Here is a 57,671-nt window from a genome sequence, read left to right on the forward strand (position 1 = left end):
AAGCTACATCCATGTAGCGTCCTTGTCAAAATCAATAACGCAGCATGTAAGCCTTTTAAATTCGCCCTTTGGGAGCTTGCTCTATGTACATTAACATCGTTAAATTTATTTGATTTAGAATGACTAGACCTAAACAAATTCGCCTTGTTATTGCACATCGAGCATAGCTCTGAGTTGGGAAGAAATTTAATCAAATTGGTATAAGATGGACTGTGGAGTCTAAATTTGGAGGTGATTTATTGATGCTAGCTATCGAGTTAGAGCGAATTATGAGCTTATTACCCTTTGATTAAAGCTCGCGCTTTATATTTTGTTTGAAGTACTTAGCTCGCAGCTAAATTAGAATTACACTTAGATAGTGGAATATTAGGTAGAGTAGGGGGGATAAAGATAAAAGAGGGTAGATTTCACTCTACCACTCTTGAAGACTTTAGCTAACTGACGGGAGGGTTAATACGGGTCGTTAGGCTTTAATTTGATGATATTTGAATACTCAACAATGTTACTTTCTTTTTTCCACGCTTCAGCCATCGTTGTTAATTTTTTGACTAACTTAGGGTTATCTTTTGCCAGATTTTTTGTTTCACCTGGATCAACACTTATATCGTATAACTCATACATAATGCCTGGTTTTGCAAGCGTTTGTAAATACCAGCCAGGTTCAATTAAAAGTTTCCAACGCCCTTGGTAAAGTACGCTTTGTTGTCCTTTATCATTGTTAAAAATAGCCTCTGGCGGCGCCATTTTCTCACCTTTAAGGGTAGCAATAATGTTTCGGCCATCAGGCTTTCTTGGTGTTGAACCATGGAATTTTTCAGGAAACTTAACGTTAGCAATATCTAATAGTGTTGGAACAATATCACCCACCCATACTACATCATCAGTAATGGTTCCAGGTTTTACAACACCAGGCCAATTAGCAATAGCATGTGTTCTAGCACCACCTTCCCATAGTAAGGCTTTAACGCCTTTATAAGGTGAATTCATCAAGTCGCCAATGTGAGAGGCGGCACCATTATCTGAAAAGTATAAAATAAGGGTGTTTTCATATTCGCCACTGGCTTTTAAACTAGCAATAAGCTTACCTACGTTATCATCTATTTTTTCTATCATAGCGCCATGAACAGCAGATTGAAGTCTAAACTTATCAATCTTTGCTTGGTCTTGTTTAGTCCATAGGTAATTATTGTTTGCAACTTTTACGTCTTTTGGAAATAAGCCTTCATCAATCGCTCCTTGATGGCGATCATCGGCAATTTTTTGTAAATTACTGTAACGTTTTAAATATTTTTGTACTAACTCTTCTGGAGCTTGTAGTGGTTTGTGCGGTGCTCTATAAGCAACATACATGAAAAATGGCTCGTCTTTAGTTGCAGCTTCATCCATCATTTCAATAGCGCGATCAGTCATACCGTCTGTGGCATAGAAAGCTTTTTCTGATTTACCATGACATCCGCCATAACGCTGCTTATTAAATGCGTTATCAAAGTAGCAATGCATGTTGTACTTATTGTTATATTTTAACGAAGCTTTATTGTTATCTTCGTAATAGTTATGAGGATCTTCAGGGCTAAAGAATAAGTTACCTTGAGCGCCATGAAAAACAAAACTTTTTTGAAAACCACGTTGTGGTGGGAGCGAAAGGTAGTCTTGCTCCATTTCTTCTTTAGTTAACTTTAGACCTGAGCCTGAGTGGGCTTCTTCCCAAGCATGCGATAATTCTTTTGGGTTGTTTTTTATGTAGCTACCCCCTAAATGCCATTTACCAGCCATTAAAGTCTGATAGCCATTATCACCAAGTAATTCAGAAATTAGCGGCTGCTCGTAAGGTAATCTGCCTCGGTGTGCTGGAAATGGTAATTCTCTAACCCAATCACCAACAACGCCACCACCAAAACCAACATGAGCAGCATTAACCCCGGTTAACAAGGTGGCTCGTGTTGAACTACATCTAGCATTACTGTAGAAACTACTAAAACGCATCCCCGTTTTTGCTAATTCATCAAGGTTAGGGGTGTCTATTTCACCACCAAAGCTACCTAAATCGGTAAAACCTGAATCATCAGATAGTATTACTACTATATTAGGTCGTTTATCTGCAGCATGGCTAAAAAATGATAATAGAACACTGCATAACATTAAGCATGTTAAAATATTTTTTTTCATTATTTTTCTCTTAAAATATTGATTGAAATAGAAATATATTCAGTTAAATTACGCTAAGTATTTAACTATGAGTAGTGGTTAGTCTAAAAATAAAATGGTGCAATCTTTGTAAAAGTATTAAGGACTACACATCAAATTGTCGGTATTAACTCTCTAGCCTTACTTTTTAAGTTAATTTATAACACTGTTTTTCATTTTTATTAGGTGATTGATGCCACCTATATTTTTGATGATAAGATTCTAAATTCGCTTAATGAATGCATTGTAAATGGTAGCAATATAATCTTAATAAGGTTTAGTAACTTACAGTTACTAAACCTTATTAAAATTATTATCTAATGTTTGCTTTTATAGCTTTAATTGCGCCGCTAATATTTGAGCTACGCAATGCATCAAGAATCAATTTATGCTCTGCAACACATTCACTGCTTGATGTAATTCGCTTATAATTCAAACGCATTCTCATCACATAAGGGTACCAAAGGTTTACAAGCTCATCACCGCCTGCTTTATTGATTAAATACTTGTGAAAAGCAATATCACTTTTGGTTACTTGGGTATAATCTTCTTTAATGAAAGCATTTTGTAAATCAGCGAGTAAATTATCTAATTCAGTAAATGCTTGTTCTGTTAGTTTATCCTTTAACTGTTCTACAGCATAAACTTCAATATCTCGGCGTAATTTAATCATTAACCTTTGTAGTTTTACATCAAGTATACTGTTAACAGAAGCACCACAATTATTTTTAGAAATCAGTAAACCTTCCTTACTGAGTTGTAAAATAACATCTCTAATTGGGCCTCGTGACACACCAAATCTGTCAGCCATCTCTTTTTCATTTAATTTAGTATTTGGCGCTAAATCACCTGATATGATGTCTGAACGTATTTGATCGGCTATTTGATCTTTTACTGACAGAATTCTATTTGGCTTACTTGTATTCATGTTAACTCCATAACATTCATTATTTATTCAATTGTATTTTTTATAAAAATTTTAGCGCTCAATTTTATCGTTTAATATTAAGATTACAATTGTTATATGGTTTATTGTTCACCAAAAACATAAAAACTTTACATTTGACCTTGGATTGTACAAATAACACTCAATTAAATTCGTATTATTAACAAATTTTATAATGAGAGAGTAAATGAAAGGGCAATGTTGAATACCGATTAAATGAAAGAATAGCGATTGAACGATTCGCTATTCTTTACAAGTTAATACAAGGCTATTTAAATCTACGTTCGTACATAGTTGAATGAAGTTCTTTAGCTGCTTCAACCATTGGAGCGTACGGAGTATCGGTAACTGTTATAAAGCCAACATTATAATTTTCACCGTCATACGCTCGGCCTGAAATTGGCGAGTCTATGTACTGGAACCAATGGGCACCAATAAAGTAAGGATTATCAATAACTGAGTGCATATAGTCTTTATACATTTTCGCACGGTCTTCTTGGTCAGATGCCATTACTAAACCAGGGTGATATAAACCAGTATCCATAGCACCAATATGGAATTCACCAATAATACTTGGTTTATCAATTTGACTTAAGAAATCCCATGAACTTGCAGCTAACCCTTCTTTATAGATGTTGTAACTAACTACATCTGCATATTTAGCTGATGCTTCAATCACTTCATCTGACATAGCCCAGTTTGGAAGGCGAGCCCCAAGGTATAAATGATTAGGCATATGTTGCGTTAATGCACTTTCAACAACACTGAAATATTTATCTACATAACTTGATAATAATGTTGAGTAATCTTCTATTTGAACTTCATTATTAATATCGGAATTTATTCCTTTATCAAATGTGGCCCAACTTTCAATATTTTTACCCCATGCTTTATTTAACTTGGCTATATCAACATATTTTTCTTTCATTAATCGTGTAAATACAGCTTTTGTAGGTACGTCCTTACCGTCGCGCTTTAAGGTACTTATTACAATGCCGTAAGTACTTTCAGGGGTACCAGGTCGACCAAAGCTTTTTTCATTATCAATAAACACACCAACACACCAAGGGTTATTTTTAACTTGCTCAGCAACTGTTTTTACTGTGAACTGTGCGCGCTCTTCAAATACAGGATCAAATACGTCAGGCATAGCTCCCCAGAAGTCATCGCCGCTTGATACAGTTTTAAAGTCACCAATTATCCAACCATTGGCAAAGAAAGGTACTTTATTCGTATGGTAAAACATTGGATCATTCCAGTTACCTAATGAAGTGAAGCCCCAGTCAATCATGCGATCTAATGTTACATCTACCCATTTATCCATAACGGCTTGGTTACTTTCACCATTATTACCGTATTTTCTCTCTAAGTTAGCCGAATAAAAACTGAAGGTTTCACCATGTTTCATTGGACCAGAATGCGCGCTAATGCGGTATCCGAAATGCTTACCTAATGATTCATCGTAAGTTGGTAGCCATTCAAATAAGTCAGCTCTTGTTTGAGACTTTAATTCTCTGGTTTTCGCAATCTCATTACTCACTCGGTTTAAGCCCTGTGAGTCTTCAGGTGTAACATTATCGGCAGATCTTTGCGCAATAAGTGCTTGATCAAAATCATAACCAGTCATAGTCGATGAGTTAGAAAGTCTTATTACATCAATACCTGTCGCAAAATAAAGGTAGCCGTCAGGGTCAACTAAAGACCATACACCATCAACTTTTTCAGTTCTAAAGTAGCCTGTAGCTTTTAATTTAGGCCCTGTTTTCCAACCGCCATATTGAGAGCGATCTTTTGGTAATAACCCTGTTAAATGTTTAGCTTCTTCATTTTTTTGATTGAGTAAGTCTTGGTCTGTGTGAATTTTACTTGGAAAATCAACCGTCGCATTTTGACCGTATTTATCAACAATGTTAGTTAAATATGCAGGGTTAAAATCAGGATTTTTTCTTAATCTTAAATTACTTAGAGTAATTTCTTTGTCAAATAAATTGCTTTGCACACTTAATGAAATTTGTTTTATGCCTTTAAGGTTTAAGTTCTTCTTTCCCCATAAAGAAATAAATTGAATATCATCAGACTCCCAAGTATCAGGGTTACCACGCAAGCCTGAGGTGAAATTTAATTCTACACCTTCTTCGCCTTCAGGTGTCGCAAGGTCATGGCCTGCCATCTTAGCGTAATAAGTATTACTATCACCCACTGGAACATTAATGCTGCGAGTGTAGGTTCCACCGTCTATATCGGTTATATCAAGAAATAGTTGAACACTGTGTTTACCATGATTAGCAATGTCTATAGCAAGGTTAAAATCTTCTTTTTGGCTCCAATCCCAAGGCGTTTCCGGTGATAAAGCAATACCGCTATAACTATTTTTTTGAGAATCAAAATTAACAGTCAGTCCTTGATTATCAGGTGTAGGTTGTGCTGAAGAATTTATGAACCGAACCTGCTCAAGAGCAGATTTTGAATTAAAATCAATCAAGGATTGCAATTCAATATCGGTAGGTGATTGTGCGGTATTGTTTTCTACCTTAATAGACTCCGAATTACATGCACTTAATGTGGTCAGCGCTATAGCTATACTAGATAGCAATAGTATGGTTTTTTTGTTCATTAATTAATACCCCTTATTTTTGTAATCATTTCAGTATACATACTTTTTGCATAAAGTAAATTGTTAACAATAATCATTTGTGAGTTTTAATATTTTTTGTATTATTAACAATTTTAACTAATATTTAGTTGTTAGTTAGATAAATAAATAAACTATTAGCTAAAATGCTGATTTTATATTTCTTATGATTAACGCTAATACATTTATAGCTACTTTATATAGTGTATTTGGTGACAGGTTTAACTACAGCAATCTTCGTATATGGTTAATTGTGTATTGTTAACAAAATAAAGTTGACAAGCTTTGTTTTATGAGTTTAAAGTGGTTATGTAAATAAATGTTAATAGCTTTAATAATATCAATATATACCTATGTGAACCTTGGGTTTATATAAATATTATGGTTACTAGCTTTATTTATAATGACAGAAGACAAAAATTAATAAGACATAAATAAACGCCAACAAATATAAAAAGAGAAAACTCAAGGTACCTAGGGGATCTAAAATGATAAATCCAAGTATAAAATTTAAATTAAGTCCTGTATGCATAGCTTTACTTGCATCAACAAGTCTTAATATATCTGCACAAGAAGCTGCTTCTGAAAGTAACAGTGCTAATGCCCAAGAAGATAAAATTGAAGTTATTGAGGTTACCGGGTTAGCAGGTAGCCTGAGAAAAAATATTAACGACAAACGATTTGCGTCTGGTATTTCTGACTCAATCAATGCTGAAGATGTAGGTAAAAGTACCGATCAGAACATTGCTGATGCATTAGGTCGAATTACTGGTGTTACTGTTGTAAGTGCTGATGGTGAAGGTACACGAATTACTGTTCGTGGTGCTGACGCTAACCAAAACCAAATCACACTGAATGGCCAAACGTTAACATCGACCGATTTTTCGCAAGCGGTTGATTTAAGTTCTTTTTCTGCAGATATATTATCCAAATTAGAAGTTATTAAAACCTCTAGTGCAGACCAAGATGAAGGTTCATTAGGTGCTTCAGTTAACTTGGTTACTGTTCGACCTTTAGACCAAGTAGAAAGTGTTCGTTCATTAACACTACAAGGTCGTTATAGCGACTTCTCAGAGGAAGTAAACCACAAGCTTAATTTTTCTATTTCAGAAAAATTCTTGGATGATACTTTTGGTGTTGCTTTCACTGCATATGATGAAACAAATGCTTTTCGTAAAGATCAATATAGAACGGATAATTTTAACCCATCTCAACTGTACACTCAGGCAGTCGATCAACACGGAAATACCATTTCTAACGTAAAAGCAATCGAGGCAGCTAATGCGACTTATGAGCTTCACCAGAATGAAAGTGATCGTTTTGGTGGCTCTTTAGGTCTTCAATACTTAATTGGTGATTCGACCGAAATCATGTTTGATGCTACCTATAGTAAGCAAAATATAGTGAGAACAAAAGACGCTATTCAAACTAAAAGCTTCTCGAATAACCCTAACTGGGTAGAAGGTGATACCTCCTCTAGTTTCGTAAGAGACCCTAATCCATATAGCGATCCTATTGACTGGATTCAAGTTAATACTGACACCCATGACACAACTCAACGTCTTAACCGTTACGGTAACGGTAATATGCTTCGTTCAGATGGTGGTGAAGAAAATGATAACCTCAGCACTACGCTAAACCTTACAACAGAGCTTACAGATTCTTTCCGTGTTGACGCTCAAGTAGGTTATTCTTCGAGTAAATCAGAAAGCTTACCAAACGCTTCTACATACATGGAAAACCATTGGCAAGTACCTGGCTTTTTATTATACGATGCGGGTAGCGATATTCAACCAGTAGGTACTCAGTGTACTGCTGGTGATATTTGTAAAATGGTTTACGGAGACACTTTTGTTGACTTTGGTGAAAATTTATACGGCTATGTTGACGAAGAGGGAGCTACCAGAGCGGGTAATTATGACAATACCGCTACTACTGGTTTTAACCCTCAAGACACCGCATCTTTCTTCTTAGGTAATATTACAGAACTAGATCGTAGTGTAGAAGATACAATTATCAATGCTCAAGTAGATTTTGAGTGGGATATCTACGAATTTGGTATTTCTTCTATAGAGTTTGGTGCTAAAATTTCTAAACGTAACAAAGTAGTTGACGACCAGAGCTTTACCTTCCGTTCGTTAGAAGCAAGTGAAGTTATTGTTGATCCTGTTACAGGTGAAACTATCGTTGAACCTGGCGGCGCCTTAAATGATATTCGTGGTGATATGATCGCTGGTGAACCGATCAAATATGATGATTTCATGGCATCGCTTGGTGTAGGCAGAGAAGGTGCAACAGTAGGTTGGACACCTATTGATGTGTTTAAAGCTAAAGAAATGGTTTTAGGTGATGGTGATGTTGTACGTGATGTTGATAACACAGCTTCTCGTGAGACAGATATAGATACTCAAGCTCTTTACTTAAAAACTAATTTTGAGTTTTTTGATAGCAAGTTAACCGGTGATATCGGTGTTCGTTATGTTAAAACTGAGGTTGATGCAAGCGGCTATTCAGGTATTAATTATTACGAAAGTGGTGACTTACAACGTGATATGGACCGTCATACACTAACTGAGTTAGCAGACAGAAGTTTACCAGAATGTCCTGCAATTAAGGTAGGCCCTACTGGAGAGGTAAAACTGTATGACCAAAAATATCAACGTGTTGATGGTTTAGGTTGGGATACAAGTGCAGGTCCAGATCCATCAACTTGGACACCAATTCCTGATGCTGGTCCATGTCATGATCCAGCATTTGCAGACTACGCAGACGCATTAAACAGTTTCCGCGCAGGAACAGGCCCACAACCAAACCCTAGTACCTCTGATGTATTATGGCAAACAGCTTGGCGTTACGCAGATGTTTCGACTAGTACTACATACGGTTTTGATGAATTACCACTATGGAATGGTAACACTGATGGACAAAATACAAATTATAGTGCGGCAAACCCTGTTAATAAAGGCCTTGCTTCGGTAGCGGCTAATAAAACTCATAGTTATACTAACTTTTTACCTAGTTTAAACCTTAACTATGCAGTAAATGATGAGTTTATTGCTCGTTTTGCTGTGTCTCAAACTATGACTCGTCCAGAGATAGATTTGTTACGACCTGGTTATAAATTAAACGAAGGACAGTATTGGGGAAGTGGTAGTACCAATTCTGGTAACGTTACTGTATTTAACACTGAGTTAGAGCCACTTGAATCAATTAATTTAGATTTGTCGGCTGAATGGTATTTCAGTGATACAGGTATGTTAAGTCTTGCCTATTTCAGAAAAGATATGTCTAACTTTGCTGACCGTGAAACAGCGTTATCCCTTGTTAAGAGCGTAAGAGACCCTAATGACGCTCCTACCAATGGCGCGGATCTGATTTTAACAGCAGACGATCCTATTGGTGACTGTCATCCTCTTAGAGCTGCTACCGAATTCGGGTATAAAGAAAATGACGCTACGACGTATAGTGGTAATCCAGTAGATGATTGTGCAAATATGTTAGTGACCAAATATGTCAACTCTAAGGATGCTGTAATTGACGGTGTAGAAGTTGGTTATATGGATACTTATGACTTTATACCTGAAATGTTTGATCTACCTGAATGGACAGGTGGGTTCGGTGTTTCAGCTAACTATACATATCAACAAAGTGAGTATGATTCAGGGGCTTCATCTATTGACCCAACAGTTACACTACCTTCATACCCGGTAGCGGATACACCAGAGCATAGCTATAACTTTACTGGTTTTTGGGAACATAGTGGTCATCAACTACGCTTGAGCTATAGAGGAACTTCTGACTCACTAGTAGGTACCGACTTTTTTAATGGTCAGTCAGGCCGTACTTGGAACCAAGGCTCTATCTGGAATGAGGGGCGTAATACCCTAGATTTATCGGCCTCATATAAAGTGAATAACGATATTTCAATTACCTTCCAAGCTATCAACTTAACTGACGCAGCTTATAGAACTTACTTCACAAGCAGAACGTTAGATGTACAAAAAGTAGCCGCTGATAATGCAGCAGGTTATGACTTTGTAGCGTTAGATGAAGGTAATCCACTTGACGGTGATGCCCCAACACATCGTACTTACACTAAGTACAAAGTGGGCACTACTTACCGTTTAGGCGTACGCGTTAATTTCTAAAAATTTAAAGGTTAGGGACAACATAGTCTTGTCCCTAATCAAGATATAGGTGTTAAATTATGAAAACATTTAAAAGTTCAAAAATGTTATTAGCAAGTTCAATTGCACTTGCATTGTCTGGCTGTGGTAGCGAAAGCTACACACCAGAAGTTAAACCGAATGACAATGCCCCGACTCATGGTGGCGATATAAACATTACAATTAATGAAAATATAGAAACTCCTGAACTAACTAGGTTAGTTGACTTGTTAGGTACCCCACAAGGTGCTACTTCTGGCGAAGGCGTTGCTACTGATGCAGACGCAAATTACCTATCTGTGTCTGATGTTGTTATTGAATCGACAGGTGATGCACCTGATGATGTTGCTGCATCTGGAGTATCGTTAACAGGCAATAAATTAACCATTCGTCCTGAAGTATTTGCGCCTTCATTAGATAGTGGCGAGACTCACACTGTTGTTGCTACTTACAATGTGTTTGATGGTAAAAATAAAACACCTAGAACTGCAACTATTACTCTCAACGGTTTAGATTTTGCGCCGGTGGCTACTGGCGATCTAGTTGGTAATTTTACTAAAGATGCTGGAATAGTCACTTTAGATTTACTTGCGAATGTATCTGACGCCGATGGTGAAGTATTAACTGTTCTCGCTTCAGATATTACTCCTGATAATGGCAACCCATTTGCATTGCCATTGTCTGTTGTTGATAATATGCTGAATGTCGATATTGCATCAATCGCCTCTCAAGTCCCTGATGGCGAGCAGGTAACGTTCAATTACACTTATACTATTAAAGATAATAATCATGAAATTGAACGAAATATGACCATCAATATTCTTGGGGTTAAAGACGTAGCTGGTGCACCACTGTTTGCTGAATACTTTTTAGCAGATAGCGTTGATGAAACCGCTACGGTTCAAGTATATGACCTTGCTGTTGATGCTGTTGATCGTGAAGGCGATGATGTTGTTGTTAATACAATTAAGTTAAATGGCAGTGAAACCATTCCTTATGGTATATCTGTAGAGGAAAATAACTTAACGTTTGATCCTCATGCTTTTTTTGCTGATGTGAAAGCAGGTGAAACAAAAGATTACACATTCACTTATAAAGTTGCTGATACTAATGGTAACACTTCTGATGGCGAACGTACTTTAACCCTAACTTTAAATGGTGTTGAAACCAACCTGATGACAGCTAATGGTTTCCCTAATGCTGATTTTGAAAAAGATGCTTCTGTTGGACCAATTACTGACAGTAATACATCTGGTTTTGTTACTATAGGATGGATAAATGCAAATTGTGATGTAAGAACCATTCAAGCAGAGTCAGCTAGAACAGGTAACTATGGTTTAAGATTTGAAGGTGCAGCATGTGATCTTGATGTTGTTGCGGAAAACTTCATACCATCTTTGGCTGATGATGAAAAGTATCTAGCATCTTACTGGTTCCGTTCTGATACAGATACAGAAAGTAAGAATATTTATTCTTCTGTATTTACAGGTACTGCAAGGTGGGCTGGTAGTCGCTCATTAGATACAAGAACAGGTGTATGGAGAGAAGTAACTCACTCTTTAAGCACTAAAGAAGGCGGTAATTGGGATGGGCAAGAGGAAAGCCCAATCAATTTTGCTCTAATGCAGTGGGAAACTGAGGTCGGTCAGCATGATGTTGATGATATAACATTAATAAGCTACGGCGACTATGACAAAGCTGCTCATGATATTATCGTTGATAATGCAGGTCTTTTCGAAGGAGATGTTCCGGTAAATTCAGGCGGTGGTACTGTAGCTATTAATGATGCGATGGAATTGACTGTTAATACTACTGGCTCTACTGGAGTGACAGTTAGTCTTCCGTTAAAAGCAGGTGCAATAAAGGCTGGAAATCGTTACGTTGTTGATTTAAATACAGAGTACACGAATTTCGGAGATAATTATACTGTGGATGCTGCAACGCCGATTACTATTAGTATTCGTAATGTAGCAATGACACAATCGTTTTCAACAACTGTTAATACCTGGGGAGCATTTATGATGAACCCTGATGGAGTACTAAGTACGGGCTCTAACCCTGCGGATGTTGATTGGGAAAATGAAGATCTAATATTAGATATTTCATTTACTGAAGCTAACGCGATGTATAATATTGATAATGTACGTGTTTATGCAATTCCTGAGTAATTAGGAAGTAGCTAAAATGTAAAAAGCCGTTCCTTGTGAACGGCTTTTTTCTTTGTAAACTTATCGAGCCGTGTATTCAATCTTATTTGCATCAATTATTAGAATCATTTTTTATTTAACGATAATATTTATTGACTATATAATTTTGATTATTAACAATATTTACATTCAGTAAGGTGTATAGAAGAGCATTATGAAAGACAATATACAATCAATTGTGATAGTTGGAGCAGGCTCTGCGGGTTGGATCACAGCAGGCGTTTTGGCTTCACGTTTTCCTACCCGAATAGCAAATAAAGAACTTACTATCACGCTATGTGAATCACCCAATATTCCAACGGTTGGTGTAGGTGAAGGTACTTGGCCTACCATGGCTTCAACGCTGCAAAGTATGGGTATTTCAGAAACTGACTTTTTAAAAGAGTGTGATGTATCTTTCAAACAAGGCTCAAAGTTCCAAGGTTGGGATAATGATCAGGGAATTGGTTTTTATCATCATCCCTTTGATGATTTACAGCGTTCTATTGATGGCGTTTTTGCTGAATTTTGGTCAGAAAAATCTAATACTCAAACCCCAGAACAAGCTTTTTCGAAACAATTTTCAGTTCAATCTGAAATTTGTGACCGTGCTTTAGCGCCTAAATCTATTACAGATGCGGAATATAAGTCGTCAACCAATTATGGTTATCATTTAAATGCAGGTTTATTTTCATCGTTTTTACAAAAACATTGTGTTGCTAAACTCGGTGTAAACCATGTTTTGGCTGAAGTAAATGAAATAAGACAAGACGAACAGCAAAATATAACGTCTCTTGTTTTTGATAACGGAGAAGTTCTCGCAGGTGATTTATTCATTGACTGCACTGGTTTCAAATCACTACTTCTTGGCGAGACATTAGGGGTTAAATTTAAACCAGTTGATGATATTTTATTTGCAGACACGGCATTAGCTACACAAGTAGAGTATAGTGACCCCAATGGTCCTATTGCCTCTTGTACTAAATCAACGGCGCAAGATGCAGGGTGGATTTGGGACATAGGGTTACCATCACGTAGAGGTGTTGGCTATGTGTTTTCAAGTAAATACAGCTCAGTTGAACAAGCGAAAGTTGATTTATTACGTTATATAGAATCAACAGGCGGCTCAACCGATAACCTTACCATACGAAAAATACAGTTTACCTCGGGTCATAGAGAAAAGTTTTGGCATAAAAACTGTGTTGCTGTAGGTTTATCAGCGGGATTTTTAGAGCCACTTGAAGCCTCAGCATTAGTACTAGTTGAATTATCTGCAATAATGATTGCAGAGCAACTACCTTTAACACATAACGTCATGGAAATATCAGCTAAACGTTTTAACGATAAGTTTCAGTATCGTTGGAGTAGGGCAATAGACTTTCTCAAATTACATTATGTGTTAAGTAATAGAACGTCACCATTTTGGCTAGAAAATAAAAAAGAAAACACCATTCCTGAAAGGTTACAAGAGTTACTCACTTTATGGAAACATAAAGTGCCTAACGTGCATGACTTTGAAGCGACAGGTGAACTTTTTCAGGCGACAAGTTATCAGTTTGTATTGTATGGAAGTTCATTTCGTACCGAACCCCTTTTTGAACTTGAGCCTTATATTAAAAATTATGTAACTGAGAATATTAGACAAAAAAATATCAGAGAGAATAAACTACTTTCTGCATTGCCAACAAACCGAGATCTACTTAATAAAATTTATAAATATGGTCTATCTAAAATTTAAATAACGAGAAAATTATGACAACTAATACCATGGAATTACTTGATACCGTTCGCCACAAAAACATTAAAATAAAGACTTCTTTAATTGATGTGCCACACAACCACATCAATACAGCAATTGTAGTGGTAGGTGAATTGGCTACCTTAGTACATGAATACCCTATATATATTACTAAAAACCCAGGAACGGGACAATTTCAACTAAGTGCTATTTTCGGTTTTGAAAAAGGTGAAAACTTGTATTTAAAAAAGAATGCTTGGCAAGCAACTTACCTACCATTAGACATGCTAAGACGACCTTTTATTGTTCACATGCCTGAAGGTGATTTGTCTGAAGGAGCTAGGCTTGTGCTTGATACCGCTAGCCCTTCATTAACAAAAGGTAAGGGGGAGCGTCTTTTTAATGATAAGGGCGAGGCTACTGATTATTTACAACGTATTCAGAAAACGTTCTCTCAATTAATGTCTGGTACTAAAGAAACTAATGATATTTTAAAGAAAGCTGATGAAATGGGGTTAATTGAACCGGTATCCATTGATATTCAGTTTAATGATAAAGAGGCCACAAGCTTAACTGGTTTATATGCTATAAATCAGAAAGCGGTAACTGAACTCAAAGGTGATGCTCTTGAACAGTGTCATCACAGTGGAATATTGCAGGTATGTCATCTATTACTATCATCAGGTCTTCATATTGAAAAGTTGATAAAGTGGAAAAACTCACAGAAAAAGTAAAAGCTAGAAAAGAAAGGGTAATACGACTGAAGTTGTTACTCACAGCTAGCGCATTATATACCCGCTCAACTTGAAGATGCAGAATTCAGCTGGAATTAGAAACGCCTTTAGGCAAGGCATTGATTGTAGAGAATGGTTGTTCATTCTCAAAATCAATAAAGCGGCATAAAGCGGTTCTAAGCCAGCCCTTGGGGAAGACTGAGCAAATCATACCCTGCGTTACATTTCTTTTTAAGGGAACAACCCTTGATAAAAAAAAGTGCCTTGGTTATGAATCGCTCAGACTTCCTGAAACGAACATCTTCAAGAGGAACGGGTATATACCTAAGTACCTGGAATATGTTTGTTTCAGAATAACTAAGGAAATAATAGTAAAGACGTCTGATTTATTAATGGTTATTTCCTTATAAATCAGACGGATGACTATTTTTAATTGCAATTCCCCCTGTTATATTATCAATACTTCTCGTTCATACTTATTAATTCAACCCTATATAGATCTTTCTTGATGGAAGTGATAACTTGATTGTTCACTGTATATTGTTAACAATAAAAAGGTATGAATAATATGAGAATAAACAATATAGGCATAAAAGGGGGGAATACTACTAAGTATTCAACACAGACTAAGAAGGGATTGTATAAAACGCTGCTACTTGCAGCACTAACTACACTTTCCGCATGTTCCGATGACGATGATACGCAAGAGCCAACACAAGCATCTTATGAAACAGGTGTGTTTATTGATTCACCTGTTATAAACATAGATTATAAAACTAATAGCAACAGTGGAAAAACTTCTGCATCAGGGGAATTTACTTATCTTCCCGGCGAAAAAATAACGTTTTTTATTGGTGACCTCGTTTTACCAGAAGTTACTGCAGGTAGCGTAATTACGCCTATTGATATTGCTAAAGCTGCAAACGATGATATTGATATGCAATCTATTATTGCGGTGAATATTGCTCGATTATTACAAACACTTGATTTAGATAACGATCCAACAAATGGCATCGAAATAGCTTCAGATTTAGCTCTCAATTCAACAATTAACTTTTCGGCAGAGCAGCAAGATTTTGAAACAGAACTTTCAGCAGCTGCGCCAAATTATACCATAGTAGACGTTGAAGCCGCCTTAGCGCATATTGAAAGTGTGTTAAACGAACGTGGTATTGATATCACCATATTAAATAACTACACACCACATAACGACGATACTGGCGGCGGTGATACTGGCGGCGGTGATACTGGCGGTGGCGATACTGGCGGCGGTGATACTGGTGATACGAATATTAGTTTAACTTCACTTCCCACTGTAATCACTAATATTAATAGCTTTAAACAAACGGTAAATATTACTGGCGGATTACAAAAGTTAATCACCTTAGATTTAGCTATTGAACAAAACTACGCAAGTTTAAGTCTTTTTTCTGGTGAAACATTACTAATAGATAACCTTGACGTGCCAAGCGAAGGTAATAGTGTATTAAAAATATTAGTAACATTTCCACAAACTGGAAACCAAGAGTTAACGTTTGTTGGTCGCAGTACTGATATCACATTAAATTCAGTTAACATTGCTAGTGCTGCTGAGCAACTAGTTAACTTTACTGATATTTCAGAAAGCATGGGATTAATCACCGAAGATACGTTGAAATATGGTGGCCCAGCCGTTGGTGATGTTAATAATGACGGACATTACGACTTTATAACAATTAACCATAATTATATTCCTCCGCAATTAGTCACCAACAACGGCAATAATACAGTCACTATTGAGCGACTGTTTCCTAACTCTCAAGATTTTCATGGTGCATCGTTAGCTGATTACGACAATGATGGCGATTTAGATATTATGGTTGCCTTGGGTGGCGCAAATGGCACTAGCCCAACATCTTATGCACTACTTAAAAATAATGCAGGTACATTCGAAAATGTTGCTGTTGAGTCAGGTATTACTACGCCAGCGCGAGGAAGAGCACCAAGATGGTCAGATTTTGATTCCGATGGTGATTTAGACATTATGTTAGTTAATGCTAAAACGCCTAACGACGATGGCCCTATTCAGTTGTTTTATCGCAATATGGGAGATGGAACATTTACTCCTGTTCGCGTAGCGGGCTTAGAAAGTCAAAATTCAGAACGTATATTAATGACTGACTTTAACGGTGATCAAATTGACGATCTTGTGATGTATTCGCCTTTAACGTTATGGCAAGGTAACGGTGATTTTACCTTTACTAATGTCACTGAAACACATTTACCAGAAGCATTACAGTATGTTTGGGGTATTAATGCTGTTACTGATGTTGATCTTAATAACGACGGTAAATTAGATTTATACTTCGCTTTTGGTAAAACTCATTACCAATTATCTAGGAAGTCAATCGACTTCAATCCAACCAGTGGCTCACTCAACATTCATGATGATGGTGAAACAGGCACAACCTTAATTAATTTTGCTGCGGACGGTGACGTTACGCTATCAGATCTCGGTTTAACTTATCGTCAGTGGGATGGTAATTACCCTATCTTTTTAGGTTCGGCAAAAGACCGCCACGTTGTTAAGGCTGATGGTTTTCAACCAAACCAACTACCAGCTGAAATGGTAAATGCAGAAGAAACATTAACTATTACGCAAGCGAGCGCGGTGGGCTGGCCAGAAGATAGATCTGTTAATGGTTTATACATAGGTCATACAGGCGATGGCCAATGGAAAGCTGAGTGGGTACGTGATCAAGACATCTACTGGAATGTTTCATTCACGCTAGACACCTTAACTGACGTTAACATTGATTGGGTTCCTAATAACCGTAACGGTCAAGATATTTTGTTAGTTAACCAAGGTGATAAGTTTGTTGATGTAAGCGATGACTGGGATTTACCAAAAGGTGGTGATCATTGGGGCGTAACGCATGGTGACTTTAACAACGATGGTTGGAATGACTTGTTTGTTTATCGTTATGGCTTTTTGAAAGAGCGCATTACTGATTTACTACTACTTAATACTGGCGAAGGTAGCTTTATAACCACGCACATGCATGGCGCAATGGATGTTAATGACAACGGCCATGGCGATATGGGGCAAGCGTTTGATTTCGACAAAGACGGCGCTGTTGATATGTTAAGCGGCAGTGAAGAAGGTGGGCATTGGTACTTATGGAAAAATGACAAAGCTAATAGTAATAATTACTTATTAGTTGATGTTGGCTACAGCCCATTACATAACATAGATGCTATGTCTGCACAGATTATCGTGACGTTAGAATCTGGTGATGTATATAAAAAACGTGTTGCTTCAGCGGGTGAAGTATTTTCAGCAGGTATTATAGATACCGTTCACTTTGGCTTAGGTCAGGCGATTAACATCACCTCTGTAGAGGTTAAATGGCGCAATGGTGAGTCAGTGTTATTAACGGGTGTTAACGCAAACGGCATAGTAACCACTGATGATGCGAGTAGCCCAACGCCAGCTGCTATCGATTTAGATGCATCAACGACCAAGGTACGCCCTAACGAAAGCCTGTCATTAACACCAACATTCACGCCATTAAATGCCGTACCAAGTGTTCAATGGACTTCTAGTGATAACAGTATCGCTACTGTTAATGAGCAAGGTGTTGTAACAGGTGTTACTGATGGTGATGTCACTATTACCGTTACCTCAACAGTAGATAATAATGTATCAGCTCAGGTGGTTATTACTGTGGGGGATTATGAAATTGTGTACGCCACTGATGTCACTATCTCAGGTGATAACGAAGCATTTTATGTGGGCCAACAAACCCAGTTAACTGCAGATGTTGTACCTGGCAATGCTGATAATCAAGAAGTAATCTGGTCAAGTAGTAATGAATCAATCGCTACAGTAGATGAAACTGGCTTAGTGTCTAATGTTTCTGTAGGTAACGCTACTATTACGGCTAGTGTAATAAGTGGCGAGAATAACGAAACGGTTACAGATACTGTTGACATTTTCGTTGACGAGTTCTCCGCTATATCTATTGCTTATGATGATGATGGAAAGTACACCGGTGATATTTACGCTGATGATTTGTTTGAAGTAACTGTTAACTATCATGCTGGCTCTGCTCAAGTGGTTAATGAAGCAGGAATGAAATTCTTTTTACGAGAAATGAACTCTGCATGGGGTGTTGTTAACGATATTACTTCTGACGATACATCAGTAGCCGCTACAGAATCTGGTAGTGCTTCCGTTACCTTTGATTTAACTAATGTTAAATTAACTTCAGAGTTAGATGAAGGGAATTTCTACTTCTTATTTGCTAAATTTACAACCGCTGACGGTAAATCAATAGATAAAGGGCTTTGGCCGCTAAACATTGTTGCAGGAGCTCAGGTTGATACATGTGATGCTAATAATTTACTTGGTTGTGGTAGCGCAAATGCTGAAGGAGGCTCTATTAGTGATTGGTATGCTTATACTGTGGATGATTATGCAACTGACTTATCAAGCCTAGTGACCTTTAGCGATGAACAGGCTAAAGATGGCGCTCAAAGTATTAAGTTTTCTTATACTAATAGCGCGCAACAAAACTTTGTGTTAACCGGCGTTGAGTTTGAAGTGACCAGCGAAGGAAGCTATAAGTTTGATTCTGACGTATTTGGCGCTAACTTATCATCAGGTACGGATTACGTAATTGAAGCGTCAATTCGTCCGGCAGGTGCACCGCAAAATTCAGATACTTATAAGCTATGGCAAAGAAAAGTTGGTGGAGCATGGCAAACTATCAGCACAACTCATACTTTACCAGTAGGTAATTATGTTGTTGGTTATAAGGTATTTAGACCTGCATTCTCAGATACATTAGAGCTAGATGTTTATGTTGATAACTTATCTATTACTCAAGTACTACCGTAAGATAAAGTGTTAAATATAATTGATATACACTTTGATAAGCTATTTTGAAAAGTAAGACTTATAAATCCCCCTTATAAGTAACTCTGCAAAGTAAGTTTTATCAGTGATTTTAATAAATAATGCAAAATGCTGCTTCATTTGAAGTGGCATTTTTTTTGTTTTTTATTTACTAATTAACCTGATCTCGGTTTAATAAATCTTTCTCTAGCAGCTATTTTCTTTACTTTCATCGTTAAATTTACTCGCAATAAACCAGCTATTGACGCGAAATTTGCCTTGCTTATTTTACCGACGATCTTGTGATGTATTCGCTTTTAACGTTATGGCAAGGTAATGGTGATTTTACCTTTACTAATGTCACTGAAACACATTTACCAGAAGCATTACAGTATGTTTGGGGTATTAATGCTGTTACTGATGTTGATCTTAATAACTACGGTAAATTAGATTTATACTTCGCTTTTGGTAAAACTCATTACCAATTATCTAGGAAGTCAATCGACTTCAATCCAACCAGTGGCTCACTCAACATTCATGATGATGGTGAAAAAGGCACAACTTTAATTGATTTTTCGGCAGAAGGGGACGTGATTTTATCAGATTTAGGGTTAACTTATCGCTAATGGAATGGTAACTACCCTGTGTTTTTAGGTAAAGATAAAGCACGACATGTTGTCAAAGCAGATGGCTTCCAACCCGTTCAACTTCCAGCTGAAATGACTGATGCGGATGAAACATTAATCATTACCCAAACTAACGCAACAGGTTGGCCTGAAGACAGAAGTGTTAATGGCTTATATAGGTTATACGGGCGATGGCCAATGGAAAGCTGAATGGGTACGTGACCAAAACATTTACTGGAATGTTTCATTTACCTTAGATAACTTAACCGACGTTAATTTTGATTGGCAACCTAATAACCGTAATGGTCAAGATATTGTGTTAATTAATCAAGGTAACAAATTTGTTGATACAAGTGCTGAATGGAATTTACCTAAAGGTGGCGATCATTGGGGCGTAACGCATGGCGACTTTAATAACGATGGTTGGAATGACTTGTTTGTTTATCGTTACTTTAGAATCAGGTGCGGTATATCAAAAGCGTGTTGCTTCAGCGGGTGAAGTATTTTCAGCAGGCATTATAGGCACCGTTCACTTTGGTTTAGGTAACGCAACGAAAATTACTTCTGTCGAAGTTAAATGGCGAAATGGTAAATCAGTACTATTAACGGATATTAATGCAAATAGTACGGTAAGCACCGATGAGCCGGGCGTCTAACGGCAATTACTACCGACTTCAAGTAGTAACAGTATTACTACGGTTAATGATCAAGATGTTATAACTTTTATCGCTAATTCAGTAAGAACTCAGTAAGAACTCAGTAAGGAGTGTGTAAAAAATATCACACTCAACTGATTACTTGTAGATACGTTATCTTTATATAGCGTATCTATATTTGAATGGTTTATGTTTAAAGTTGTTTATTTTTAATGTGTATATTGTTTACAATATACAATCGTTTGTTGACATTGATGGGCATTGGTATAGTCTAATAGAATAATAATAAAGCAAACAAATAGCCCCTGAATTATGAACAGAAGAAAATTTCTCGCTAGCTTATCGGTATTACTTGGTTGTAGTATCGCCTCACTCGATACTTTAGCAATCAACAGCGCACTGGCTTTTACTGGTGACACTAAAAGTAGATTAACAAAACATCAAGCGAGTGCTATTTCAAGCATTGCGGATATTATCATTCCTGAAACCGAGACACCATCGGCCAGCCAAGCGGGTGTAACATCCTATATCGATTTTTATCTGCATGAATTTTTAAATTTGGAGCAACGTACCAAATTATTAGCGGGAATTGAAACACTATATCAATCTAACTCCGCCTTTATTGCTTTACCTAAAGTAGAGCAAACTGCGGTAATACAAGCGTTAGATGATAATTTATACACCCCGCAAGAAAACCCTGCCTATAAAAAACTTAAGCAACTTATCGTTATCGGCTATTACAGTTCAGAAGTCGGTGCTACTCAAGCATTGAAATATGACCCTGTGCCCGGACCCTATAAAGAAATGAAGCTTAAAGATGTTGGTCGCGTTTGGTATTAAGAGTTTTGCTAAAGCTATAACTAAGTTTTAGTGTTAAGGAATAAATATGAAGAGTAAAAATACATTTGATGTCATTGTTGTTGGCTCGGGTATGTCAGGTGGTTATGCAGCTAAAGAATTTTGTGAAAAAGGTTATAAAACGCTTGTACTTGATCGCGGTGAAATGGTTAAACATCGAGAATATAAAACTGAAGGCAAAGCTCCTTGGGAAATGCCTTTTCGTGGTGAAGTACCCGATGAAATTAAAGCAACTCAAGAGATCCAAAAAGATGTGTATATCTATAATGATTTTACACGCCATCATTTAATTAATGATCAAGACCATCCATACGTGCAAAAAAAGCCATTTATTTGGTATCGTAGTTCAACCATTGGTGGTAAGTCATTAATTTGGGGAAGACAAAGTTACCGTTGGTCAGCGCTTGATTTTCAATCTAATAAATTAGATGGTCATGGTATCGATTGGCCTGTTCGCTATGAAGACATTGCTCCTTGGTATGATAAAGTCGAACCTTTTGTTGGTATTTCTGGCAGCTATGAAAATTTAAAAGTATTACCTGATGGTAAGTTTCTTCCTGCATTGCCGTTAAATGTTGTTGAACGCGATATGAAGAAAAAAATAGAAACAGCATTTCCAGATCGTCACTTCATACCAGCTCGTGTTGCACATCTGACTCAACCAACTGAAGAGCACTTAGCATTGGGAAGAGCTCAATGTCAGGCACGCAGTGAATGCCCAAGAGGCTGTTCTTTTGGTGCATATTACTCGTCTAACTCTGCAGCGTTGCCTGCAGCAGAAAGTACAGGCAACTTAACCTTAACAGCAAATGCCCAAGTGCAATCTGTCATTTATGATGAAAAAACAGGTAAAGCCAGTGGTGTACGTTATGTTGACATGCTAACGAATGAAACGGTAGAAGTGTTCGCTAAAGTGGTCTTCATGTGCGCTTCGACACTCGCGTCAGTACAAATTTTATTAAATTCTACGTCAAAAACATTTCCTAATGGCATTGGTAATCGTCATGATATTTTAGGCCGTTATATTATGGATCATTGCGGTGGTGGGGGGGCTTCTGGCATGGTACCTGGCTACCTTGAAAATTATTATAAAGGTCGTCGTCCTGGCGGTGTTTATATTCCTCGCTTTAGAAATATTAATAAGCAAGAAGAAAGCTTTAAAAGAGGTTATGGTTTTCAATGTGGAGCTTCTCGTGCGGGTTGGCAATGGGCTAAAAATGGCAAAGGCATAGGTGAGTCGTTTAAAGCCCGAGTAAGGCAACCTGGGAATTGGTATTTTACTCTCTGGGGGTTTGGTGAGTCGTTGCCTGATTATGATAATAGAGTTTATCTACATGAAAGCAAAAAAGATAAATGGGGAATGCCACTATTAGTGACTGATGTTGAGATTAAAGCGAATGAAAAAGCTATGATAAAAGATATGTCAGACACTGCGGTAGAAATGTTAACTGCTGCAGGCCTAGAAAATATTAAAGGTTTTGAAGGTGAAGCTCCACCAGGTGGCGCGATTCATGAAATGGGGGGCGCTTGTATGGGGAATGATGTAAAAACATCTTATTTGAATAAATGGAATCAATGTCATGAGGTGTCTAATTTATTTGTGACTGATGGCGCTGCGTTTTCGTCTGTATCTTGTGTTAATCCTTCGATTACCTTTATGGCATTTACAAGTCGAGCGGTTGATTATGCGGATAAACAGCTTTCAGCTAAGACTATCTAATTAAAACTATTTAATTAAAGCTCTGTTGTTAATTAAAGCTCAGCTCAGCTAACTAAGGATTACATGTGAAATTTTGTGTTAACAGTGGTGTAAAAGTTAAAAACTTATTTATCATCGCAGCATTACTTTTAGGTATGAATATTACACCATTAGCCGCTAAACAATTTAATGCTTTATTGTTTACCAAAACAGGTGGTTGGCATCATGGCAGTGTTTTAGAAGGTGTTACAGCAATTAGAGGCCTAGCTAAATCCCATCATTTCAATGTTGATTGGCAAGAAGATGCAAATTATTTCACTAAAGAAAAGCTTGCCAATTACGATGTAGTGATATTTTTATTAACTAGTGGTGATGTATTAAATGAGCAACAGCAAAAAGCCTTTGAAGACTTTATAAAGCAAGGTAAAGGCTTTGTTGGCGTACATTCCGCTGCTGATACTGAGCATGATTGGCCTTGGTTTAAAGCCCTTGTAGGAAGAACCTTTATTATTCATCCAACTATTCAAACGGCTAATGTTGATGTAGTAACTGATAATTTTCCTGGTTCTGCGCAATTACCCGAACGGTTTTTATGGACAGAGGAATATTACCATTATGGCGATGCACACACCAAAAACCTAAAATATATATTAACCGTTGATGAAAGCTCGTATGAACCAGCTGCCGCATGGGGCGACTTGAAAGTAGAGGGGATGGGCGATTTTCACCCTATGGCTTGGTATCAAGAATACGATGGCGGTCGTTCATTTTATACCGGCCTTGGGCATTTAGGAGAAGCTTATTTGGAGCCTTTCTTTTTATCACACCTATATGGTGGTATATATTGGGCTGCTACGGGTAAAGGTTTGTAGCATTATTAATTGATCTACTACCTATACTCGAGAGTCTAAAATCTAGAGTATAGGTTTATTATAATTAAGTATGACACAAGCAAACTAGATTATGTCCATAACAGAGCACATTGAAAACGATCTTCACCAGGCAACCCTTCATGAAGCCGCGGTGTCAATTAGTATTAATGGCATTAGCCATGCGGTGATGATGGCATCGCCGACACATTTAAAAGATTTTGCTTTGGGCTTTGTGTTAAGTGAAGGTTTAATCACTGCGGTTAGTGAAGTATTGAATATTGTAGTACATTCACATGAGTGTGGATGGCAAGTTGATCTTCAGGTCTTAGCGCGAACACAATATAAATTAAAGCAACGGCGTCGTAGTATGGCGGGGCCAAGTGGTTGTGGCTTATGTGGTATTGATTCATTAGAAGCTGCAATGGCGTTAAATTACGCTAAAAATACTATCTCACCTACCGAAAGTAGCTTGCCAACAGAAGATGTTATTATGCAAGCGAAATCTGCTTTACCTGACATATTGAAAAAATCCGGAGGCATAAGAGGTAATCATTGTGCTGCTTATTTTGATTTAGTTGGGAATATTATTGCATTTAGAGAAGATGTTGGTCGCCACTCAGCATTAGATAAATTACTTGGCTTCCTATCAAAAGAGCAACAAGTCATGAATCAAGGTTTCGCAATAATAACGAGTCGATGTAGCCATGATTTAATTGCGAAGGCAGCTCGTTTACACTTATCAACCTTAGTAACACTGTCACAACCCACCGATTTAGCGGTTAGATCAGCGCGAGAAACAGGCCTAGCGCTTTTTTGTTTCCAGTATGGTCAATTAAAGCGTTTTGCTTAAAGAGAAATGTTATGTCTAACAAAAATGTAAAAAATTCAGTATATTCATCACCTGCTGGCGGCTGGGGAGCATTAAAAAGCTCAGCTAAACATCTCATGCAAAGTGAAAACTCAGTGCAAAGTGTTAAAGCTTTGTTAAGAGCTAACCAACCTGGAGGTTTTGATTGTCCTGGTTGTGCTTGGGGAGATTCTAATAAAGCAGGAAAAATAGATTTTTGCGAAAATGGCGTTAAAGCAATAGCATGGGAGGCAACAAGTAAGCGTGTAGATGCTAATTTTTTCAAACAACACGCTATTACTGAACTCAAAACATGGGACGATCATTCACTCGAAAAAAGTGGGCGATTAACAGAGCCTATGTTTTATAACGGTGAAAATGATCATTACCAACCTATTAGCTGGGAACAAGCCTTTAACGTTATTGCTAATCACCTTAAAAACCTATCTTCACCTAATGAAGCATTGCTTTATACCTCTGGTCGGGCGAGTAATGAAGTTGCTTATTTATACCAGTTATTTGGTCGTGTATTAGGAACAAATAATTTTCCTGATTGCTCAAATATGTGTCATGAAGCTTCTGGTGTAGGTATGACTCAAAGCATAGGTACCGGAAAAGGCACAGTAACCATGGATGATTTTGAGCACGCTGATGCTATTTTTGTTTTTGGTCAAAACCCAGGTACTAATCATCCACGTATGCTAGGTACGTTACGAGAAGCCAGTAAACGCGGTGCAACTATTGTTTCTATCAACAACTTAAAAGAGCGTGGTTTACAAAAGTTTACTGATCCGCAAAGCCCGAAAGAAATGATTCTTTTTACGGGAACAAAGATCAGCGGTTATTACTTTACACCTCGTTTAGGTGGCGATATGGCGTTATTACGCGGTGTTGCTAAATGTTTACTTGAGCGATTTGAAGACGATAAGTCAGCACTTGATATGGATTTCATTAATGAACATTGTGACGACTTTGAAGGCTATAAACACAGCGTAGAACTAACCACTTGGGATAAAATAATCGAGCAGTCTAGTTTAACTCGCGCTGAAATTGAGCAAATAGCAGAAATATATATCAACAGCAAGAATGTCATCTTTACTTGGGCAATGGGTATAACCCAACACCATCATTCTGTAGCAACGGTACGTGAGCTTGTTAATGTATTAATGTTAAGAGGTAATATTGGTAAAAAAGGTGCTGGTGCTTGTCCGGTGCGCGGGCACTCAAACGTCCAGGGTAATCGCACAGTAGGTATAAATGAAAAGCCATCGATAGAATTTCTTGATTCGTTAGAAAAACGCTATTCTTTTACTGCTCCTCGTAATGCAGGATTTAACACGGTTGAGTCAATTCAAGCCATGTTATCAGAAAAGGCTAAAGTGTTTATTGCACTAGGCGGTAATTTTGCTGCAGCAACCCCTGACACTAATCGTACTTATCAAGCCATACAAAAGTGTGACTTAACCGTACAAATTAGTACTAAATTGAACCGTAGCCATTTAATGACGGGAAAAAAAGCGTTAATTCTACCTTGCTTAGGGCGTACTGAAATTGATCGTCAAACAAACGGAGAGCAATGTATTACCGTTGAAGATTCAATGAGCATGGTACACAGTTCAAAAGGTCAAAATGAACCAGCATCAGAACTTCTACGCTCAGAAACGGCTATTATTGCTGGCATGGCATCGGCATCGGTAGGAGACAAGGTGGTAAATTGGCTAAAACTTGCTAGCGATTATGCTCTGATCAGAGATGAAATTAGTGCGGTTCTTCCTGATTTTGAGAACTACAACACAAGAATAGAAGCCGGTCGTGGTTTCTACTTACAAAATGCAGCTGCGGAGCGTCAATGGCAAACGCCAGCGAATAAAGCGATGTTTTCAGCGGCTGAATTACCCGAACAGTTAGTGCATGAAATCGCTAAAGATAAAACTAAAGGTTTAGTGTTTACTTTGCAAACTTTACGTTCACATGATCAATATAACACCAGCATATACGGAATGGATGATCGTTATCGAGGCGTTTACGGTGAACGAAAAGTAATTTTTATCAATGCCGATGATATGGCTAAACTTAATTTGATTGCCGGTGATTTTGTTAAAATAACGACAGTGTCGAATGATACTGTAATACGCTCAGTTAGCCACTTTAAAGTAATAGAATATGATATTCCATCGGGATGTATTGCCGCTTATTACCCAGAAACTAACCCTTTAGTTCCGTTAGAAAGTATTGCCGAAGATTGTGGAACACCAACGTCAAAATCTATTCCTATTACGTTGGAAAAATTATAATAACATTTCATATAAAGAAGTGGCCGCTTAGATTTGAACGACATGAGAACAAGTATAATTTTTGTGTGTAGCATATAAAGGACACTCACTGATGAATTTAAGGTGAGTGTCCTTTTTAGGTCAAGTAGTTAATTTTCAAATTAAATCTGCACGAGATGGAACGCCTACGTCTAATGTCCATCTTGATGTTCATTAAGTATTAATAAAAAGAGGCCTTATGAAAAAAAAATTAGTCGTTAGTTCTATTTGTTCTTCTGAAGTAGATGTAAAGAATTGGCAGCCTATTTCGAATGATGATGTTTATATTTGTTTAGACATTAAAGTTGATTTTCCGGATGAAAATCAATCTGGTCATCTTTTTTATGTTACTTTAGCCACTATAGAGTCTATAAAAAAAAATCGGAGCGAACCGTACTTGGTTATAAATAGAACTATTGTTATTAGTGAATATAGTTATGAGTTAGTTAGTAAGTTAATCTTAGATATAATTGAAACTTGCTCTAAAAGCAGTTGGGAAGAAAGTTGTATTGCACTCCAGCGATATTTTCAGTGGGAGTATGAGGATTATTCACTTGAATAAATTATAGATGACACTCACTTATAATTGCTAAATCCAAAGAAATATAAAGGACACTCACTTATAAATTTAAGGTGAGTGTCCTTTTTAATTTTTAATACCTATGGAGTTTCAAAATGATTGCCCGTTTTATAGTTTTATTATTTATTTTTACTGTTCAAGACTCTAATGCAACTTCTAAGTTTGAACCTATGTCAAATGATGAGTTACTAACTATATCTGAAGTTGTTTTAAAGAGACCTCATCAGGTTGCTGCTATGTGGGGAGAAAAGCACTATATGGATGGTACAGTGCTATCTTATGACGCTAACTTTGTTATGGATATTAATAGGTCCTATGATGATGGCAAAACTAAATTTTGCATCTATAACTTAGTTCAAGCTTTTAAAACCAACAAAAATATTAATTCAGAATTTTTCATCTTAAATGCTAGAGAGCAACAATTAATTGCAATTAATGAAAGTTTGAGTGATTGTTTAAAATATTCTGAAGTTAGCGCTTCATTTCTAGTCGATGCGGGAATAAGAGATACAAATATAGCACAAGCATTTCGAGCTTTAATGTTTCTAGATTCCAGCGGGTATACATTAATTGCCAAAGAAGAATATAAGAACCTATTAAAAGATAGTGAATTGAAAATTATTTCGATGGAAAACAGTAATGATGATGTCGTTGTACACTTTACTAGCCTAGACACAGGTTTGAATCATAGCGTAAAGATAAGCTTTGATTCTAAAGAAGTGATGCATTTAGGGGTAATGCTTAATAACAAATAAAAGGCAAATCAAAAAAATAAATGAAGATAACAAGATAACAAGTGATAACAAGGACAGGCACTCTAATTGAATAACTCACCGTGTTGAGCTAGGCTTAAAAAGAAATATAAAGGACACTCAGTTATAAATTTAAGGTGAGTGTCCTTTTTAATTTTTTATAATTGATGTGGCCTTAATTGCATATGACTTAGGTGATATGGCAATAAACGGTGTCAACTCAGTTAACTCGGCTTCTCTAGGAGCCAATGTAGCAGGGTTATTTATCCCCGGAGCCACTGGACTAGGGACAACGGTAAGAGTTAGGCATTATACAAATAAATCATCTGCAAATAAGATAATGGATAGCGGAGAAATTGTCGCAAAAGACAATGGTAGAGTTTATGTGGAGAGCGCGAGCAAAAAAGCATTATCTCCTAAAAAAGCTGAAGCCAAACACAAGATCAAGGAAGGTAAAGGCAACAGTTATGTTGAAACTGACGTACCTGCGGATAACATTGAAATGGTTAAAAACCCATTAACAGGCAAAAAAGAAATGACCATCAAAGGCAACGTTAAGCTAGATAAACCAGAAGTTAAACACAGGAACAATTAAATGAGTGACACTATTTATTACTCTAAAAAAGAAGTGTTGGAAGTTTTGAAGACGATTAACTTGTTGGTCGTTTCCCTGAATTCTATTGCAATGGCATCTGTAGATCATAGCGAAACCGATTTAGCGGAAGAGATTTTAAAGTTTATTCAAGACAAAGACATGTTAAGCCAACTAGCGGATGTTAGGGAGATTCTATCTTCTCCACTCAGTAAAGAAATGTTTGATGATGAAACAGGTTTACTTGAGCATGTCATGGATAAGCTAGACTATTGGAGTCACAAGAAATAAGTAATCCAATTGAATCTAAAGCCTAGCAATTTGAAGTGACCCCATAAAGTTGGCCTCATTTCTAAGCGGCTAACAAGGCCTGATTTCGATTCTATATCGAAGTCGGGCTTTTTATGACTTTATCAAATTCATCTATACTAATAACTTACTGTATATATTAAAATTTTAACCTGAACGCAGTGGTTCGTAATCACGATTACTTTATATGCAGGCACGATACTATGATCCAGTCATAGGTCGTTTTTACTCGAATGATCCGGTTGACTCTACTAGGCATAATTCAGTTGTTCATGGCTTCAATCGATATGCTTATGCAAACAACAATCCTTACAAATATACGGATCCTGATGGAAGAAAGCCTGACAGCATAATGTCACGCCAATTAGCACCTCTGATGAAAGCCGTGGGTAATGCAATTGGAAGTAAATCTCTAGTCAGAGTTGGCGCTAAAATGACTTTAGATGCAAAAACCATGAGGGCAGCACTAACAGGAGATGTTAAGGGATATCAATTAGCACTCAAAGATTATAAAAAATTATAGATGACACTCACTTATAATTGCTAAATCCAAAGAAATATAAAGGACACTCACTTATAAATTTAAGGTGAGTGTCCTTTTTAATTTATAACTATATCTATCTGGGGAATAGGCTGGTTGCCAAAGAAGGTACTGGGGTTAGTGCGTCGCCACAATCAACACGTTCGCACTATCGTGACTTTGGTGAGGCTATTGGAACACCGAAAGATGATGTAGGGTATACAGGTCATAAGTTTGATACTGACTTAGGGTTAAGTTATATGCAGGCACGATACTATGATCCAGTCATAGGTCGTTTTTATAGCAATGATCCTATAGGATTCCGTGATATACATAGCTTTAATCGTTATGCATACGCAAATAATAATCCTTATAAGTATGTCGATCCTGATGGGAAATTAAGTGTAGATGCAGTAACTGCAAAGGCATATCCTAAGGCTGCTGCCTATGTAAATAATAAAACTATAACTAGTACGAAAAAAATAGCCGCTTTTAAAACATATGGATATGCAAGCCCATTAAAGGTTATGCAAGCTTTTAATCCAAATAAAGGATTAGGGGTTAAAGGAGCTGAAACTTTTAAATCTGAAAAAGCTTGGGGTTATTTTACACCAGGTGAAAATTCACAGCATATAACTATAGATAACTCCCTTTTTGCTGATTTTGAAAATGGACTAGAGGGAGCTAAAGGGATGCTTGATAGAGTCATCGAACATGAGGCAACACATTATTTTGAAGACCAAAGCACTAAAACTTATGATGGTGAAGAAGGAACAGCATATGAAATAGAAGTGTATGGGGGGGTTGTTCAAAGTCGTGCTGAAGCAGCAAGAAAGTCAAATAATGGAACGGCTAAAGGTGGTGGTGCTGGTGGTTTTACCAACTGTTCAGGCAAAGGAAGTGGATGTAAATAGCTTAATAAAGCCCATATCTATTTATGGGTTTCACTTATAAAAATATAGAAGGTAAGTTTCATGAAGGTTATTAATGTATTAAAAAGCTCGCTATTATTTTGGATTTTAATATTTAGTATTTCTGTTAAATCGATGGATATAGAGCTTGAAACCACTGAGGTTGACTCATCGGTTGTGAAGCTACGAATTTCCAATAATACAGAAAAAGTTCATATTATGCCTTTGAAGTTTATTTTAGAAAATTATTATATTCGTTTTGTGATATTAAATTCCAAAGGTGAAAGAATGCGTTTTTTTGGTAAAGAGATTAGATACGTCACAACTCCTGCGGATTTCGTTGCAATGGACCCAAAATCTAGTTTTGAACAAGTTATTGATTTGAAAAATCCTTACGCTTTAAAGAATGATATTTATAAAGTACACGTAGTTTATGAGGTATTGGAAGGGAGTCGTAGTGAAGAAAACTTATGGTATGGGAAAATAGAATCTAACTCTATAACTATAGATATGAGACTTAAATAATAACAACACCGTTTTTATTGAATCCAAAGCCCCTTTCGGGGCTTTATTTTGACTGCTTTTGAAGCCAAAGGAGCATCAACAGAACTATATGCCCCTTTCCAAAAAGAGACAATAAAATACCCGACATCACATTGAAAATACTATAGTTATAGATGACACTCACTTGTAATTGCTAAATCCAAGCCTCTCTCCTATGGTTAAATAACAACTCAAGGAAGGGGGTTTTATAATGGCGACTGCAAGAAAAAGACAAGTGAATTTACAAGATACGCCTTACTATCACTGCATTTCACGCTGTGTACGTAGGGCTTTTTTATGTGGTGAAGATAATTTTACAGGTCAGAGTTTTGAGCACAGACGTGCATGGGTTGCAGAAAAGTTACTTAAACTTGGTGAAGTATTTGCTATTGATGTTTGTGCTTATGCCGTGATGAATAATCACTATCATGTGGTGCTACGTATAGATGAAGAGCAAGCAAAAACATGGTCTATGGATGAAGTGTTAACCCGTTGGCACACCTTGTATAAAGGCACTTTACTTACCCAGCAATATTGCCGAGGCGAGAAGTTAATAGCGCCAATGCTTGATATGGTTAAGGTTACAACGGAAGTATACCGCAAACGCTTAATGAAAATCAGTTGGTTTATCGGTAACTTAAATGAAAAAATAGCACGTGATGCTAACCGTGAGGATGATTGCACAGGTCGATTTTGGGAGGGCCGCTTTAAATCTCAAGCTTTGCTTGATGAGGCAGCCCTGGCAGCGTGTATGGCGTATGTTGACTTAAACCCTATTCGAGCGGATATAGCCAAAACACCTGAAACATCAGATTACACCAGTGTTCAACAACGTATTAATAGCGCTAAAGCGCAGCAACAGCCTAAGTTATTAATCCGTTTTGTAGGTAATCCCAGAAAAGATATGCCGCAGGGGTTGCCTTTTGAGTTAATTGATTACTTACAACTTATTGAATTAACAGGTAAGTGCATAAGAGAAGATAAAGCTGGTTACATAGAGCAACACTTACCAAATATTTTAACTCGGCTCGCAATAAGTCCTGAGAACTGGTTAACCCTAACAAAGAGCTTCACTAAACAATTTCATGGTGCTGTAGGGCGTGAAATTGAATTAGACCAATTTTATGCACATCAACATCTAAAACGACGAAGCAATTTAAACCGCTGTAATCAACTTTTAGTTTAAGATTAAAACATAAGTCAAAGATATTATTAAAATAAATGGTAATCAGCTTTATTTTTGAAAAATATAGAACGTATTTCCAAGAGTGAAATTTGATTTAACTTTTTATAGGAAAATGTTGCTGATGTGACTATCGTTAGTAGTATTGTATACCCGCTCCACTTGAAGATGCAGGATTCAGCTGGAATTAGAAACGCCTAAAGCGTTTCTAAACCAGCCTTTGGGAAGGCTGAGCAAATCATACCCAGCGTTACATTTATTTTTAAGGGAATAACCCTTAATAAATAAATGTGCCTTGGTTATGAATCGCTCAGACTTCCTGAAACGAGCATCTTCAAGTGGAACGGGTATAGATATAAAAAAGGCGACTAATTAAATGATTAGCCGCCTTAAGGTCGGGAGTTTTTTATTCGTAGGTATTACCTACTCATTATTGCTAATGTGTTTACTTCGTTCTAGTTAAAGCAGCACTTGTAGTAAATACTTGTAATGCCGCTGTAGTAACAAAACCGCCCGCATCAGGGAATTCAATCGTTATTACGTTACTTGCTTCAAGTGCGGTAAGTGGTACAGGTATTTCAATAACACCGAAGTAATTATCGCGTCCCTTCATTACATCACCTTGTTTTTGGTCATAGCCTTTGAAGTCACTAGGAACAGCAACTTGAGTAGAGTTAACCGTTACAATAGGTTGTAAAGATTTACCATGATCACGGCCTATACCTAAGCGTAATGTTGCTTCACCGTTAGCACCTACTACCACATCATTAATGTTGAAGGTAATAGTAGTATTAGCATCAATGGCTTGTTTAAAATCATTAGAGTAATACTTAACTTCGTTACTGGTGTTATCAATAGCAATATCACTGTTGTAAGTCACTTTCATTACGATAGTGCCTTCACCGTCAATAGTTATTGCTTCAGGTAAAGTGTCAGGGTTTGTTTCATCAATTTTTGATACCCAGCCGTCAGTTTTTAAGTGTTTAATATTTATCGCAGTAATATTTGCAGTATCAAGGCCTAGCGCATTTAGGTTAACTTCAGCTTCATCAAATTCTAAATTATTTAAAATAACATAAGCTTCACTACCATCAACATAGGCATCAACCTGAATATCTAAATCAGATGATACGGTATCTACACGTGTACCATTAACTTCTGACCATAAATTGTAAAATAAAACTAAGTTAGAATATGTCCAATCAGTTTGGCTACTTACACCAGTACGCTCAAACTCTTGAATCATCAAACGAGGACCGTAAGGAATTGATTCACCATTTTGAGTTGTTCTTCCCCATTCAGCTTTAACTACAATAAATGGAATAGTTTTAGCAATAGTATCTGGACGTTCTAAGAAGCTCATTAGCATTTTGTTTGTTGCTCTAAGCACTAACGTATCTTTTTTATCAGTCCAACCAACGCTTCTTTCACAATGATTTGCAGCACCGTATTCAGAGATAACGTATGGTTTCATTTCGCCAACAGCGATATGGCTATAATTTTCCATCATATCTAAAGTTGCTTCCATGTTACTACCTGAACGATATCTTTCAGAGTTACTAAAACATGGGAAGTCATATAGATGAATTGAATAAAAATCCATTTCTGCGCCTATGCTATCGATAAATAATTTATCTCTATCATGCCAGCGCTGAAAGTTATCTTTATCAAAATCAGGGAAAGCTACCGTGTAACCACCTACGGCAATGTCATCATTTTTAGCAACTTTTCGAATCTCTTTTGCGGTAGTACTATGAAAATCAAATACTTGTTGTGGTGTGACATAATTATCATCACCTGGATTACGAATTGTTGTTAATTCAAACAATGGTTCATTCATTATTTCAAAATACTTAGGCTTAGGTTTCCAATCTTCAGTATCGTTATCTCTAAAAAAGTTAGACAGGTATTGTCCGAAATAATGACCTGTAGCTGTACCAAAAGGTTCAGCTGCGGTATCAGTTTGCGAGAACTTCCATGGCGTTGAAGCAGGGAATGGATTTATATTAGAATGATCCGCATCTTCTGACCAGTAAGGGAATTGCTGACCACCTTCAATCATATCAAGACTTCGGGCTTTAATTTGTGGTAAACGTGCGTCAGTACTTTTTTTAGCGGTACTTGTACCGTACGCCCATTTAATGCCATTTGCGGCAGCAGGAATTGATGCTTCGTCAATAAAACCTGGTTTTGCAGTGTCTTCTGTTAAATTTCTCAGTGCCCAACCAATTGAGCCTGTATCACGACCAAAATAAACGTCGTTATCCGTCATAAAGTTAACCATTAAATCGGGATCTTTATTCGCGGCATTTTGTGAGAAACTATCATTTTCACCCCAGTCATTTTCAAGAGGAGAAGCGTGAATAGTAATAAACTTTTGACGGTCGAATGTGTCAATTCCACCAACACTATGTTTGGTATTAAAATTGATATCCACCTGAATGCCTGTATCAGGTGTTGTACTTTGTGTCGTAACAGTGAAGGTAGAAGTTACGCCACCGATAGTTAATTTCGCGCTAGTTGGTGTTAAGCCTAATGTTGAGCTAGTAACTCTAACTTTAACCTTGTCACCATTACTTACAGTAGCAGTGGCTGCAGTATAGTCTGCACCATTCAGTGAGTATTCACCGGAGGTAATACTAATACTAGTCTCTGAATTGATCCCCGCTACAGTTATTTCATTAGAAGAAACAACGGTATTCAATTGTGTATCACTAACGCCAGTAAAGCTAAAGGCGTTCGGTGTAGTATCTACTACTATATCAGGATTGTCTGGAGATGGCTCACTCGAACCTTCGCTGCTTCCACCACCACAACTTGCAACGGTTAATGCGAATGGAATCATTAATAATGAATAAGTTAACTTGTTTTTTTTAAATTTTGTTATCACGTTAATACCTCAAATGTTCATAAGATGACTAAATCATGTTAACAGTATATTGTTAACAATAGAAGGTTTGTTTTCTTTATTTACGAGGGCTTATTCAGTAAAGGTATTTGGATAGATTTTGAACGAAGGAGTACTTCATCGATTTAGAGTCGTCAATTTATCCTATTCTTATATCCATATGATTTTTAATTTAGCTGCTTTTACTGCTGACGAGTAAATCATAATTTCCAAAAATAACTTCCTCTAACTAAAAAAGATCGACTCAGTAATAAATATTTTTATATAAACACTATAGATGGTTAACAATTTATTGTTTACTATGTTTTTAAGTTCACTAACTAGAAGTAAAAAAACATGAGTAATATAGTCAGTACTAAAGAGGTTTTAAGGGCGGCTTTAAAAGTCACTTATTCCAGAATAATAAAGATTAAAACTATTCATTCAAAAATTATAACGCTATGTATTATGATTGGAATTTCAATTGGAGCTTTAAGTGGTTGTATTCCAACACCTGTTGAAAAAGATAGTTCTGATTCACGCCATGATGCCAGTAATATAAGTCGTGTAGAAAACAATTTTAATAAGGATTGGTTGTTCAATCTTGATGATGATAAATCGTTTAATCAATTTGGGTATGAAGATAACGCTTGGCGCAATGTTAATGTTCCACATGATTGGAGCGTTGAATTTGCGTTTACCCAAGAGAATACTGATGGCGCTACAGGTTATTTACCTGGTGGTGTTGCTTGGTATAGAAAACACTTTACAACGCCCGTTTCAGATCAGCAAAAACACTTTATTCATTTTGATGGTATCTATAATAATGCTGAAATTTGGATCAATGGCAAATCATTAGGTGAACAGCATTACGGTTATTCTCCTTTTTATTTTGACGTTACTAATGATTTAAATCCAGAAGGGCAAGAGAATGTCATCGCTATTCGTGTTGATCGTTCACGCTATATTGATAGTCGTTGGTATACTGGCTCTGGTATATATCGTGATGTGAGTTTTATCTCAACTAATTCGCTTTATATTCCTGTATGGGGAACTTATGTCACGACCCCTGAAATATCTAATACTCAAGCAACTGTTGATATTGCTATTGAGATAAATAATGACGCAACTATCGCGCGTGATTTTACATTAACAACAGACATTGTGAATGCAGCTGGAGAAATTGTTGCAACAATGGATAGTACCTCGGTACTTGAAAAAAATTCAAACCAAGTGCTAACTCAGCAATTAATAGTGAAGTCTCCTAATAAATGGGATATTGATTCACCTTACCTATATAAAGCGGTTAGTAAGCTAAGCGAATTAACTTCAGGTAACGTAGTTGATGAATATATTACTCCTTTTGGTATTCGTGAGATTGAGTTTGATGCAAATACTGGTTTTTCTTTAAATGGAAAAGCATTAAAAATTAAAGGTGTGAATTTACATCATGATGCTGGTTTAGTTGGCGCAGCAGTGCCAAATGACGTTTGGCGACGCCGTTTAGAAATACTGAAAGATGCCGGAGTAAATGCTATTCGTACTGCACATAACCCAGCATCAGCAGCATTTTTGGATTTGTGTGATGAAATGGGCTTTTTGGTTCAAGCAGAAATATTCGATGAATATGACAACCCTAAAGATAAGCGTTTAAATCAACAAGAAAGACATGAAGACTATATTAGTCGAGGTTATACAGAATACTTCCAAAAAGATGGCAAAAAAGATCTCGTCGCTTCGGTTAAACGTGATCGTAATCATCCATCAATCATAATGTGGAGCATAGGTAACGAAATTGAGTGGACATACCCTCGTTATCCTAAAGCGACAGGTTATTTTGATATGAACGCTAATGGTAATTACTTTTTTAACCCGCCATTTATTAGCCCTGAAGAAATAGTTAAACGATTTCATGAAAGTGAAGAAGGTGAATATGTTTTAGCTAAAACGGCCAAAAAGCTATCTGGCTGGGTGAAAGAGTTAGATTTAACCCGTCCGGTGACGGCAAATTTAATTTTACCATCGGTAAGTCATATCACCGGATATACAGATGCGCTTGATGTTATTGGTTACAGTTATCGTCGTGTTATTTATGATTACGGACATCGCTTATTTCCCGATAAAATGATCATGGGAACAGAGAATGTTGTGCAATGGCATGAATGGAAAGCTGTTGAAGATCGCGACTTTATTGGTGGAACTTTCTTATGGACAGGTATTGATTATATGGGCGAAAGCCACAATAAATGGCCTGTTAAAGCAACAGCAAGTGGTATGTTAGATTTAGCCGGATTTGAAAAACCTTCATACCATATGATGAAGTCATTATGGAGTGAGCAGCCTAGTATTTATTTAACGACACAACTCATGGAAAAGTCACCTTATGAAGTGGTCGATAATAATATTGTGGCGCGCAACCCAGATGCGTGGAAAACCTATGTTTGGTTTTGGCACGATGTAAATAACTATTGGCAATACCAAGACAAAGATTTAATTGCTGTTGAAGCTTATACAAACTGTAGCGCTGCGGAGCTTTTTGTAAATAATAAGTCGCAAGGTATTGCGTACCTAAAAGATGCACCAGATCATATTTTGAAATGGTCGGTTACATACCAACCGGGTGATTTAATGGTAAAAGGTATAGGCGACTGTAAAGCAGAAGATACTTTGCGTACAGCAGGCGTATTTAATGGTATTGATTTAACTATTGATAAGTCGCAAATTACGACAAATTATAATGACGTTGTACATTTAGTTGTACAATTAGTTGATGATAAACAAAACCCAATTACATTTTTAGATGCTGATATTGAGTTTGTAGTTAAAGGTCCTGCTAAGATTTTAGGTGTTGATAATGGCGCTCCTGATAATGTACAAGAGTTTCAATCAAACCGCATTACAACCTCAAAAGGGCAAGCCTTACTTATTTTACAAGGAAAGGATATAGGCGAAATCACGGTATTTGCTAAGTCGGCAAATGTTATAAGTAACACTGAGGTTATTAAGGTAACTGAATAATAGTTGTTAGGTTATTATATTAACTGCTTTGGCTAATACCAATCGAACTAATGAAGTGATCTTTTAAAATGGTCTAAATATTCAATAACATCGTTGCTTTCAATCCCAATAGGCAGCTATTGCTCAATCAAGCGCCTTGTTATTGAAAATTTACCCTCATTAAAAGTTGATCACTTAATTAATGCGAATGGCATAAGTTTCTTGGGTGGGATGTTATTGATACTACTGATAAATGAAAAAATCCGAACTATTTCAGTTCGGATTTTTTATTTTTACTAGAGTATTCACTAGGGTATCAGTTGCTAGCGCATTGGTTATTTATGAACTGATTATTGATGAACTGATTATTAGTGAAGTATAACTAATCAACTCACTAGCTAACTAACGGGCTAACACTATTTATTAATAAGGTTAGGTAAGTTTTTCATCGCAGTAAAGTTGATGGCAGCCGGAAATGGACAGTTTTCATTATGACTATTATAAAAAAATGTTTTCATATCAGCGTTAACTCCAGCCTCAACACCCAGTAAACTGTCTTCAATAACGGCACACTGTTTCGGCGAAAACCCCATATCGGTTGCCGCATGTAAATATAACGCTGGGTCAGGCTTAAATATATTATTATCATAAGCACTGTAAATATTATCACCAAAATATTTTCTCAAGCCACAAATATCTAAAGCTAGTATTATTTTTTCTCTGGGTGCGTTAGATACCACAGCCTTGGGAAAATCTAATGACTCAAGCGCTTCAACTACTCCTGCAATGGGCTTTAGCTCTGAGTTAAATAAATCGGTAACTAATGCTCTATATTCGGTAATAAATAAAGGAGGTAGTTCAACGTTATGAATTGATGCCAATTCAGCGAATATAATGGCTAACTCTTTACCTCTGTAGTCGGTTACTAATCGCTCAACAGATAAGTCTACCCCAAATTCTTTAAATTTAATGGCAATAGCTTTGTTGCATAAATATTCACTATCTACCAAAGTTCCGTCATTATCAAACAGTAAGCAATCAATCATATTGTTGGCTAAACCTTATATATTTTAAAAAGTATGTTAAAAATGTAATGTTAAATGATAGCGTTAAAAAAAGTGAGTCACTATATTCATTGATGACTTAACCAGTGATGACTTAACCAGTGATGAATTAACGTTTCATCGCATGATACTAAATTTGAATGTTGTTTATCTAATACCTATCTAACATTTATTAAGTTATTTTTTATTATCAAGTGAGTTGATCTTACAAGATAATTGCTAAACTTTATAATCATAATAGTAATCTTTATGGGTATTAAGAGTATAACCTAATTAAATATTGGATATAATTAATTGTTAACAATTGTTATGGGTTAGGTTATGATGAATTACTATGAGCAGAAAGCTCTAAAAGATCAACTGACCCTAATAATGAGAAACTATATATGGCCGCATTACTAGCAATTGGCGAGTGTATGATGGAGTTAACTCCGCTGGAAGAAAACACCTATCAACGTTCGTTTGCAGGCGACACTTATAACGCTTTAGTTTACGCAAAGCGTAATGCTCCTGAATTGGATGCGTTAATATTTACTGCGATAGGTAACGATGATATCAGCAGTGTCATGGAGTCTCAGTGGCAAAAAGAAGGCGTTTCTTCTGATTTTACGTTGAAATCAGACAAAGACACTATAGGAATATATGCCATTGCAACAGATGCTTCAGGTGAAAGAAGCTTCAGTTATTGGCGTAAAAACTCTGCTGCATCAAACATGATGGCTATTAAATCAGTTAATGAATTACTTGATTCATGTCCTGAACTTGATTGTGCATTTTTTAGTGGGATCTCACTGGCTATATTATCAGAAGAAGATAAAGCCAAGCTAATTGAGTTTATAAAAGGTTTAAAAGCAAAAGGTACCCGTATTGCATTTGATCCAAACTACAGACCCGCTATGTGGAACAATAAAGCACATGCTATTTATTGGTTAGAAAAAGCCTATAGTGTTAGTGATATTGTGCTGCCAGGTGAAGAAGATCACCAAGCAATATTTAACCATAACGGTCATGCACAAATTGCAGCCTATTGTCAGGCTTTTAAGATTAAAGAAGTGGTTATTAAGTGCGGTGTAGAAGGCGTTTTTGTTTACTCTGACGGTAAATTATCAACCCATGAACCTTTTAAAGCAGCACCGGTACAGGTTGACTCTACCGCTGCAGGCGATTCATTTGCAGGAACTTATTTATCACAAAGAGTCACTAACCATGATATTGAGTCTTCTTTAATGCAAGCCACAAAAGTTGCTGGGCAAGTGGTACAGCATCGCGGTGCGATTATGCCAACAGCATTATACAACAGTGTGATTAACTAACAGTTTAACTAATAGTTTAATTAACCGTTTAATTAACAACCGAGTTAACCGTAACTAATATAGTAGTTATTAAAGTAGTGAATACTGTAACGATTAAAATAGCTAACCACGGTAACTAACCATTTATAGTATTGCTAACAACCAGATAATTAAGGTTTAAAAATGAGTAATGAAAATAAAAAATTAAGCTTAGCAAGTAAACGCGCTTTAGAGCGTGGATACGATGAAAAAGATTCAAGTTGGATGATTGAGTTCAATGTTACTGATCTAAAAGGTGACTTTGCTTTTGAAGAAGGCATTATCCGTCGAGACCCAACATCAGTCATTAAAGTTGGGGATTTATACCACTGTTGGTATACCAAAGGACAAGACGAAACCGTAGGTTTTGGCTCTGATAACCCAAATGATAAAGTATTTCCGTGGGACTTAACCGAAGTGTGGCATGCAACATCTTCAGATACAATCACATGGAAAGAGCAAGGGGTTGCTATTTCACGAGGCGCTGCAGGTGAATTTGACGATAGAGCTGTATTCACACCAGAAGTATTACAACATGAAGATATGTTTTACCTAGTGTACCAAACGGTTCAATACCCATATACCAATAGACAAATTGAACAAGTTGCTTTAGCGAGTGCTAAGTCGCCGTATGGGCCGTGGACTAAATCAACCAAGCCAATTTTAAGCCCAAGTCAAGATGGCGTTTGGGATGGTGAAGTGGATAGTCGCTTTTTAGTGAAAGAAAAAGGCAGTTTTGATAGTCATAAAGTACACGATCCATGTTTGCTCTTCTTTAATGAAAAGTTCTACCTTTATTATAAAGGTGAAACCATGGGGGAAGAAATGAACTTCGGCGGACGTGAAATTAAACACGGTGTTGCTGTTGCTGACAACATTGAAGGGCCTTACGTTAAATCAGAATTAAACCCTATTTCTAATAGTGGTCATGAAGTCGTTGTATGGAATTATCAAGGCGGTGTTGCCAGTTTATTAACAACCGATGGCCCTGAAAAAAACACGGTTCAGTTTGCTCAAGACGGTGAGAACTTTGACATTAAAGCGCATATTAAAGGCGCACCGGAAGCGATTGGTTTATTTAGAGACGTTAATGCTAAAGAACTTCAAGAGCCAGGACTTTCTTGGGGACTTTGCCATAAATATGATAAGAGTTGGAACTGGAATTATATCTGCAAATTTGAAATTAAACGTCAGATATTAGATGCCGGCACTTTCCAAAACTCTAATTAATCGCTTCTAGTTAGTAGCACTAACTGAGCGTAATGAAAATTAAAAGCACCAAATTATTTGGTGCTTTTAAAGCTATTCAAGCGAATAACTCATGGTTTATTCAGAGTGGTTTACAATTGAAAAATAATTGTCAATTATTAACTGTTGAAATAAGCAGAAATGCTTTGAATGAACTCAAACTAATAGCCAATTTAAGTAGAGCATTATGACCAACGTATTTGATCCTACAGAACATCCTCATCGCCGTTTTAATCCACTAACCCAGGAATGGGTTTTAGTGTCACCTCATAGAGCGAAGCGTCCTTGGCAAGGACAAGAAGAAGTTGCTGATGAGTCGGTAAAACCAGCATACGATGAAAACTGCTTTTTATGTAAAGGTAATACTCGCATTAATGGTGAAGTAAATCCTGAATATACAGGTACATTTGTTTTTACCAATGATTTTGCAGCATTAAATAAAGAAACACCAAGTTTTGAAAGTAATGATCCGTTATTTCGATTAGTGTCTGAGCAAGGTATCAGCCGCGTTATTTGTTTTTCTCCTGATCATGGTCGTTCATTACCAGAATTATCGTTAAGTGAAGTCACTGAAGTTGTAAAAACCTGGAAAGATGAATGTAAAGAGTTGTCTAAATCTTATCGTTGGGTTCAGGTATTTGAAAATAAAGGTGCGGTAATGGGTTGTTCAAATCCACACCCTCACGGGCAGATTTGGGCGCAAAACCAGTTACCTACCTTAGCGGAAAAGAAACAAAAAGCATTTGATGAGTATACCCAAAAATTTGGGTCTAATTTACTTGCTGATTATGCAACGAAAGAACTGGCTAGTGGTGAACGCGTTGTTGTTGAAAATGATGACTGGGTTGTTGTTGTTCCTTACTGGGCAGCATGGCCATTTGAAACACTAGTGTTACCGCGACATAATATTAGTCGAATGACAGATTTAACGAAATCACAAGAAGAAAGCCTTGCCGATATCATTAGACAAATTACCATTCGTTATGACAATTTATTTAAATGTTCGTTCCCATATTCAATGGGTTGGCATGGAGCTCCGTTTGACGGTGAAGTTCATGAAGAATGGACGCTACACGCACACTTCTTCCCGCCTTTATTACGTTCTGCCACAGTTAAAAAGTTCATGGTAGGTTATGAAATGATGGCTGAAGCGCAACGAGATATTACCCCTGAGCAAGCAGCTCAGAGGTTAAGAGACTTACCAGATACTCATTATAAGAATAGCTAGGATTTATCATGGATATTATCAAAAAAGTAAAAACGAAATTTTTGAATCATTATAGTAAAAGTCCTGCTTTTATTGTTAATGCGCCAGGGCGAGTTAACCTTATTGGTGAGCATACCGATTACAATGATGGTTTTGTATTACCTTGTGCCATTGATTTTTCAACGGTTATTTGTGTATCGCCGCGTACCGATTTAGTGGTAAATGTATTTGCGATTGATTGTAATGAAGAAGTTGATAGCTTTGATTTAAATGACAGCATTGCTTTTAATGATACGCAGTTTTGGAGTAATTATGTTCGTGGTGTAATTGACGAACTTAAAAAACGAGGCTTTACATTAGCGGGTTGTGATATTGCCATTGGTGGTAATGTACCGCAAGGTGCAGGTTTAAGCTCTTCAGCTTCATTAGAAGTAGGTATTGCAGCAACCTTTAATCAATTGTGTGACTTAGGTCTTTCTACAGTTGAATTAGCGCAAATATCGCAAGCAGCTGAGAATAATTTTGTGGGTTGTGCATGTGGTATTATGGATCAACTTGCCTCAGCGTGTGGTAAAAATGACCAAGCTCTAGGGATTGATTGTAGAAGCTTAGAACTAATACATACGCCTATTTCTGACGACAATACTATTGTTATTATTAATTCTAATGTTAAGCGTGGTTTAGTTGACAGTGAATATAATACAAGACGTCAACAATGCGAAAGCGGAGCCGAATTTTTTGGAAAAACAAAATTACGCGATGTAACTATTGCTGATTTTGAAGCCCAAAAAAGTGCTATGGATCCCCTTGTTGCTAAACGCGCAGAACATATATTATACGAAAACCAACGCACTCTTGATGCGATGGAAGCTTTTAAAGTTAACGATATGCCTGCTATCAGTCGACTAATGGCTGGCAGTCATGCTTCAATGCGTGATTTATTTGAAATTACCACACCTGAAATTGATTACCTTGTGCAAATTATTGCTGATGTTATTGGCGATCGTGGTGGCGTACGTATGACTGGTGGCGGTTTTGGTGGTTGTATTGTTGCGTTTGTTGCCAATGATTTAGTTGACACTGTTGTTGATATTGTTGCTGAAAAATATGAAAAACAAACAGGCATAAAAGAATCTATATTTATCACCACAGCAGCAGATGGTGTTTCAGTAATAACTGACATAGAGGCAATATAATGAATCATATATTAGTTACAGGTGGGGCAGGTTATATTGGTAGCCACACAGTTTTAGAGTTACTTAAGCTAGGTGAAAACGTTGTTGTAATAGACGATTTGAGTAACTCATCTAAAGAGTCTTTAAATCGTGTTGAAACTCTTTCAGGAAAAGCAGTAACTTTCTTTGAAGGCAGTATATTAGATCAAGATTTATTGGTGAATATTTTCTCACAATTCTCGTTTAGCTCTGTTATTCATTTTGCAGGTCATAAAGCGGTAGGTGAGTCAGTAAATAAACCATTAAGTTACTACCATAACAATGTTCAAGGAACGGTTTCGCTAGTAGAAGTTATGGAAAAATTTAATGTCAATAACTTGGTATTTAGTTCATCTGCGACTGTTTATGGGGAAGGGGCAAAGCCTCCTTACATTGAAACGCAAACACTTGGCTGTCCTACGAGTCCTTATGGGCAAACTAAGTTGATGGTTGAGAGAATTTTAGCAGATGTTGTGCGCAGTAATAGTGATTTTAAAGTGGCTAACTTACGTTACTTTAACCCTATTGGCGCCGATGAGAGTGGTCAAATTGGTGAAGATCCTAATGGTATTCCGAATAATTTAATGCCATTTGTAGCTCAAGTTGCGGTAGGAAAAAGAGCTGAATTGTCTATATTTGGTAATGACTATGCAACAGAAGATGGCACCTGCGAGCGTGATTACATCCATGTAACTGATTTAGCACAAGGTCATGTTGCCGCGTTAAATTGGTTAGTAAACCAAGCTCATGGTTTATGTGAGGCATTTAATTTAGGCACGGGTACACCATATTCTGTGTTAAAAATAGTTAAAAGCTTTGAGCAATATACCAAGGTTAAAGTACCGTTTAAATTTGTACCAAGACGTGACGGTGATTTAGATGCTTTTTGGGCTAATGCTGACAAGGCGGCGGATAAACTTAACTGGCAAGCCCATAAAACCATGCAAGATATGATGGAAGATACATGGCGCTGGCAGTCAAATAACCCTAACGGATATAACGCGTAATGAGCCAGCCACAATCAATACTATTACAAAATAAACAAGGTATGTCGGTTGAAATTATTAATTTTGGCGCACGTATAAAATCAATACTATTTCCCATCCAAGGAAAGCCTACGGAGATGGTTGTAGGTTATGCTACGGCTGAAGAGTACCTCACAGATAGCTTCTATTTAGGGGCAACTTGTGGAAGAGTTTGTAATAGAATTGATGGTGGCAAGTTTGAATTAAATGGTGTTAGCTATCAAGTGACACAAAATGAAAATAACAACACCTTACATGGTGGGGTAGATAACTTTTCTTACCGATTCTGGAAAATTGAATCTTCAACGGATACAAAGGTTGTTTTATCACTTGAATCTAAAGATGGTGACCAAGGGTTTCCTGGTAATTTAAAACTACAAGTTAGCTACCATTTGACTGAAAAAAATGCCTTAGAAATAGAGTACTTTGGCATTTCAGATGCGGCAACACCTATCAATATTACCAATCATGCGTATTTTAATTTGGGCGATGAAAGCTGTGAATCATTAGACTTACAGCTATTAGCTTCAAATTTTCTTGAATTGAAAGAAGACAGCGTACCCAGCGGTAATATTTTATCGGTAGATAATTCTGATTTTGACTTAAGACAAGTAACCAATATAGGTGACCGGCAAAGTAATACCACCGATGTTAATTTAAAAAACATGAAGGGTTTCGACTACTGTTATGTGTTAGATAATAACGATGTATCAATAGTTAACGCGTCATTAGCGTCAAAAAATAATGGCGTTAAAATGTCATTTTATACCGATCAACTTGCAGTGCAGTTATACACAGGTTATTGGCTCAGCGGTGTTTTTAAGCCTTATCAAGGAGTGTGTTTAGAAGCTCAAGGTTATACCAACGCCATTAATATAAATCACTTTCCTAGCAGTGTACTAAGTGAAAATGAAAAATATCAACGTAAAATTATTTATCAGTTTGAAGCGATAAACTAAATAAATATGCCATTCCTAAGTTGAAGAAATGATTAACCACTGGTTGTTTTTCTTCACTCAAAAATGTGGTGTTAACCGCTAATCCATTCAGTTTAATCCCCACAAACATTCTAAACTGGGCAATTAGATCCGTTGTGCCACCGAATTACATCAGAACAGCCAATTATTTCATTCTACTCTATCCCTTAATAGTGGTTACCGTTAAAGCGCTGAGGTACTTGGCCATAGTCAGGGCTTTAACTAATGATTACCTTGGTTCTTATAAATTTAGCTTTCAATTTTTCTTGAGCGTTTAAGTAAGTAATAAAACACTGGTGTTAGAATTAAGCCAAATACGGTTACGCCAATCATACCTGAGAACACAGTAACTCCCATAGCTTGGCGCATTTCAGAACCTGCTCCTGATGAAAACACCATAGGCACCACTCCCATAATGAAGGCGATAGAAGTCATTAATATTGGGCGTAAGCGTAAGCGACTGGCTTCCTTAATGGCAGATAGTGCGTCCATACCTTTGTCTTGTAACTCTTTGGCAAACTCAACAATTAAAATGGCGTTTTTAGTGGCTAGTCCAAACAACACAATTAACCCTATTTGCGTAAAAATGTTGTTATCACCGCCATAAACCGCTACACCAATTAGCGCACTTAACAGAGTCATCGGTACAATTAAAATAATAGCGATAGGTAAACGTAAGCTTTCATATTGCGAGGCTAACACTAAAAACACTAATAACACAATCAACGGGAATACATACATAGAGGTATTACCGGCTAAAATTTGTTGATATGTTAAGTCGGTCCATTCATAGGCTATGCCCATGGGCAAGGTGTCATTTAGAATTTTCTCTATCGCGGCTTTTGCTTGGTCAGAGCTATAGCCTGCGGCAGGCACACCATTTACCTCTGCGGTGACATAGCCGTTGTAATGCATCACACGATCTGGCCCAACACTATGTTTAATAGTAAGTACCGCTCCTAGTGGGATCATTTCGCCATTTTTATTACGCACTTTTAATTGTTTAATTTGTTCTATGTCTTGGCGAAATGGTGCATCGGCTTGTACATTGACCTGGTAAGAGCGGCCAAATAAATTAAAGTCGTTGACATAAATTGTTCCCAAATAACCTTGCATGGTATCAAATAATGTTTCTATTTCTATACCTAAACTAAGGGCTTTTTTACGATCTACCTGTACATCAAGTTGTGGCACATCGATGGTAAAACTGGTAAAAGCATTAGCTAGTGCGGGGTCTGCTTTGGCTTTAGTAATCACTTCAGTGGTAACTTGCTGTAGGGTTTCAAAACCTAGCGAACCTCTGTCTTCTAATTGCAACCTGAAGCCACCAATGGTGCCCATGCCTCGCACCGGTGGTGGTGGAAATATTGCCACGTTAGCGCCTTTTATTTGGCTAAATTCTTTATTTAAATCTTCGGCGATCTCGGCTGCCGACATTCTTGGTCCTTGCCGCTCAGTAAAAGGTTTTAAAGGAGTAAACATCATGCCCGAACTTGGGTTAATGGATAGACCATTAATACTTAAACCGGCAAAGGCAACTGCGTCAGTTACGCCTGGGTGGGCGGTAACAATCTTTGACATTTCACGAATAACTTGCTCTGAACGGTCAAGTGAAGCTGCATTAGGAAGTTGGGCAAAGGCAACTAAATACATTTTGTCTTGGGGCGGTACATAACCTGTTGGAGTATGCTCAAATTGTTGCCAAGTAATTGCTAATAACCCCACATATAACACACTAATTAAGCCACCTTTACGTACTAAACGATCCACAGCATAAGTGTATTTACCTGAGGCTTTGTCAAATAAACGATTAAAAGGGTTGAACAACCAGCTACCAAATATTTTGTTGATAGCTCGATTTAACCAGTCGTTGTCTTGACCGTGGGGCTTTAACAACAACGCAGCAAGCGCAGGGCTTAAGGTAAGAGAGTTAATTGCTGACAGCACCGTGGAAATAGTAATGGTTAAAGCAAATTGGCGGTAAAATTGCCCGGTTAAACCGCTCATAAACGCGGTGGGAATAAACACCGCCGCTAACACTAACGTGGTGGCAATAATAGGGCCGGTTACTTCTTGCATGGCTTGTTTAGTGGCGTCAATAGGGCTTAAACCTTCAGTAATGTTACGTTCAACGTTTTCAACGACTACGATGGCATCATCAACCACGATGCCGATAGCTAATACTAGGCCAAATAAAGACAAAGCATTGAGAGAAAAACCCATTAAATGCATAAAAGCAAAAGTACCCACCAGAGAAATAGGCACTGCCACAAGGGGAATAATTGATGCGCGCCAGGTTTGTAAAAATAATACGATTACCAGTACCACCAATAACACAGCTTCAAATAAGGTATCGACTACTGCTTTAATTGAGCCGCGCACAAACACAGTGGGATCGTAAACAATTTCATAATCAATGCCTTGGGGGAATAATTTAGATAACTCTGCCATTTTAGCTCGTACATCATCAGAAATTTTTAACGCATTGGATCCCGGCGCTTGAAATACAGGAATTGCGGCTATCGACTCATTATTTAGTAATGGGCGTAAGGTGTAGTTGTCGGCGCCCAGTTCAATTCGAGCAATATCTTTTAATTGGGTGATTTCTCCATTGTCACCGGTTTTAACAATAATTTCTTCAAATTCATCTTGTTCAACTAAGCGCCCTTGAACGTTGATTAACCATTGAAATTCGCTGGTACCAGTAGGTTGTGCACCAAGGCTACCTGATGCCACCTGTTGGTTTTGTGAACGAATGGCATTAACCACATCGCTTGGGTTTAAATTAAGTGCTGCCAATTTGTTGGGATCTAGCCATACCCGCATACTGTAGTCACCAGCACCAAATATCCGTACTTGGCCAACACCCTCAATGCGCGTTAACTCATCTTTAATGTATTGGTCGGCGTAGTTTGCCAAATATAAATTATTGTAACGGCCATTGGGCGAAGTTAAATGTACTGCCAACGTTAGGTTAGGTGATGATTTTTCGGTAACCACACCTAAACGTTGTACTTCTTCAGGTAGACGCGGAATAGCCCTGTTTACTCTATTTTGTACTAATGTAGTTGCTTCATCTGGGTTTGTTCCTATGGCAAAAGTGACGGTTAATGTCATGGTGCCGGCGGAGTTTGCCAATGAAGATTGATAGAGCATATTTTCTACGCCATTAATTTCTTGTTCAAGCACCGTAGCAACGGTTTCAGCTATTACGGTGGGGTTTGCCCCAGGGTAGTTGGCTGTAACTACCACAGTAGGTGGTACTACATCTGGGTATTCAGTAATGGGTAACTGCCAAACAGCAATAGCTCCGCCAAGAAACACAAGAATTGATAAAGCCGCAGCAAAAATAGGGCGATGAATGAAAAATTGAGAAAAATTCATTTATTGTTCACCTAATGTTTTTACTGGAAGGAGCTGAGCAAGGTAGTTACTGTGGTCTATTTTCTGCTGCCATGTTTGTAATACATTTAATGCATCTTCATCTGCCATATCGATTAATTTAGGTGTGACTAAGCTACCCGGGCGTACACGTTGTAAGCCATTTAAAATAATAGTGTCATTATTATCTAAGCCACTTTTAATGATGCGTAATGCGCCAATTTTATCGCCCATTGTAATGGCACGGTATTGAACTTTATTTTCTTCATCAACGACCAAAACATATTTATTACTTAGGTCGGTTCCAATGGCTTTTTCAGCAATTAATACGCCTTGTTCTGTTTTATTGCTTGCCAACCTTAAATGAGCAAATAAGCCAGGCATTAGGTTACCTGCTTGATTATCAAATACTGCACGCACCCGTAATGTGCCGGTTTGTGTATTCACTTGGTTATCAACAAAGTTTAATTTACCCCAATGTTGATATTCACTTTCATTTGCTAAGCGCATAACAACGGTTTGAGTCGCTGCTTTGTTATTATTAGGTTGCTTTTTTTGATAATTTAACCAGGTGGCTTCATCAATATCAAAATAGGCGTAAAGTTGTTTAGTTGACACAATAGATGTCATGATTGTTGAACCAGCCGTGACATAATTCCCTTCAGTGATATTGGCACTAGAAATACGCCCAGAAATTGGCGCTTCAACACGGGTAAAACTTTGGTTGAGTACGGCTAAATCAAGCGCTGCTGTACTTTGGGAAACTTTTGCTTTTGCTTGCACAGCGTCAGACTCTCGAGTGTCTAAAATTTCTTTTGAAATCGCTTTGCGCTTATACAATGCTTGTGCACGCTTGACATATTGTTTTGCTAATACTAAACGGCTTTTCGCTTCATCTAATAAGGCTTGTAAACGGGCAACTTCCGCATTAAATTGGCGGTTATCAATATAAAATAAGGTATCTCCTTGATTCACCAATTCGCCTTCTTCAAACGTAACTGATTCGATATAACCTGATACTCTTGGACGAAGTAATACCGCTTTTGAGGATTCAAGCCGGCCCGTAAAGTTATCCCATTCGGTAATTCGTTGGCTAATAACTTTTGCAGCATCAACAGAAATACTTTGTGGAAGGGGGGAATACGGTAATTTAGCGCTAGAATTATCGCCGCATGCGCTTATGATCGTCGTTAAAAATGCGATAATCATGGTATAAATAAATTTTTCTATAACAGACATAACTAAACTCTCTTTAAACGAGTAGTATTAAAACTGTTAATATTATTAACGCTTATTACTTATAAAAATAATTATCTTTTTGTATGTAATGCATCATAATAAATGATGTATTATGGTAAATAATAACAAATAGCCTGTTGGTGTTTATGCGACCACAAGAACTGAATTTACTGATGATTTTTGATGCCATTATGACTGAAGGTAGCATTACCCGAGCTGCCGATCATCTAGCATTAACTCAGCCGGCGGTTTCTAATGCGCTTGCCCGAATGCGAGTAACATGGAAAGACGAGCTATTTATTAAAGATGGCCGAAATATTCAACCAACAGCATTTGCTAATAACTTATGGCGTCAAATTCAAGGGCCGTTAGGGTCGTTAGCACATGCCATTAATCAAAGTGAATTTAACCCCGCAACGGCGCAGCGTACATTTCGTATTTCTGCGGCTGATATGTTTGTAGAAATAATATGGGGGCCACTGCGAAAAATTATTGAACAGCAGGCGCCAGGAATAAATATTCATGCTATTCCAAACCGCGCAGTAGAAGCGGCTAATGTACTTAAAGACGCAGAAGCTGAGTTAGCGATTAACCGTTATACTTTGTCTGAAAGTGTTATTCGAGCCGAGCACTTATTAAAACCTCAATATGTTGTGCTAATGCGGCCAGGTCACCCATTAGTAAATAAAAAGCTTACCGTTGACAGTTTTGCCAATAGCGACCATTTACTGGTTTCTATTACCGGAGATATTTTAGGGCCGTCAGATCAGGCTTTACGTGTTTTAGGTTTAAAACGACGTGTTGCAATGACTGTTAATAATGCAGCCAATGTTCCGAATATACTTAAAAATACCGACTTAATTTGTGTGATCCCTTCAATTGCTTTAGAGCATGAAATATTCACAAAGCAACTTGCGGTACTTAAAAGCCCTATAGATACACCACCAACGCCGGTTTCAATTATTTGGCATAAACGACAAGATAATGATGCTGGCCTTCAATGGATTCGTCGTCACATTGTTAATATATTGCGTCAACGAGCAGAAAAGCATGACAAAATCATAGCCGATGTTATTCAAACGAATGGTAAGATTAATTGAGGAAAATCAACCTGCACTGCTTAGCCGTTTAAATATCAATTCAGAAAACTGGTTAACGCTGTCAAAATATTTTAGAACGCTTTTTCATGGTGCCGTTGGTCACAGTGACGTATTGTCAGATTATTGTGCGCATAAAGGTTTGAAACGGAGAACGAATGTCAATTGTTGTGATAAGTTTTTGGCGTAACGTCTCAGAGTCTATTATCCAACTTATTTTCTATTACCACACTAATGCTGATGTTTTTTCATGCTTAAAAAACAGCATTCAGCCAATGAAATTCAACGTTATGTAAATATTATTCAATTTTAGAATTTATTAGTAAGTATTGGCCATTATTGCAAATGGTTATTGAGCTTGTGGTATAGTTTTATTTTAAGGCACTTCATAAGCGAGTGTCCTAATTATTTCCTCTTCCTAATAACCTCATTATTTTTTTATAAAAATTAATAGAATATTTACTGTTTTTAATGAATTAAAGAAATACAAATCACCTTCTATAATATCTTTTAATAAGCTCAGTATCTTGGCATAAAACTTCATAATAACGATAATTTTCGTACTTTAAATAACCATCAATAAATAGCTATATTGAAAAATGTTTAATGTAAATTGTATACAAAATGATCTTGTGGTCATTTTCTGTTTAGCTTATGGTGTCTAACAATATAAATGTATAAAGAGCTATTTTTGCATTTATTATTATAAAAAAATTATAACAATATTATAACAAGGGGTTTGTAATGATTAGAAAACGATCTTTTCTTAGTACAAGTATTGCGCTTTCATTAGCAGCTTTTGGTGCTCAAGCATATGCTGAAACCATTTCAGTAGAAGCAGAGTTATTTGATAATTTTGGTGGTACCTTTGACGATGGCCAACCTAACCCAGTAACCATATATACAACGAATGGCCAAGGCGCTATTAGCTATGTTAATGCACAGGACTTTGTTGATTATGATATTACTGCTAATGGTGGTGAATATACGATTGAATATATGGTTGGCACAAGCGTAGCTGCTAACCCGACCATTGAAGTACTTGTTAAAAGTAATAATGGTGAGTGGCAAAGCCAAGGCACTGTAGCAGTACCTTTAGGTAGCTGGGATAACTTTCAGCCATTAACTGCCTCGCATACAGTCACATTACCAGCCGGTAATTCAACAGTTCGATTACATGCCATTGGTCCAAATTGGCAATGGAACCTTGAGTCATTTAAATTAACTTCAAATACAATAACCAACCCAACTGACCCTGTTAATGATGTTGTTGTAAACTTAGAAAATTTTACCAATACAGGTAAAACCGGTGCAGCTGTTGCGGGTGATTCTGTTGTAGGCTTTGGTCAAACGAGTCAAGGTATTAACTTTAATACTGTCGGCGATTATGGTGATTACAGCGTAACATTTGATACGGCCGGTACTTATAGCGCTAAAGTCTCTGTAGGAACAACAGTTCAAGCACAAGTTGGTGCTGAAGTTCTCTTAAATAATACCGTTGTCGCGTCTGAATACCTCTCTAGTACGGGTGGTTGGGATACTTATCAAAACTTTGATCTCAATGGTGATATTGTTATCCCTAGTGCTGGCACTTATACCATCCGATTACGTAGTCATGGTGCTGCAAATTGGCAGTGGAATGGCGATGAATTAACGTTCGTATACGAATCAAATGAAACCGGAAATGCTAATCCAGGTACAGGTAATCCAGGCAATGGCGAAATACATTTGGAAGCACCATTAGCTCTACCGGCTAATCGTCAAATTGAAAAATCTTCAGTATTTTATACTTATCCGCAAAATTCAAACTTAGCTGCCTTTAATGATTTTGGTGCCGATGGAGCATTTTGGGGACACATGCCAGAACATGATCTTTACGATAACTCTGTGCTTTCTACTTGGATAAACGACGTACAAGCTTATCGTAATAAAGGCTTAGAATATATTGCACGCGGTGAATTCGATTGGGGTTTCCGTTGGTTTACTGAATATACTGGTGATCCAACCTCTCATTGGGTTCGTACTTTAGATGGTGACATAGTGACAATGTCATTTATGGGTGACTTTATGTACCAAGGCTACCCGAATGGCTGGTTAAGTAATCATAGTCCTGTTTTTGTTGATTACTTTAAATCACAAGTAGATGCATTATTAAGTGCAAATGTATCCCATATAATGTTTGACTCTCAAACGTCATCGACTAGATCCACAGACATGAATCAGTTTGGTGGTGATTTCTCGACTATGGCAATGGATGGTTTTAGAGCATATATGCGTGATAAATACACTACCGCGCAATTAGCTGCCAAAGGTATTAATAATATTAATAACTTTAACTACCGAGATTTCCTAATATCGGCTGGTTACAACCATACAACTTATATGGCTGGAGCAAACCGAATTAGTGGTGGTGTACCTCTGTTTGATGATTTTATTTATTTTAATCGCGAAGTACTGAATGAAAAAATGGCTGAAGTGTTTGATTACATTCGCTCTAAAGATGCCAATATTGAAATTGGAGCAACTACCGCAATATCAGAAGCGCGAGGTTATATTTTTGATAAAGACTTAACCTTTTTAGCTGGTGAACTTGCAATGAACTCGGCTGTTACCAATGAAATGCCAATTAGTATTATTACTCACTTAAAAGGCGCTGAAGCGGTTGATAAAACATTAGTATACTTCCCGTACCCTTGGGATTTTGCCAATTTGTATGACCGAAACTCTCCGGCATTAGCGCGTACTTGGATAGCACAATCTTATGCAATGGGCGCTATCTTCTCTATTCCAGCGAATATTTGGATAGGTGATGCCGGCGTATGGTCACCAGGAGCAGATAATTATCGTGACCTTTATCAGTTTGCTGATAACAACAGTAATTTATTAGATGGTTACGATGCGTATTCTAAAGTAGGTTTAGTAGCACCAATGATGGCGTCACTTGATGCTACTTGGATTGACGGAAGTAATACACTTCAAGGTAGCATTAGAACGCTTATCGAAAGTAACTTAAACTTTGATTTACTTGTCTTTGGTGACCCAGGTCATCCTGTTGTACCTACTCAGGCTCAGCTAGATAGTTTACAAACTATTATTGTTGATGGAGATAGAAAGTACTTAACAGATGGTCAGAATGCTTTAGTTGATGCATACGATGGTAGAGTATTGGATTTAAATGATAATGCTGACACTGCAGCGATTAATGCACTTAAAGCAAATCATATATCTGTCACTGTTAATGGCGCAGCGGCTGATGCTACAGTAACGGCGTTATCGAGAGTACATGAAAGCAACAATAATGCACCATATGTTGTTCAGTTATTGAATAGACCTGTTAACCCAAGCAATGGTGTCACACCAGTATTAGGTACAGTTAAAATTGCAATCCCACAAGGGTACTTCCCAGAAGGGGTTACAACCGCAAAGGTACATTTACCGGGTAAAAATTCAGTTAACGCGAATATTACTAATAATGCTCAAGGTGACTCAGTTATTACGGTAAATAACTTAGGTGTTTGGGGAATTATTGAACTAGCACATTAGTATTAAATAAAGAACGATCATACAAAAGGGCCTCATTGAGGCCCTTTTTATATATCCGTTATCAGTTAAAGTCTAAATTAACAGGGACAGTCGCTCAAAGTTGAATATTAGACGGATTTTAGCTACATTATTAATCACCGTTTATGGCTTAATATATTTTTACATTCCGCCTATTTTAAGTGTACCGAATCCGCATATTGCTAAGCTATTTGAGTTACTACCTGTAGCCTGTTATTCAGTTATTCTTTATGTACCAGAATATCCTGCGCAAGAGAAAAAAATAGTCGTGTGGCTAGCTTGTTTAGCTTGGTTCGTTATTTTTTTAATTCTCTTATATTTTAAAGTATATGTTTGGTGAGGTGATAAATACTCATACAAGCCATTCAAGCAGGGAAAAAACAGCTAGTTTTTTTACCGTACCTTGCTTATTTTAACCCACTATTTTAGTCCGTTTAGCATGGTGCTGAGGCTGTAGGGTAATTCCCACTGAAATCGAACGCTTCGAAAGATAAACAGACCTGGTTTCAGAAATTAATAACCTGCCTTTGCTAAGTCCCACAAAAATTAAAAAATAGCAGATATTTGATACTTTTATACATAATTAGTGTATTTCGTACCATAAAAGCATAATATTATGTGTTAATTGTTAACAAAGGTTGTTGATAAAACTACTTATATTAAGTGAGAGCTATATGACTATTAGTATTTTTCCTGATCCGTTTGAGCAAGCAAGAACTACAGATGGCGTTAGTACCATTGACGATCAAAACGACCCTGTAACTATGGTTATGGGATTAAAAGATGTTCGCAAATGTGCTCATAACTGGAAATCTTTTCAATCAGGCGGTGAAGAGGTTGGACGTATTGTTGTGCCATCTGAAGCAGCAATAAGAGACGTTCGTCAAATACCTTTTGAAGTTGACCCACCAGAGCATGGAGGCTTTAGAAAGTTGGTAGAGCCTTGGTTTAAGCGACCACTTGAGGCTGATTATCAGGAGAAGCTGAAAGTTATTATTGATGAGTTAGTCGAAGAGGCAATTAAGCAGCCTAAAATCGAAGTTGTTGAGGAATTTGCACTTAAATTGCAATCACGCGCATTAACCTTATTACTGAATACTCCGTTTGAAGAATCAGAAGTTTGGATTGGCTGGGGTACACATGTATTTCGCAGTAAAGATACAGACTTAGACGGTGATAAAGCTAACTTGTTATACGATTATATTGATAAAGAAATAGAGAAAGCAATCGCTAACCCTAATGATAATTTTTACTCGGTATTACTTGCTAGTGAAGTCAATGGTAAAAAATTAACTAAAGAAGAAATTAAAGGGGTTATCAGCCTTACTTTTGCGGGTGGTCGAGACACGGTAATTAATGCTGTTACTAATACTATTGCTTATTTTTCTGAGCACCCTGAATCTTTACAGCGCCTTCATGATGAGCCTGAAATAACAACGAAAGCGGTTGAAGAGTTAGTACGTTATTTTTCGCCTTTAACCCATATGGGGCGTGTGGTAACAGAAGATACAGCAGTATGTGAACATGCAGTGAAAGCTGACAGCCGTATTTCATTATGTTGGGCATCAGCAAACCGAGATGCTAAAGCCTTTGAAAATCCTGATGAAGTGGTTCTGGATAGAAAACTAAATCCACATGTTGGCTTTGGCTTTAGTACACATAATTGTCTAGGCGCTACACATGCGCGTCAAATATTGGCAATACTTATTGGTTCGTTA

40 protein-coding genes (1 of these 40 running past the window's edge) are annotated in these 57,671 nt (G+C 37.2%); 33 read left to right on the forward strand and 7 right to left on the reverse strand.

The features are described from left to right. Positions 1 to 450: 450 nt before the first annotated feature. The 3 genes from KO502_RS15300 to KO502_RS15310 all read right to left on the reverse strand — a co-directional run bounded on the left by KO502_RS15300 (position 451) and on the right by KO502_RS15310 (position 5,744). Positions 451 to 2,166 carry a sulfatase-like hydrolase/transferase gene (locus KO502_RS15300; RefSeq protein WP_216023440.1) on the reverse strand — a complete coding sequence of 572 codons (1,716 nt, stop codon included), beginning with the start codon at positions 2,164 to 2,166 and terminating at the stop codon, positions 451 to 453. Between the two features lie 331 nt (positions 2,167 to 2,497). Continuing rightward, complete coding sequence (locus KO502_RS15305; protein WP_216023441.1) at positions 2,498 to 3,112, reverse strand: GntR family transcriptional regulator; 615 nt, start codon at positions 3,110 to 3,112, stop codon at positions 2,498 to 2,500. Between the two features lie 286 nt (positions 3,113 to 3,398). Further along, on the reverse strand, positions 3,399 to 5,744 hold the full coding sequence (locus KO502_RS15310; protein WP_216023442.1) for a beta-galactosidase: 2,346 nt from the start codon (positions 5,742 to 5,744) through the stop codon (positions 3,399 to 3,401). A 506-nt stretch (positions 5,745 to 6,250) separates the two neighbouring features. Here KO502_RS15310 and KO502_RS15315 point away from each other — a divergent pair. From KO502_RS15315 to KO502_RS15420, 22 genes are all read left to right on the forward strand, one after another. Then, the gene (locus KO502_RS15315) at positions 6,251 to 9,910 is read left to right on the forward strand and encodes a TonB-dependent receptor (RefSeq protein WP_216023443.1); all 3,660 of its coding nucleotides are present in this window, start codon (positions 6,251 to 6,253) and stop codon (positions 9,908 to 9,910) included. Positions 9,911 to 9,969: 59 nt separating this feature from the next. Next, positions 9,970 to 12,096, forward strand: a complete 2,127-nt coding sequence (locus tag KO502_RS15320; protein ID WP_216023444.1) for a hypothetical protein — start codon at positions 9,970 to 9,972, stop codon at positions 12,094 to 12,096. Between the two features lie 193 nt (positions 12,097 to 12,289). After that, positions 12,290 to 13,852, forward strand: a complete 1,563-nt coding sequence (locus tag KO502_RS15325) for a tryptophan halogenase family protein (protein ID WP_216023445.1) — start codon at positions 12,290 to 12,292, stop codon at positions 13,850 to 13,852. Positions 13,853 to 13,866: 14 nt separating this feature from the next. Next, the gene (locus tag KO502_RS15330) at positions 13,867 to 14,586 is read left to right on the forward strand and encodes a SapC family protein (protein ID WP_216023446.1); all 720 of its coding nucleotides are present in this window, start codon (positions 13,867 to 13,869) and stop codon (positions 14,584 to 14,586) included. Between the two features lie 568 nt (positions 14,587 to 15,154). After that, the gene (locus KO502_RS15335) at positions 15,155 to 19,468 is read left to right on the forward strand and encodes an FG-GAP-like repeat-containing protein (protein ID WP_216023447.1); all 4,314 of its coding nucleotides are present in this window, start codon (positions 15,155 to 15,157) and stop codon (positions 19,466 to 19,468) included. 302 nt (positions 19,469 to 19,770) lie between these two features. Beyond that, a complete protein-coding gene (locus tag KO502_RS15340) occupies positions 19,771 to 20,091 on the forward strand; it encodes a hypothetical protein (RefSeq protein ID WP_216023448.1) in 321 nt (106 codons plus the stop codon). An 18-nt stretch (positions 20,092 to 20,109) separates the two neighbouring features. Further along, positions 20,110 to 20,301 (forward strand): hypothetical protein, encoded by a 192-nt coding sequence (locus KO502_RS15345; RefSeq protein WP_216023449.1) that lies wholly within the window; start codon positions 20,110 to 20,112, stop codon positions 20,299 to 20,301. Beyond that, positions 20,258 to 20,590, forward strand: a complete 333-nt coding sequence (locus tag KO502_RS15350) for a VCBS repeat-containing protein (RefSeq protein WP_216023450.1) — start codon at positions 20,258 to 20,260, stop codon at positions 20,588 to 20,590. The genes KO502_RS15345 and KO502_RS15350 overlap by 44 nt, the downstream gene beginning before the upstream one ends. Further along, the gene (locus KO502_RS15355) at positions 20,529 to 20,747 is read left to right on the forward strand and encodes an ASPIC/UnbV domain-containing protein (RefSeq protein WP_216023451.1); all 219 of its coding nucleotides are present in this window, start codon (positions 20,529 to 20,531) and stop codon (positions 20,745 to 20,747) included. Before KO502_RS15350 ends, KO502_RS15355 begins: the two co-directional genes overlap by 62 nt. Positions 20,748 to 21,059: 312 nt before the next feature. Further along, positions 21,060 to 21,587 (forward strand): gluconate 2-dehydrogenase subunit 3 family protein, encoded by a 528-nt coding sequence (locus KO502_RS15360; protein WP_216023452.1) that lies wholly within the window; start codon positions 21,060 to 21,062, stop codon positions 21,585 to 21,587. Positions 21,588 to 21,633: 46 nt separating this feature from the next. Beyond that, positions 21,634 to 23,325: a GMC family oxidoreductase gene (locus KO502_RS15365; RefSeq protein ID WP_216023453.1), complete on the forward strand. Its 1,692-nt coding sequence runs from the start codon at positions 21,634 to 21,636 to the stop codon at positions 23,323 to 23,325. Between the two features lie 65 nt (positions 23,326 to 23,390). Continuing rightward, positions 23,391 to 24,176 carry a ThuA domain-containing protein gene (locus KO502_RS15370; RefSeq protein ID WP_354668341.1) on the forward strand — a complete coding sequence of 262 codons (786 nt, stop codon included), beginning with the start codon at positions 23,391 to 23,393 and terminating at the stop codon, positions 24,174 to 24,176. Between the two features lie 91 nt (positions 24,177 to 24,267). Beyond that, positions 24,268 to 25,026, forward strand: a complete 759-nt coding sequence (fdhD, locus tag KO502_RS15375; protein WP_216023454.1) for a formate dehydrogenase accessory sulfurtransferase FdhD — start codon at positions 24,268 to 24,270, stop codon at positions 25,024 to 25,026. Between the two features lie 11 nt (positions 25,027 to 25,037). Beyond that, entirely contained in the window at positions 25,038 to 27,317 is a 2,280-nt protein-coding gene (locus KO502_RS15380; protein ID WP_216023455.1) for an FdhF/YdeP family oxidoreductase, read from the forward strand. 217 nt (positions 27,318 to 27,534) lie between these two features. After that, entirely contained in the window at positions 27,535 to 27,897 is a 363-nt protein-coding gene (locus tag KO502_RS15385) for an Imm8 family immunity protein (RefSeq protein WP_216023456.1), read from the forward strand. Positions 27,898 to 28,010: 113 nt separating this feature from the next. After that, complete coding sequence (locus KO502_RS15390; RefSeq protein ID WP_216023457.1) at positions 28,011 to 28,670, forward strand: hypothetical protein; 660 nt, start codon at positions 28,011 to 28,013, stop codon at positions 28,668 to 28,670. Between the two features lie 166 nt (positions 28,671 to 28,836). Next, positions 28,837 to 29,262 carry an HYD1 signature containing ADP-ribosyltransferase family protein gene (locus KO502_RS17270; protein WP_216023458.1) on the forward strand — a complete coding sequence of 142 codons (426 nt, stop codon included), beginning with the start codon at positions 28,837 to 28,839 and terminating at the stop codon, positions 29,260 to 29,262. Continuing rightward, complete coding sequence (locus tag KO502_RS15400; protein WP_216023459.1) at positions 29,263 to 29,550, forward strand: hypothetical protein; 288 nt, start codon at positions 29,263 to 29,265, stop codon at positions 29,548 to 29,550. Positions 29,551 to 29,755: 205 nt separating this feature from the next. Beyond that, the gene (locus tag KO502_RS17145; RefSeq protein WP_252730795.1) at positions 29,756 to 30,091 is read left to right on the forward strand and encodes an RHS repeat-associated core domain-containing protein; all 336 of its coding nucleotides are present in this window, start codon (positions 29,756 to 29,758) and stop codon (positions 30,089 to 30,091) included. A gap of 68 nt (positions 30,092 to 30,159) precedes the next feature. Beyond that, positions 30,160 to 31,002 (forward strand): RHS repeat-associated core domain-containing protein, encoded by an 843-nt coding sequence (locus tag KO502_RS15410; protein ID WP_216023460.1) that lies wholly within the window; start codon positions 30,160 to 30,162, stop codon positions 31,000 to 31,002. Positions 31,003 to 31,062: 60 nt separating this feature from the next. After that, on the forward strand, positions 31,063 to 31,524 hold the full coding sequence (locus tag KO502_RS15415; protein WP_216023461.1) for a hypothetical protein: 462 nt from the start codon (positions 31,063 to 31,065) through the stop codon (positions 31,522 to 31,524). Positions 31,525 to 31,753: 229 nt separating this feature from the next. After that, complete coding sequence (locus KO502_RS15420) at positions 31,754 to 32,728, forward strand: transposase (protein ID WP_216023462.1); 975 nt, start codon at positions 31,754 to 31,756, stop codon at positions 32,726 to 32,728. 442 nt (positions 32,729 to 33,170) lie between these two features. On the opposite strand, the gene KO502_RS15425 is transcribed toward KO502_RS15420, so the two are convergent. After that, positions 33,171 to 35,615 (reverse strand): hypothetical protein, encoded by a 2,445-nt coding sequence (locus KO502_RS15425; protein WP_354668342.1) that lies wholly within the window; start codon positions 35,613 to 35,615, stop codon positions 33,171 to 33,173. 465 nt (positions 35,616 to 36,080) lie between these two features. Here KO502_RS15425 and KO502_RS15430 point away from each other — a divergent pair, with 465 nt between their 5' ends. Further along, positions 36,081 to 38,630 (forward strand): glycoside hydrolase family 2 TIM barrel-domain containing protein, encoded by a 2,550-nt coding sequence (locus KO502_RS15430; protein ID WP_216023463.1) that lies wholly within the window; start codon positions 36,081 to 36,083, stop codon positions 38,628 to 38,630. Between the two features lie 395 nt (positions 38,631 to 39,025). On the opposite strand, the gene KO502_RS15435 is transcribed toward KO502_RS15430, so the two are convergent. After that, positions 39,026 to 39,655, reverse strand: a complete 630-nt coding sequence (locus KO502_RS15435) for an HAD-IA family hydrolase (protein ID WP_216023464.1) — start codon at positions 39,653 to 39,655, stop codon at positions 39,026 to 39,028. Positions 39,656 to 40,059: 404 nt separating this feature from the next. On the opposite strand from KO502_RS15435, the gene KO502_RS15440 reads away from it, so the two are divergent. The 7 genes from KO502_RS15440 (at position 40,060) to KO502_RS15470 (ending at position 46,657) form a co-directional block, all read left to right on the forward strand. Next, positions 40,060 to 40,986 carry a sugar kinase gene (locus KO502_RS15440; RefSeq protein WP_216023465.1) on the forward strand — a complete coding sequence of 309 codons (927 nt, stop codon included), beginning with the start codon at positions 40,060 to 40,062 and terminating at the stop codon, positions 40,984 to 40,986. 162 nt (positions 40,987 to 41,148) lie between these two features. Beyond that, positions 41,149 to 42,234, forward strand: a complete 1,086-nt coding sequence (locus KO502_RS15445; protein WP_216023466.1) for a family 43 glycosylhydrolase — start codon at positions 41,149 to 41,151, stop codon at positions 42,232 to 42,234. A gap of 32 nt (positions 42,235 to 42,266) precedes the next feature. After that, a complete protein-coding gene (locus KO502_RS15450) occupies positions 42,267 to 42,443 on the forward strand; it encodes a hypothetical protein (protein WP_216023467.1) in 177 nt (58 codons plus the stop codon). Beyond that, positions 42,440 to 43,480: a UDP-glucose--hexose-1-phosphate uridylyltransferase gene (locus tag KO502_RS15455; protein WP_216023468.1), complete on the forward strand. Its 1,041-nt coding sequence runs from the start codon at positions 42,440 to 42,442 to the stop codon at positions 43,478 to 43,480. Before KO502_RS15450 ends, KO502_RS15455 begins: the two co-directional genes overlap by 4 nt. An 8-nt stretch (positions 43,481 to 43,488) precedes the next feature. Continuing rightward, positions 43,489 to 44,655, forward strand: coding sequence for a galactokinase (gene galK / locus KO502_RS15460; RefSeq protein WP_216023469.1), 1,167 nt, complete (start codon positions 43,489 to 43,491; stop codon positions 44,653 to 44,655). Then, complete coding sequence (galE, locus tag KO502_RS15465) at positions 44,655 to 45,680, forward strand: UDP-glucose 4-epimerase GalE (protein ID WP_216023470.1); 1,026 nt, start codon at positions 44,655 to 44,657, stop codon at positions 45,678 to 45,680. Before galK ends, galE begins: the two co-directional genes overlap by 1 nt. Next, positions 45,680 to 46,657, forward strand: a complete 978-nt coding sequence (locus KO502_RS15470) for an aldose epimerase family protein (protein WP_216023471.1) — start codon at positions 45,680 to 45,682, stop codon at positions 46,655 to 46,657. The genes galE and KO502_RS15470 overlap by 1 nt, the downstream gene beginning before the upstream one ends. Positions 46,658 to 46,924: 267 nt before the next feature. On the opposite strand, the gene KO502_RS15475 is transcribed toward KO502_RS15470, so the two are convergent. Together KO502_RS15475 and KO502_RS15480 are read right to left on the reverse strand one after the other, a co-directional pair. Continuing rightward, a complete protein-coding gene (locus KO502_RS15475; protein WP_216023472.1) occupies positions 46,925 to 50,059 on the reverse strand; it encodes a multidrug efflux RND transporter permease subunit in 3,135 nt (1,044 codons plus the stop codon). Next, positions 50,060 to 51,295, reverse strand: coding sequence for an efflux RND transporter periplasmic adaptor subunit (locus KO502_RS15480; protein WP_252730796.1), 1,236 nt, complete (start codon positions 51,293 to 51,295; stop codon positions 50,060 to 50,062). Between the two features lie 146 nt (positions 51,296 to 51,441). On the opposite strand from KO502_RS15480, the gene KO502_RS15485 reads away from it, so the two are divergent. The 3 genes from KO502_RS15485 to KO502_RS15495 form a co-directional block, all read left to right on the forward strand. After that, a complete protein-coding gene (locus KO502_RS15485; RefSeq protein ID WP_216023473.1) occupies positions 51,442 to 52,395 on the forward strand; it encodes a LysR family transcriptional regulator in 954 nt (317 codons plus the stop codon). A gap of 741 nt (positions 52,396 to 53,136) precedes the next feature. Then, positions 53,137 to 55,935: a carbohydrate-binding protein gene (locus tag KO502_RS15490; protein ID WP_216023474.1), complete on the forward strand. Its 2,799-nt coding sequence runs from the start codon at positions 53,137 to 53,139 to the stop codon at positions 55,933 to 55,935. Between the two features lie 692 nt (positions 55,936 to 56,627). After that, a protein-coding gene (locus KO502_RS15495; RefSeq protein ID WP_216023475.1) for a cytochrome P450 crosses the window boundary here: on the forward strand, positions 56,628 to 57,671 show its 5' portion. It continues 117 nt past the right edge of the window; the window shows 1,044 of its 1,161 coding nt (coding positions 1–1,044); its start codon is at positions 56,628 to 56,630; the stop codon falls past the right edge of the window.

Origin of the sequence: Colwellia sp. E2M01, from assembly GCF_018860585.1 — a bacterium.
Classification (GTDB): domain Bacteria; phylum Pseudomonadota; class Gammaproteobacteria; order Enterobacterales; family Alteromonadaceae; genus Colwellia.

Excerpts from the sequence above, each read along its gene's own strand:
- KO502_RS15300 (WP_216023440.1), bottom strand. The coding sequence starts at position 2,166 with ATGAAAAAAAATATTTTAACATGCTTAATGTTATGCAGTGTTCTATTA.
- KO502_RS15305 (WP_216023441.1), bottom strand. The coding sequence starts at position 3,112 with ATGAATACAAGTAAGCCAAATAGAATTCTGTCAGTAAAAGATCAAATA.
- KO502_RS15310 (WP_216023442.1), bottom strand. The coding sequence starts at position 5,744 with ATGAACAAAAAAACCATACTATTGCTATCTAGTATAGCTATAGCGCTG.
- KO502_RS15315 (WP_216023443.1), top strand. The coding sequence starts at position 6,251 with ATGATAAATCCAAGTATAAAATTTAAATTAAGTCCTGTATGCATAGCT.
- KO502_RS15320 (WP_216023444.1), top strand. The coding sequence starts at position 9,970 with ATGAAAACATTTAAAAGTTCAAAAATGTTATTAGCAAGTTCAATTGCA.
- KO502_RS15325 (WP_216023445.1), top strand. The coding sequence starts at position 12,290 with ATGAAAGACAATATACAATCAATTGTGATAGTTGGAGCAGGCTCTGCG.
- KO502_RS15330 (WP_216023446.1), top strand. The coding sequence starts at position 13,867 with ATGACAACTAATACCATGGAATTACTTGATACCGTTCGCCACAAAAAC.
- KO502_RS15335 (WP_216023447.1), top strand. The coding sequence starts at position 15,155 with ATGAGAATAAACAATATAGGCATAAAAGGGGGGAATACTACTAAGTAT.
- KO502_RS15340 (WP_216023448.1), top strand. The coding sequence starts at position 19,771 with ATGTATTCGCTTTTAACGTTATGGCAAGGTAATGGTGATTTTACCTTT.
- KO502_RS15350 (WP_216023450.1), top strand. The coding sequence starts at position 20,258 with ATGGCTTATATAGGTTATACGGGCGATGGCCAATGGAAAGCTGAATGG.
- KO502_RS15360 (WP_216023452.1), top strand. The coding sequence starts at position 21,060 with ATGAACAGAAGAAAATTTCTCGCTAGCTTATCGGTATTACTTGGTTGT.
- KO502_RS15365 (WP_216023453.1), top strand. The coding sequence starts at position 21,634 with ATGAAGAGTAAAAATACATTTGATGTCATTGTTGTTGGCTCGGGTATG.
- fdhD (WP_216023454.1), top strand. The coding sequence starts at position 24,268 with ATGTCCATAACAGAGCACATTGAAAACGATCTTCACCAGGCAACCCTT.
- KO502_RS15380 (WP_216023455.1), top strand. The coding sequence starts at position 25,038 with ATGTCTAACAAAAATGTAAAAAATTCAGTATATTCATCACCTGCTGGC.
- KO502_RS15385 (WP_216023456.1), top strand. The coding sequence starts at position 27,535 with ATGAAAAAAAAATTAGTCGTTAGTTCTATTTGTTCTTCTGAAGTAGAT.
- KO502_RS15390 (WP_216023457.1), top strand. The coding sequence starts at position 28,011 with ATGATTGCCCGTTTTATAGTTTTATTATTTATTTTTACTGTTCAAGAC.
- KO502_RS15400 (WP_216023459.1), top strand. The coding sequence starts at position 29,263 with ATGAGTGACACTATTTATTACTCTAAAAAAGAAGTGTTGGAAGTTTTG.
- KO502_RS17145 (WP_252730795.1), top strand. The coding sequence starts at position 29,756 with ATGCAGGCACGATACTATGATCCAGTCATAGGTCGTTTTTACTCGAAT.
- KO502_RS15415 (WP_216023461.1), top strand. The coding sequence starts at position 31,063 with ATGAAGGTTATTAATGTATTAAAAAGCTCGCTATTATTTTGGATTTTA.
- KO502_RS15420 (WP_216023462.1), top strand. The coding sequence starts at position 31,754 with ATGGCGACTGCAAGAAAAAGACAAGTGAATTTACAAGATACGCCTTAC.
- KO502_RS15430 (WP_216023463.1), top strand. The coding sequence starts at position 36,081 with ATGATTGGAATTTCAATTGGAGCTTTAAGTGGTTGTATTCCAACACCT.
- KO502_RS15435 (WP_216023464.1), bottom strand. The coding sequence starts at position 39,655 with ATGATTGATTGCTTACTGTTTGATAATGACGGAACTTTGGTAGATAGT.
- KO502_RS15440 (WP_216023465.1), top strand. The coding sequence starts at position 40,060 with ATGGCCGCATTACTAGCAATTGGCGAGTGTATGATGGAGTTAACTCCG.
- KO502_RS15445 (WP_216023466.1), top strand. The coding sequence starts at position 41,149 with ATGAGTAATGAAAATAAAAAATTAAGCTTAGCAAGTAAACGCGCTTTA.
- KO502_RS15450 (WP_216023467.1), top strand. The coding sequence starts at position 42,267 with ATGAAAATTAAAAGCACCAAATTATTTGGTGCTTTTAAAGCTATTCAA.
- KO502_RS15455 (WP_216023468.1), top strand. The coding sequence starts at position 42,440 with ATGACCAACGTATTTGATCCTACAGAACATCCTCATCGCCGTTTTAAT.
- galK (WP_216023469.1), top strand. The coding sequence starts at position 43,489 with ATGGATATTATCAAAAAAGTAAAAACGAAATTTTTGAATCATTATAGT.
- galE (WP_216023470.1), top strand. The coding sequence starts at position 44,655 with ATGAATCATATATTAGTTACAGGTGGGGCAGGTTATATTGGTAGCCAC.
- KO502_RS15470 (WP_216023471.1), top strand. The coding sequence starts at position 45,680 with ATGAGCCAGCCACAATCAATACTATTACAAAATAAACAAGGTATGTCG.
- KO502_RS15475 (WP_216023472.1), bottom strand. The coding sequence starts at position 50,059 with ATGAATTTTTCTCAATTTTTCATTCATCGCCCTATTTTTGCTGCGGCT.
- KO502_RS15480 (WP_252730796.1), bottom strand. The coding sequence starts at position 51,295 with ATGTCTGTTATAGAAAAATTTATTTATACCATGATTATCGCATTTTTA.
- KO502_RS15485 (WP_216023473.1), top strand. The coding sequence starts at position 51,442 with ATGCGACCACAAGAACTGAATTTACTGATGATTTTTGATGCCATTATG.
- KO502_RS15490 (WP_216023474.1), top strand. The coding sequence starts at position 53,137 with ATGATTAGAAAACGATCTTTTCTTAGTACAAGTATTGCGCTTTCATTA.